The following is a 57,154-nucleotide window of genomic DNA, read 5'->3' as shown; positions in this document are numbered from 1 at the left end:
TTTTTAGGGTAAAACGATTTGTCATTGACAGGCTGCTGGAACATGATCCCGACCGGACGCGCGAATATGGTGTATCGTTCTTTCTCCTGACCGGCCTCGCGCGACAGGAATAATGTGATCACCGGCAACAATAAGAATATCAAAGGACCGGATTTTAATGGAAAATCAGCCTGCGCCCGCCGTATTTGATCCGGCCCGGATGCGTACCCTCATCATTGGCTGCCTTGCCGCGCTGGCAGGCCTCATGGCCGGGCTTGACATCGGGGTCATATCCGGTGCGCTCGACCTGCTTGCCGCCACCTTCCATGCCACCACCCTCCAGCAGGAATGGATTGTCAGCGCCATGATGGGCGGCGCTGCCGTAGGCTCCCTGTGCGGGGGCTGGATGTCGCACCAGATCGGGCGCAAGCATGCGCTGCTGGTGGGGGCGGCGGTGTTCGTGGCAGGCTCGCTGGCCTGCGCGCTGGCGTGGTCGATCCCGTCCATGATTGCAGGGCGGCTCATCATGGGGCTGGCCATCGGGGTGGCGGCGTTCACGGCGCCACTCTACCTGTCCGAGATTGCCAGCGAGCAGGCGCGTGGCGCCATGATCTCGACCTACCAGCTCATGATCACGGCGGGCATTTTCATCGCCTTCCTGAGCAACACCATGTTCAGCTACGCGGGTAACTGGCGCGGCATGTTCGCCATTGCCGCCGTGCCGGGCGTGCTGTTCCTCATTGGCGTGCTGTTCCTGCCCTACAGTCCGCGCTGGCTCATGATGCGTGGCCGCAGCAAGGAAGCGCTGGAAGTGCTCGAAGACCTGCGCAACGACAAGAGCGTGGCCATGCAGGAGATCCAGAACATCAGCCGCCAGCTCCAGCAGAAGCAGCGTGGCTGGAGCCTGCTGCGCAACAACCGCAATTTCCGCCGCTCCATTTTCCTGGGCATGACGCTGCAGGTCATGCAGCAGCTCGCGGGCGTGAACGTGGTGATGTATTACGCCCCCAAGATATTCGCCCTTGCAGGCTATGTCGGCCCCGCGCAGCTCTGGTGCACGGCCATGGTGGGGCTGGTGAACATGCTGGCCACCTTCATCGCCATCGGCCTTGTCGACCGCTGGGGCCGCAAGCCGATCCTGTATACCGGCTTCCTGATCATGGCCGTGGGCATGGGCAGCCTTGGCTTCATGCTCAACCGCCCGCATCTCGACCAGTCGGAGCAGATCATCGCGGTGTTCATGCTGCTGATCTACATCTCGGGCTTCGCCATGTCGGCGGGGCCGCTGATCTGGGTGCTGTGCTCGGAGGTGCAGCCGCTGCAGGGGCGTGACCTTGGCATTTCCATCTCCACGCTCACCAACTGGATCGCCAACATGATCGTGGGCGCAAGCTTCCTGTCGCTGCTGCAGTGGATGGGCAATGGCCCGACCTTCTGGCTGTTTGCGGGGTTCAACCTGTTCTTCGTGCTGATTACATGGCGCTTCATTCCCGAGACACGGGACATGTCGCTTGAAAAGATCGAGCAGCGCCTGATGGCCGGGTTGCCGCTGCGCGAAATCGGCCGGGGCGCGCCGCTGCCAGAGGAAAAATAGAAAGTTTTTGGGTGCCGCCTTTTTTCACAAAAAGGCGGCATTCTTTTTGAAGCTGTTTGAAAAAAGCTTCACCAGAAACGTTTATCCGTTTTCAGTCCGGCTGCCAGCCATCGTGCTGTAGCGCAACACCGGCCAGGTACAGGCTGCCGCATATGATAACGCGCGCAGGCGGGGCGTCAGGGCCAGCCTGGGCCGCAAGATGGCTCAGGGCAGCGTGCAGGGTCGGGCCTGCCGTGGCGCGCCCGCCGGATGCGGCCACGATATCGGCCACGGGCTGGGCCAGGTGCTGGCCTTCTTCCGCCACGGCCTGAATGGACGCGGCACGCGGCAGGAGCGGGGCGAGGAAGCCGATGGCGTCCTTTGTCTGCTTCATGCCAATGACCAGATGGGTGGGCTGGTCCGACCACTCATCCATCACCTGCGCCAGAACGTGGCCCGCGCCGGGGTTGTGGCCGCCATCGAGCCACAGTTCCCACCCGGCAGGCAGCAGGGCCGCCAGATGGCCCGACAGGCGCTGCATGCGCGCGGGCCAGCGGGCCTGCGCAATGCCCGCCCAGCCGCTGGCAGGCACGGGCAGGCCACTGGCCCGCAGGGTGGCGATGGCAAGGCCCGCATTGTCGATCTGGTGGGCACCACGCAGGCCGGGTGGGGGCAGGTGCAGCGTGCCATGGGCATCGCGGTAGCGTAGGGCTGTGCCCCCCTCTACAGCTTCGATGAACCATTCATGGTCGCGCCGCCATAGCGGGGCGGCCTGAGCGTGTGCAGTGCGGGCGATGACCGCCATCACCTCGGCAGGCTGGCGGCCGGTGGCAACCGGCACGCCGTGCTTGATGATGCCAGCCTTTTCGCCCGCGATGGCACCCAGCGTATCGCCCAGAAAGGCCTCGTGATCCATCGAGATGGCGGTAATGGCACAGGCTGCCGGGCGCTGTATCACGTTGGTGGCGTCAAACCGGCCACCCAGCCCCACTTCCACGATTGTCAGATCCGCCGGGTGACGGGCGCAGAGCATGAAGCCTGCTGCCGTCAGCACCTCGAACACCGTAATGGGCGCGCATGCGTTGACCTGCTCGATCTCCTCCAGCACGGCGGCGAGTTCGTGCTCGCTCACGATCTGGCCCGCAATGCGGAAGCGCTCGGTCACATGCACGAGGTGGGGCGAGGTGAGCACATGCACGCGCCAGCCCGCAGCCTCGGCTACGGCGCGCATGAAGGCGCAGGTGCTGCCCTTGCCGTTGGTGCCCGCCACATGCACGACAGGCGGCATGCGGCGCTCGGGGTGGCCAAGGCGGCCAAGCAGCGTTTCAAGCCGGGTGAGCGACAGGTCGATCAGGGCCGGATACAGCCGGTTCAGCCGTTCCAGTATCTGGCCTGTGCGGCCCACGAATTCCGGCCCGAGGGCAGGCGCTTTCATGTGCGGGGTTCCGTAGCTCAGGCGGCGCGGGGGGCGATGTGGCGGTAGTTGAGCTGCGCTGTCAGGCGGCCAAGCACCGCGCGCAGGTCGCCGCGCTTGACCACCATGTCGAGCATGCCATGCTCAAGCAGGTATTCCGCGCGCTGGAAGCCTTCAGGCAGCTTCTCGCGCACCGTATCCTCGATCACGCGCTGGCCCGCGAAGCCGATCAGCGCATTGGGCTCAGCAATCTGCACATCGCCCAGCATGGCGAACGAGGCGGATACGCCACCCGTGGTCGGGTTGGTCAGCACCACGAAATAGGGCAGGCCCGCTTCCTTGAGCATCTGCACCGCAACCGTCGTGCGCGGCATCTGCATCAGGCTGATCATGCCCTCCTGCATGCGCGCCCCGCCCGATGCGGTGAACACGATCAGCGGCGACTGCTGCAGGATGGCCAGGCGGGCGGCGGCTAGGAAAGCCTCGCCAAGCGCTGCCCCCATGGTGCCCGCGATGAACTCGAACGCCATCACCGCCACTACCGCGTTATGGCCACCAATCTGGCCGTGGGCCACGGCCATCGATTCCTCAAGGTGGGACTTGGCGCGTTCATCCTTGAGCCGGTCGGTATAGCGCTTGCGATCACGGAAGGAGAGCGGGTCAACCGGCACCTTGGGCAGTTCGATGCGGGTGTATTCCCCGTTATCGAACGTCCATTCCAGCCGCTCGGGCACGGTGGCGCGCATGTGGTGGCCGCAATGCGGGCACACGTTCAGCGCCTTGCGCAGGTCCTTGGTCAGGATCATCTGCTCGCATGATTCGCAGTTGGTCCACAGGTTGTCCGGCACTTCCCGCTTGAGCAGGCCGCGGATCTTGGGGCGCACATATTCGGTCAGCCAGCTCATGTTGCCTCTCCCTTAAGCTTTCTGGAGGCCTGTTCCATACAGGCAGATGAACGATTGGGCCAGATTGTCATTGCAGGGAGCGTTCCGGAAAATTGCCTGTGAAACGGCCTGCAGACTGTAAAAAGTTTCTGGTGAAGCTTTTTCCAAAAAGCTTCGAGAGAACGCCGCCTTTTTGAAAAAAGGCGGCACCCGAAAACTTCTGTTCTGTATCAATGGATTATTTTGAGGCGGTTTTGCTCACGGCATGCACGGCGTCAGCCAGCCCGCGCAGCTGCTCGAGCACGGCGGGCACGGTTTTCGCTGTTGCCTGTCCATCCGCGTCAAGCGTGCCCTCAAGCGTGTTGAGCAGGGCCGAGGCCACCACGGCGGCGTCCGCCACGCTTACGGCATTGGCCGCGAGTTCTGGCGTGCGGATGCCAAAGCCGATGGCGATGGGCAGGTCGGTCGCCTTGCGCAGGCGCGGCAGGGCAGCGGCCAGTTCATCGGTGCTGGCGGTGCGCGTGCCGGTCACGCCCGTGATGCTGACATAATAGACAAAGCCCGACGCGCCATTGAACACGATGGGCAGCCGCGCATCCGGCGTGGTGGGGGCGACAAGGCGGATGATGTCCAGCCCGGTGGCTGCTGCCGGACCTGCCAGCAGGTCGGCTTCCTCGGGTGGCATGTCAACCACGATCAGCCCGTCCACGCCGGCTGCTTTCGCATCCGCGCAGAAGCGTTCGGCGCCGTAGGCTTCGATGGGGTTGGTGTAGCCCATCAGGATGATGGGCGTCCCGTCATCGCCTTCGCGGAAGGCACGCACCATCTCCAGCACGCGCTTCATGGTCGAGCCGCCCTTCAGCCCGCGCAGCGCGGCCTTCTGGATGGTCGGGCCATCGGCTGACGGGTCGGAGAAGGGCACGCCCACCTCGATCAGGTCGGCGCCAGCGGCGGGCATGCCGCGCAGGATGGCGAGCGACGTGTCATAATCGGGGTCGCAGGCCTCGACATACGGGATCAGGGCGCCACGGCCCTGCGCGCGCAGGGTGGCGAAGCGGCGGGCGATGCGGCTCACAGTTTCACTCCCAGGTGTTCGGCAACGGTAAAGATGTCCTTGTCCCCCCGGCCGGAGATGTTGACCACGATGATCTGGTCCTTCGCCATGGTGGGCGCGAGCCTGGCGGCATAGGCGATGGCATGCGCGCTTTCCAGCGCGGGGATGATGCCCTCGGTGCGGGTGCAGAGCTGGAAGGCGTCGAGCGCCTCCTGGTCGGTGGCACCCACGTATTCCGCGCGGCCAATGTCGCTGAGCCATGAATGCTCGGGGCCGACGCCGGGGTAGTCCAGCCCTGCGCTGATGGAATGCGCCTCGGTGATCTGCCCGTCATCATCCTGCAGCAGGTAGGTGCGGTTGCCATGCAGCACGCCGGGCCTGCCGCGCTCGATGGAGGCGGCGGTGCGCCCGCTATCCAGCCCGCAGCCTGCCGCCTCGACGCCGATCAGCTTCACTTCGGGGTCATCGAGAAAGGGGTGGAAGATGCCCATGGCGTTCGACCCGCCGCCAATGGCGGCAACGATCGCATCGGGCAGGCGGCCTTCGGCTGCCATGATCTGCTCTTTGGTTTCCACGCCGATGACGGACTGGAAGTCACGCACCATCTGCGGGTAGGGGTGGGGCCCTGCCACGGTGCCAACCAGGAAGTAGGTGTCATGCACGTTGGTCACCCAGTCGCGCATGGCCTCGTTCATGGCATCCTTGAGCGTGCCCGCACCTGCCGTGACGGGAACCACTTCAGCGCCCAGCAGCCGCATGCGGAACACGTTGGGCTTCTGGCGCTCGACATCGGTGGCCCCCATGTAGATGGCGCATTTCATGCCGAACAGCGCGCACACGGTGGCGGTGGCAACGCCGTGCTGGCCGGCACCGGTCTCGGCCACGATGCGCGTGCGGCCCATGCGGCGGGCGAGCAGGATCTGGCCCATGACATTGTTGAGCTTGTGCGAGCCGGTGTGGTTCAGCTCCTCGCGCTTCATGTAGATCTTTGCGCCACCGAGCTGCTCGGTCATGCGGCGGGCAAGCCACAGCGGGCTGGGACGGCCGACATAATCCTTGAGGTAGTAATCCAGCTCGCGGTGGAATTCGGGGTCGGCCTGGGCGGCCCTGTAGGCGGCGTCCAGCTCCAGCAGGAGCGGCATCAGGGTCTCGGCTACGAAGCGGCCCCCAAAAATGCCGAAACGGCCGCGCCCGTCCGGCCCGCTGCGCAGGCTGTTGGCGCCTGCCTGTGTGTCTGTTGCGCTCAACTTCGCTACTCCGCAAGAAATAGGTGCGTGGCTCAGGTTCTGTCATGCAGCCGTCCCAAGCTGCCGTGTCATGCGGTTCTGGACCGGATGGCGGCAAAATACCAGCCCCCGCGGGCGAGGGGACATGTGTCATGATTTGACATGTTTGCCCCGGCATGATGGATGAACAGCGACAGGAATTAACGAAAGACAGCCCATGTTTCTAGCGCATCGCCCCGGCGCCCCGGCCCGCACAGTGACCGCAGCGGCCGATGTGGCCGACGCAGCATGGCTGGACCTGCTTGACCCCACCACGGATGAGGAAGCCCTTGCCGCCGAACTGACCGGCCTGCGCATTCCCACCCGTGCCCAGCTTGACGAGATCGAGAGTTCCTCGCGCCTGTTCATGGAGGGGAATGCCGTCTATCTCTCCACGCCGCTGGTGCGCAAGACGCCGGATGACTTTTTCGTCTCGCCCGTGGGGTTCGTGCTCATGCATGAGCGGATCCTGACCATCCGCTATACCGGCTTCAGCGCGTTTGACGTGGTGGCGCGGCAGGTGGCGGGGCAGGACACGCCGCTCAGCGCCAACGAGGCGGGAATCATGCTGCTTGAGGCCATCGTGGACCGGCTGGCCGATATCCTTGAACATCTGGGCCAGTCGCTTGATGGCATGTCCAAGGATGTCTTTCAGTCCGAGGCGCCAAGCCAGGCGCAGGCCGCCAACCTGCTGCGCAACATGCTGCGCCGGGTGGGGCGCTCGGGCGACCTGAGTTCATCCGTGCGCGACAGCCTGCTGGGGCTTGAGCGGATCTCGATCTTTCTGGGCGAGAACAAGCGCCATGACCTGAGCGAGCGGCTGCAGGCGCGGCTGGGCACGGTGGGGCGTGATATCCGCTCGCTCAACGATTTCGTGTCACAGACCGCCAACAAGGTGCAGTTCCTGCTTGATGCGACGCTGGGCTTTATCAGCATCGAGCAGAATAACGGCATGAAGATCCTGACCGTGGTCAGTTTCATTGGCGTGGCCCCCACGCTGGTGGCCGGTATTTATGGCATGAACTTTCACGATATACCGGAACTGAACTGGAAATACGGCTACTGGTATTCGCTCGCGCTGATGGCGGCCACCGTCGTGCTGCCGCTGTTGTGGTTCTGGCGGCGCGGATGGCTGGGAAAATAAAGATATATCTTATAGGGCATTGTTATAAGATCGAACCATTTCAATAATTTAGGTTTCAGGCTGCCGGAAAATAAAATAAAAGAAATTTCATGATTGCCGGACAGGGCTGCACAGGCCCTGGCGCTGTCGGCAGGTGCCGGAGGGGAAAACCGATCATGAAATCACACCACCGGGTTTGGGGCCTTCTGGTGGTCGCCTGCCTTTTTACCGGCGTTTCAGGCAGGGCGCGGGCGCAGGTCAAGGTTTTCTCGGGGTTGGGGCATGACACGGGTTTCACGCGCTGGCTTGGCGGCGTGACCCTGACGGGCCAGATCGAAGGCGGCATCATGGCCAACCCCGCCCGCCCCCAGCCCGGCTACAATTTTGGTGATTTCTTTGCCGACCACGCCAATCAGGTGCAACTGAACCAGGCGGAATTCACGCTTGCCAAAGCCATCGATTCCACCCGCAATACCTATCAGGTCGGTTTCACGCTTGAAGGGATGTACGGCTCGGATGCCCGCTATTACCAGCTGCTTGGCGTGAGTGACCGGGAATGGAACGCGCGTTACCAGCTCATTCCGGCACAGGCGCATATGGATGTGCACCTGCCATGGGCCACCCGCGGCGGGCTGGACATGCAGGCGGGCATATTGCAGGCCCCAATGGGGGTGGAAGGGCTGGACCCCACCTCGCGCCCTTTCTACACGTTGGCCTATACATCTGAATATTCGGTGCCGTTCCAACATATCGGGGCCATGTTCAACTGGCATGTGACGCCGATGGTTGACGTGACGTTCGGGATCGATACCGGCAACCAGACATCTTTCGGCCATGCGGATAACAACAATGCGCCCGCGGGCTATTTTGGCTTCAACCTGAACAATCTGGCCCATGGCAGGCTGAAGATCGTGGAACTGAGCCGGGTCGGGCCGGAAAATGCCTGGCGTGACATCGGGCATTACGAAGCCGATCACACCCAGCGTTTCTGGAACGATGTCAGTGCTTATTACCAGGTCAACAAACGCCTGAGCCTGACGGCGGAGTTCAATTACCTGCATGATGAAGGCACGCGCGGCATGGGCGCGCGCGGGCAGTTTGCAGGCGTGGATGCGGAGAGCTTCATCAGCTTCCTCAGTTATCGCATCAACCGCGACCTGACCTTCAACTACCGTGGCGAGATCTATCGTGACAACAACAACGCCATGGTGGCTACCTTCCGGGGGAACAATTCCTACATGGAGGCCCTGGCGGGCACGGGGGGCGAGGTGGTGCCGGGGCCGCAGGCCTCGAGTCATGGCACTACCTATGGGGAAATGACGCTGGGGCTGAGCTACCGCCCGCAGATTGGCCACCATGTGCGCGTGTTCATGCTGCGGCCCGAAATCCGCTTTGACCGGGCGCTCAATGGCACCACGCCGTTCAATGGCGGGCGCAATAACGGCATGTTCACCTTTGGCGGGGATGCGGTGATCGGGTTTTAAGAGACTGTTTGAAAACAGCTCATTGATAAAAAATGATAAAAGTTTTTGGGTGCTGCCTTTTTTCAAAAAGGCGGTGTTCTTCGAAGCTTTTTGAAAAAAGCTTCACCAAAAACTTTCTTATGATTTCTGGATGTCTGTGGGGCTGACTTTTCAGACAGTCTCTAATATTTGGAAGACGCTTTGTTTTTCAAGTCCTGTAATGCCTTACGAAGAATGTAGGTGCCTCTTATAAAGCATTTCCATGCGTTTTATCGCCTGGAGCCTGTCATCTATTGGAAGGGCCCTGTAGAGGTTGATGATATTTTCCTCGTCCCTTGTAACGGACATCTGGGTTTTTTCGCTGCTCTGCCCATTGAGGAAAACTTCCTCGCTGATACCAAAAATCTTTGCGATGCGGGGCACATGCCTGCTGATCCTGTTGGGGCGCCCCGTTTCCCAAAAACCAACGGCAGTACGCGAGACCCCGAGCATGTTGGCCAGCTCCTGCTGGCTCAGCCCCGCCGCCTTGCGCAGGAGCTGGATCCGCTGCCCGATTTCACGTGATGGGGAAAACCCATGCATGCTGGCAGCACTCAGCCCATCACTGGAGATGGCCTGACTCTGCTGGATCCATTTGCGAAATCCCATGATCGTCGTGGTCTGATAGGTCAGGAAACGGCGCCTTGAGGTCTGTTTGTGAAACGAGACCTGGGTTTCCCCCACTTCGTCAATGCCACGTATTTCGCGGCGGGGCGGCGCGCCGGTCCAGATCTGTCCGGCTTTGAGGGTAAAGGGTGCATTCATATGGCTGGTCGGTCCCTGCGCCCAGGGGCGCAGGGATCCTCTCTCATGCTGTCAGGGACTGCGGCTGGGGCGTGGCGCTGATGACATAGGGGCCACCTGCAAGGATTTCGAGGCAGAGCAGCCCCATGAGCGTGGGGTGCCGGGCGCCGAGGTGCACGGTGGCCTGCCCGTCTGTCCAGCGGCAGGGAACATTTTCGGGTGCGTACCAGCCATCATGCCAGCCCTCGGGCGCCTCATGGGCAAGGTGGGTGGTAATGGGGCGGGCCATGCTGCCTTCGAACAGTTTGATGTCCTTGACCAGAACGCCAAGCTGGCGGCGGTCGTCAATATAGGGGCCGATCGTGTCCGACGGGCGGCTGGTGCGGGACATGATGCGTACGCTCTCCACCCCCGGCGGGATCATGAAGAAGGCAAACCCGTTTGCCTCGCGCATCTTGTGGATGATGACGCCAGCCTGCGTCATCAGGTGCAGGTCGGCCTCGTCCGTCATGGTGGCGGCCTGTGCCTGGGGTTCATGCCCTGAAGCAGCGGCGCGGGCCGCGATCTGGCGGAACAGCGGCTCGACGAAGCCCGGCGATACGTCAAGCGGTGCGGCGGCCTGCGCCCATGTCAGGTTGCGGCTGCCACCGAGCAGAACGACATTGCCCTGTTGGCGGAAGGCACGGCGGTTGCCGGTATCAAGATAGCTTTCGGTCATCATGCCATCAGCGATGATGACCGCGTGTTCCTGCGTTTCAATATGGTAGTAATCATACGACGTGATCGTGCGATCGTAGAAAATGGACGTGTTATTGACGAGCATGCGGGCGGGCACGAACCGCCCCTCGAAATAAAGGCAGTGCTCCGCCGTAATCAGCATGTCCTTGTAGGGCACGCCCGCGCTTATGGCATCCTTGAGGATACGGACCGGGTAGCCTGCTTCATCATCGGGCAGTCCGGGGTGAACCATGGCATGCGCCCGGCCGGCCCATGTAATGGTGCGGGGCTGTGGCGCGCCATTCACCATGGTGATGATGGTGTCGCCCGCGCACAGGTCTTCAATGGCGATGTCAGCATCCGGGGTGCGGATCATGGAGCCGGCGAGGAAGCACACCAGGACCGTGCCTTCCCCATCCGCATCGGCTACGGTGGAGACGTAACCGGCGGCCTGCGGGTTGGTGTCCTGATACTGGCCCTGAAGCGCCAGCGTATCCCCGTTGGAGAAGGTGAGGGTGGAAGAACCAAGCAGGCTATCATAGCTGACGCCGGTTACCGTTGCGGGGGTGCCATCACTCTCCACGATAATGGAATCACCACTGCCGAAGTTATTGATGGATGCGCCCGACAGCAGCGCAAGCCCCGTGTCGGAACCGGCAAGGTTGAGCGTGCCGCCACCGCTGCCAAAGTTGATGGTGGCGCCCGCCAGGGCGGAAATGATGCCAGACCCGTTGAATGTGCCGCCATTTGTCAGGTTGATTGTCACCCCGCTTGCCGCGTTCAGCAGGCCGCCAGCCAGCGCCACCGTGCCGCCATTTGCATCAAGGGTGGTTGTGGTCAGCGTGTTTACGGCGCCCGCGCTGACTGTCACGACCGTATTCTTTTCAGCGGTGACGGTAAAAGAGGCAGCGGCGGTGACGGGCAGGTCAAGCAGGCCCGCGAAGTTGATTGTCGCATCGACGGGCTTGCCGTCTGGAGAGGAGACGGTCATGGCCGCAGGCGAAAGAAGGCCGAGCACGCCCCCTGGGTCCAGTGTATATGAGCCGCTTTCGGTTACGGTGTTGCCTGTTCCATAATAAACGCCGAGAACATCGGACATATTCATGCTCCTGAATTGGGATGGCTGGAATATTTTCTTCTGGAATGTGCAGAATATGCTCCAATGAATAATATTTATTTAAAGATCTGGTTATGATTGCTTTTTGCAAGCATGATATGAATACCTGTCTGAAAAGTTGAGTCTGAGGCAGGATGGAGGGGACCGCTCATGTGAAGTCATGAGGGCGATCTTTCGGGGTGAAGACTTCATAAGTAACTGTAATTAAAAAAGTTTTTGGCAAAGCTTTTTTCAAAAAGCTTTGAAAACGGCCGCTTTTCTGAAAGGTATGCGGTGCACGCCCTGCCCGCTCATGACAGGCTGGATAAAAGATTGACTGCGGAAATGATTTCTTTTGTCCGTTTTAAAAAACGCAGGGCTGATACATCGACAACATCATTCAGGTCAGCATAGCGGAAACCTTCCATGATCTTGTCATTGTCAAATGCTGATGTATCCATGTCGGGATACCCGCGTTTTATTTTACGAATCCACTCGCTCTGGCTTCTGGTATAATAATGATTGATCTGGCATTCATCATAGATAGGCCCATGATTGACTATGCCCGGCTTTTCCCATGTCGGTTCACGATGCAGGACATTGATGCTCCTGCCATCAATTTCAAAAACATGAGGATTGATGCAGTGTTTTGTTTTTTTGGGGTTCAGAATGGTTTTGACATGGCGGGTATTGTAAAAATTTTCATCCGATCTTCTGGTGAAGGATTCCATCATCAATCCTTCGGGCGCATTGATATGGCCTGATGACCCGAACATGGCCCAGTTGAGAACCAGGGCATCATACGCATCATATTTTTCAAGAAAATCGTTTATATTCTCGTCGTTTTTTGGAACGATAAATTCATCGGAATCAATGAAAGCCATCCATCTGAATTCCTCACGATAGGTCGAAATACAGAAATTATAAGCATCTATCTGATAAAAGAAGTCCTCCTTTTCCCATGAATGGTATCTGACATCCATGAACCTGCCGAGTTTTTCAATTTCAGGGCGGGTATTATCAGTTGAATTGTTATCAAGTATAATGATTGTATCGAATCCCAGTGCCTTGTGGTAGCAGACCCATTCCTTGATGTGGGCTTCTTCATTTTTGATAATCATGCACACAGAGGACTTGGAGGGATGCATTTTCAGGGCCTAAAATATTCCAGCAAGGTCAGGCACTAGACGGGATAATCTTTTACAATCTGTAAAAATGGCCCGCAGGCGGCGTGTGTCGCGGAGAATGCCTGGCCGGACCTGCTGTGTGTATGGACCTTCCGGTCTATAGATAATACTGTCCGGCTGTGCAAAAGCTTGACCTTGGGCGGGGAAAAGCATATTGTGGCGACCATTCCTGATGGTGCTCCGGCCCAGATGGAATCCCTTCCTGTCAGTCAAGCAGCATCAACCGTTTCATCCGAACATGGTCAGGCCCCTTTCGTGGCGCGCCTTCGTCCCTCTGATTGCTGGCTTTTCTTTCCCTCCGTGAACTGCCCACTTATAGGCACATCCTGCATGCAACTCGCCGAACTCAAGGCCAAAACTCCAGCAGACCTTCTGGCTTATGCTGAAAGTCTGAACATTGAAAACGCATCATCTCTTCGCAAGCAGGAGCTGATGTTCACGATCCTCAAGACCCTGGCTGATAACGACCAGGCCATCTATGGGGACGGCACGCTTGAAATCCTGTCCGATGGATTTGGCTTCCTCCGCTCGCCCGAGGCCAATTACCTGCCAGGGCCGGATGATATCTACATCTCTCCCAGCCAGGTCCGCCGCTTTGGCCTGCGCACCGGTGATACGGTGGAAGGCCAGATCCGCGCCCCGCGCGATGGCGAGCGGTATTTTGCGCTGCTCAAGGTTAACGCCATCAATTTCGAGCCGCCCGAGGCCGTGCGCCAGCGCATCAACTTCGACAACCTGACCCCGCTCTACCCCGAGCGGCGGCTGAAGATGGAAGTCGAGAACTCGGCCGTGGGTGGCGCTGAAGCCCCGGTGCCCACGGGCAAGGGGAAGGGCAAGACCCCGAACCGCGATTTCACTTCCCGCGTGATCGACCTTGTCTCGCCCATCGGCATGGGCCAGCGCGCTCTGATCGTAGCCCCCCCGCGCACCGGCAAGACCGTGATGCTGCAGAGCATCGCCTCCTCCATTTCCGCCAACCACCCCGAGGTCTTCCTCATCGTGCTGCTGATTGACGAGCGGCCCGAGGAAGTGACCGACATGGCGCGTTCCGTGCGCGGCGAGGTGGTGTCCTCCACCTTTGACGAGCCCGCCACCCGCCACGTGCAGGTGACCGAAATGGTGCTGGAAAAAGCCAAGCGCCTTGTCGAGCACAAGCGTGACGTGGTGATCCTGCTGGATTCCATCACGCGCCTGGCCCGGGCCTACAACACGGTCGTGCCCTCATCGGGCAAGGTGCTGACCGGTGGCGTGGACGCCAATGCGCTGCAGCGCCCCAAGCGCTTCTTCGGTGCGGCCCGTAACATCGAGGAAGGGGGGTCGCTGACCATCATCGCCACCGCCCTGATCGATACCGGCAGCCGCATGGATGAGGTCATTTTTGAAGAGTTCAAGGGCACTGGCAACTCGGAGCTGATCCTTGACCGCAAGCTGGCCGACAAGCGCACCTTCCCCGCGATCGACATCACCAAGAGTGGCACGCGCAAGGAAGAACTGCTGGTTGATCGTGCCGACCTGGCCAAGATGTGGGTGCTGCGCCGTATCCTTGCGCCGATGGGCACGATGGATGCGATGGACTTCCTGCTCGACAAGCTGAAATACAGCAAGACCAACCACGACTTCTTTGATGCGATGAATACCTGATCGCATCACAGCAGGTGCCAGAGCAAAAACCCCGGCAGAAAGGCCGGGGTTTTTTTATTGAAAGTTTTTGATGAGGCTTTTTTTTAAAAGCTTCGGAAGACGCTGCCTTTTTGGAAAAAAGGGGCACCCAAACTTTATATCAGGGCAGCAGGATGGTGCTGCCGGTGGTCTTGCGCGATTCCAGCGCGATATGCGCCTGTGCCGCATCCTTGAGCGCAAAGGACTGGCCGATGCGCGGCGTCAGCACGCCTTTCTCAACAAGGGCAAACAGTTCATGGGCTGCATGCTCAAGGGCCGCGCGCTGGGCGATATAGGTCATGAGCAGGGGGCGGGTCAGGTAAAGGCTGCCATGGCTGGCCAGCGTGCCCACATCCACTCCGGTCACGGCGCCTGTGGCATTGCCGTAGCTGACCATCAGCCCCCGTGGCCGGAGGCAGGACAGGCTGGCCTCGAACGTGGCCTTGCCGAGACTGTCATACACCACGGGCAGCATGCGGCCTTCGGTCAGGGTGCGGACCTGTTCGGTCACAGTGTCGGTGCCGATGATGACATCCGCCGCGCCATTGGCCTTGGCCAGTGCGGCTTTTTCCGGCGTGGAGACTACGCCGATCACGCGCGCGCCCAGATGCCGTGCCCACTGGCACATGAGCAGCCCCACGCCGCCTGCTGCCGCATAGACCAGAATGTCATCGCCCGGCTGCACGCAGTACACCTCGCGCAGCAGCATGTGCACGCTCAGGCCGCGCAGCATCATGGCGGCGGCTGTCTGGGCTGTGATATCGGGCGGAAGCACCACGACCCGGTCTGCCGCGATGGTGCGCAGGGTGGCGTATCCACCCGGTGTTGCGGGGTAGGCCACCCGCATGCCGACCTCCAGCCCCGTTACGCCTTCACCCACTGTCGTGATGGTGCCAGCCCCCTCCATGCCGGGAATGGCGGGCAGGGCGGGGAATTTGTACAGCCCGCTGCGGAAATAGGTATCAATGAAATTGACGCCGATCGCCTCCTGCCGCAGCACGACCTCGCCGGGGCCAGGTGTCGGGACAGGCAGCGTTTCCACGCGGAGGACATCGGGCCCCCCATAGTCATGCACGCGGATGACGGTATTCATGATCGTGGCTCCTGTTCTGCTATGCGGGGTTCAAAGCGGGGTGGCGGACAGGGTTTCAAGGTCAAGCAGGAACTGCCGGTCGCGCGCGCCTTCATCGCCGGGGTAGCTGTCGGGGTCATAATCCGGGCAATCGGCAAAATCGATGCGGTGGCAGGGAATGAAAATGGGGATGGGGTTCTCGGCGCAGGCACTGAGAATGGTCTCGGGCGATACGCCTGCCCGGCGGGCGGCATCGCGCCAGTTGACCTGCTGGCCCACGGGAATGGTCTGCATGAACTGCCATGCCGCCTGCTGCTCTGGCGTGCCATAGGGGGCAAGCGGCAGGTTGCACAGCGCGACCTCGCCATCAAAATAGGCTTCCAGCCAGGAGCGGGCTTTATCGAGCAGGGGTGTTTCTTCCTGGTCGCGGCCCCAGCCCCAGTCAAGCGCCACGATCTGCCCATCCTCGGCGGAGACGGTCAGAGGGGCCAGTGGCGAATGCATCGAAAGTTGTGGCATGAGTCACCTTGATCAGGACAAAGAGGTGAACGATAACGCCGTTCGCAGCACCGGCAAAATGATGATGACCTGATGGAGGCAAGAATGCAGGATAATGATGGCTCTCCCCCGGTCATTTTCGCCCTGGCCAGCGGCCTGTCGCGCGCGGCAATCGCCGTCATGCGCCTGAGCGGGAAGGGGAGTGGCCGGATGCTTGAAAGCCTCTGTGGCCGCCTGCCTGCGCCCCGTCGGGCCTCGCTGCGCGGATTGTGGAACCGGCAGGGCGCCACGCCCGTGCTGCTCGATCGCGCGCTGGTGCTGTGGTTTCCCGGCCCGGACAGCTACACGGGCGAAGATAGCGTGGAACTGCACCTGCACGCTGGCCCTGCCGTGATCAATGCCGTGGCTGATGCGCTCGTAGCCCTTGGCGCGCGCCCAGCCGAGCCGGGCGAGTTCAGCCGCCGGGCCTTTGGCAACGGGCGCATCGACCTCATGCAGGCGGAAGGCATTGCCGACCTGATCGATGCCGAGACCGAGGCCCAGCGCAGGCAGGCGCTGGCGCAGGTTGATGGCGCGCAGAGCCGCCTGTACCACGCATGGGCTGACAGGCTGCGCACGCTGCTGGCCCATCAGGAAGCGCTGATCGACTTCCCCGATGAAGAACTGCCGCCGGAAGTGGAGCAGGGCCTGCTTGATGGCCTGACGGCGCTACACGCAACCATGACGGCCTACCTGCGCGAGGGCGCGGGAGCGGAGCGGCTGCGGCGCGGGCTTGTCTTTGCCATTGTGGGCGAGCCGAATGTGGGCAAGTCCAGCCTGCTCAACGAGCTGGCGGGGCGGGATGCGGCAATCGTATCCGCCCGTGCCGGTACCACGCGCGATGCGATCGAGACCCGTATCGTGCTGGGTGACGTGCCGGTAACGCTTGTCGATACCGCCGGATTGCGCGAAACAGAGGATGAGATTGAAGCCGAGGGTGTGCGGCGCTCGATGTTTCACGTGAAACAGGCGGATTGCGTGGTGCAGGTCTTTACTGGCAGCGCCCTTCCGCCCCGGCTGGAAGAGGGTGGCCTGCTGGTGTGCAACAAGATCGACCAGCATCACGCGCCTGAGGGGGCAATTGGCATCAGTGTTCTCACCCATGCGGGCATGGATGTGCTACGGACAGTGCTGGCCGAGAAAGCCCGCGCCCTGACAGCAGGCCGGGCCAATGCCCCGCTGACCCGCGCGCGCCATCGTGCCGCAATCGAGGAGACGGCGCACCATATCGGGCGCGCGCTTTCGCTGGCGTGGCCGGAAATGCGGGGTGAGGAAATGCGGCTGGCCATGCGCGCGCTTGGCCGCCTGACCGGGGCTGTGGATGTGGAAGCGCTGCTGGATACCGTGTTTGGCCAGTTCTGTATTGGCAAGTAGGAGCAAGGGGTGATGGATCGGGCCTATGATGTGATTGTCGTCGGGGGCGGGCATGCGGGGTGCGAAGCCGCCGCCGCCGCCGCGCGCACGGGTGCCCGCACCCTGCTGCTCACGCACCGGCGCGATACGGTGGGCATCATGTCGTGCAACCCGGCGATTGGCGGCATTGGCAAGGGGCATCTGGTGCGCGAGATCGATGCGCTGGACGGGTTGATGGGCATTGCCGCCGACCGGGCGGGCATCCACTTCAAGCTGCTCAATCGCTCCAAGGGCCCAGCGGTGCATGGCCCGCGCGCGCAGGCGGACCGCACGCTGTACCGGCAGGCCATACAGGACCTGCTGGAACAGACCGCAGGGCTGGAAATTGTGGAAGGCGCTGCGGGTGACGTGCGGCTCGATGCGCAGGGCCGCGTGGGCGGCGTGGTGTGTGAGGATGGCCGGGTCTTTTCTGCCGGTGCCGTCGTGCTGGCCACCGGCACCTTCCTGCGCGGCACCATCCATGTCGGGCATGACAGTGAGCCGGCGGGCAGGGTAGGGGATCGGCCCGCCAACGCGCTGGGCGAACGTCTTGCCGCACTCGGCCTGCGCATGGGTCGCCTCAAGACCGGAACGCCCGCCCGCATCGCGCGTGACAGCATCGACTGGGACAGCCTGCCCGAAGACCGGGGCGATGCCGAACCCGAACCCTTCAGCCGCATGACGGACGCCATCACCAATCCCATGGTCTCGTGCCGCATCACGGCCACCACGCCGCGCACGCATGAGATCATTCGCGAGAACCTGCACCTCTCGGCACTGTATGGTGGCGCAATCTCGGGGCGGGGGCCGCGCTACTGCCCCTCCATCGAGGACAAGGTGGTGCGGTTCGCGCAAAAGGATTCGCACCAGATCTTTCTTGAGCCCGAAGGCCTGCCCGGCAACCCCGATGGCGGGCTGGTCTACCCCAATGGCATTTCCACCAGCCTGCCTGCCCATGTGCAGCTTGAAATGCTGCAAAGCATTCCGGGGCTGGAAAACTGCCGCATCGTGCGGCCGGGCTACGCCGTTGAATATGATTATGTCGACCCGCGTGAACTCGCCCCCACGCTGGAACTCAAAAGCCTGCCCGGCCTGTTTCTGGCGGGGCAGGTCAACGGCACAACGGGTTATGAGGAAGCCGGGGCGCAGGGCCTGATCGCGGGCATCAACGCCGCCCGGCACGCAGCCGGTGAGGCAGGGGTAACGCTGGAGCGTGGCGATGCCTATATTGGGGTCATGATTGATGACCTGACCACGCAGGGCGTGTCCGAGCCATACCGCATGTTTACCTCGCGCGCGGAATACAGGCTGACCCTGCGGGCCGATAACGCTGACCTGCGTCTCACGCCGCGTGGCATGGAATGGGGGTGTGTTGCGGCACCACGCGCCGCGCGGCTCAAAGCGGAGCGGGCGGCCATTGATGCAGCCACCCGCCGGGCCGGGCAGGAAACCTATGCGCCGGAACTCCTGCGTCGGGCCGGGATCAGTGTCTCGGCAGACGGGCGCGCGCGCTCGCTGCTTGATGTGCTGGCCACTGACGCAACGCCCGCCATGATTGCCTCCATCGCCCCGTGGTTTGCCGACCTGCCGCCCCGCGTGGCCCGGCACCTGGCCACCGAGGCCCGCTACAGCGGCTACATTACCCGTCAGGACCGTGAGATCCGCCAGCTTGCCACCGAAGGCCGCATCACCCTGCCGCCTGACCTCGATTATGCGCAGGTTGGCGGGCTGAGCAGCGAGATGCAGGAGCGCCTTGCGCGCGTGCGGCCCGTAACCTTTGGCGCGGCCCAGCGCATTCCCGGCATTACGCCCTCAGCCCTTGTGGCGCTCCTGGCCCATATCCGCCAGCGCCAGGTTGCAGCCTGATGGCGCGCGACGACGCCGCAGCGGTGCTGGCCGATGTTTCACGTGAAACAGGCGAACGGCTGGAGCGGTATGCCGACCTGCTGCTGCGCTGGAATGCGCGCATCAACCTTGTCTCCCCCCATGACCTGCCACATCTGTGGTCACGCCATATCGGCGATAGCCTGCAGCTTGCCAGCCTGATCCTCCCCGGCGGGGTGGATCTTGTCGATATGGGCTCGGGCGGGGGGTTTCCCGGTCTGGTCATTGCGTGTGCGACCGATGCGAATGTGACGCTGGTTGAATCCGACCAGCGCAAGGCCGCCTTCCTGCGTGAGGCGGCTCGGGTGGCGGGGGTGAAGGTGCGGGTCTGCGCGCAGCGGCTGGAGGTGGCCGAGGTGCCGCCAGCGCAGGTGGTGACGGCCCGGGCCCTCGCACCCCTGTCGCGCCTGCTGGAATGGGGCACGCGGTTCCTGCGGCCCGATGGTGTCTGCCTGTTTCTGAAAGGACGCAACGCAGAGGAAGAATTGACGATGGCCCGTGCCGATTGGCACATGGCGACAACCCGGATTCCAAGCCGTACCAATACGGATGGTGTGATTCTAGAATTGAGCGATATCAGGCGTGTCAGAGACCATAACAATGAATGATACGGGAAGCCGGTCCGCGTCTTCCCCCCGCATTATCGCGCTGGCCAACCAGAAGGGCGGCGTAGGCAAGACAACCACCGCCATCAACGTGGCGGCGGCGCTGGCTACCTCGGGGCTGAAAGTGCTGCTGGTCGATCTCGACCCGCAGGGCAATGCCTCGACCGGTCTGGGCGTTGGGTATGATGCCCGCAGCAGCGGCACCTATGCCATGCTTGAAGATGGCGCGCGTGCCGCAGGCGTGGTGCAGGCCAGCGCGGTGCCGGGCCTGTCGCTGATTGCGGCGGATACCGAACTGGCTGGCGCCGAACTGGAACTGGTCATGGCGGAAGGGCGTGAATACCGCCTGCGTGAGGCGCTGGCCCAGATTGGCAGCGATTATGACGTGGTGCTGATCGATTGCCCGCCCAGCCTTGGCCTGCTCACGCTCAACGCGCTGGTGGCGGCGCAGTCGGTGCTCGTGCCGCTGCAATGCGAGTTCTTCGCGCTTGAAGGCATCAGCCAGCTGGTGCGTACCGTCAACAGCGTGAGCAAGGGGCTCAATCCCGCGCTCAAACTCGATGGCATCGTGCTGACCATGTATGACCGGCGCAACAACCTGTCGGAACTGGTGGCTGATGATGCCCGCAGCTTCTTTGGCAACAAGGTGATGGAAACCCTCATTCCCCGCAATATCCGCATCTCCGAGGCACAGAGCCATGGGCAGCCGGTCATGAATTATGACCAGCGCTCGTCGGGCAGCCAGGCCTATCAGGCGCTGGCAACCGAACTGGCCCAGCGCCTTGGCCTGTCGGCTGGCCATAAAGGGAAGGCACGCGCGTGAAAACCAAGAAGGAAGCAGGCCGCCCCCGTCTGGGTCGCGGGCTTGCGGCATTGCTGGGCGAGCAGGTCAATGCGCTGCCTGCCGCGCCGGCTGTTGAAGGACGCAAGGCGCCGGAAGCCATTTCCAGCCTGCCGGTTGATGTCATGGAGCCAAGCCCCTTTCAGCCGCGCCAGCAGATGGAACCGGGCGCGCTGGATGAACTGGCCAGTTCCATCCGCGTGCGCGGCATTTTGCAGCCCATTCTGGTCCGGCCCCATCCGCAGCGCCCGGGCACCTACCAGATCATTGCGGGCGAGCGCCGGTGGCGGGCTGCGCAGATCGCCGGGCTTCATGACGTGCCGGTGCATATCCGCCCGCTTGATGATGGCGATGCCATGGCCGCGGCCCTGGTCGAGAACCTCCAGCGCGCCGACCTCAACGCCATCGAGGAGGCCGAGGGCCTTCAGCGCCTGCTTGATGACTATGCCCTGACCCAGGATGAACTGGCCGGCGCCATCGGCAAGTCGCGCCCGCATGTGGCCAACATGGTCCGCCTGCTGCAACTGCCGCCGCCCGTGCGCGATGCGGTGCGCCATCAAAGCCTTTCCGCCGGTCATGCCCGGGCCCTGCTGGCGCATCCCGATCCGGTGGCGGCACTGAAGGTGGTGCTGGCGCAGGGGCTGAACGTGCGCCAGACCGAGGCCCTGGCCAAACAGCATGAGCGCAAGGCCGCTACCGCGCGCGAGAAGGGGGAGAAGGCTGCCAGGAATCCCGAGATCACCGCCCTTGAGCGCGATCTTGCCACCAGGCTGGGCCTGAAAGTGCAGATCAGCTTTGATGGCAAGGGTGGGAGCCTGAAGATCGATTACCGCTCTCTCGAGCAGTTTGATGGGCTGCTGCGGCTGCTTCAGCGCTAGGGAGTATAAAAAAGTTCAAAAAACCCCTTGCCACCCAACGGGGTGACTGCTAGAAGCCCTCTCACCCGAGAGGGTAACCCTGTGGGCGCATAGCTCAGTTGGTAGAGCAGCTGACTCTTAATCAGCGGGTCCAAGGTTCGAGCCCTTGTGCGCCCACCATAGGGTTTAATAAGATTACATAAGTCCCCATCAAGGCTCTGCCGGTGGGGATTTTTTGTATCATGCACGCAGCACAGAAGGGGGAACAGCATGATGACTCCGTTCCGCCCGTTCGCCGGTCCCGCAGGGCCATGATCTCTTCACGTGCCCCCCTGATCGGTATCACGCTCGATAGTGAGCCACCCTCCACCACGGGCGGCTATTCCCGCTTTGCATGGTACGCGCTGCGCCAGAACTACATGGACATGATTTCCGCCTGTGGCGGCCTGCCCGTGGCTGTGGGGCATGATGCGGCGCAGGCTGTGCAGATGATGGCGCGGCTCGACGGGCTGGTGGTGACCGGCGGCGCCTTTGACGTGCCGCCACAGCTTTATGGCGATGAACCGCCGCATGCCACCGTGCAGACCAAGCCGCGCCGCACGGCAGCGGAACTGGCGCTGCTGGGGGCGGGGCTGGATCTGGGGCGACCCGTGCTGGGCATTTGCGGCGGCATGCAGCTGCTCGCCGTGCTGCTCGGTGGGCGGCTGGTGCAGCATATTCCCGATACCTATCCCGCGGCCCTGGCGCATGAACAGCCCAACCCGCGTGACGAGGCGGGGCATGTGGTGCATGTCACCCCCGGCACGCAGCTTGCGCGCCTGGTGGGGCGCGATACGCTGGCCGTCAATTCATCGCACCACCAGGCGGTGGCGGATGCCGGGCGCGGAGTCGTCTGCGCCACGGCGCCCGATGGCGTGGTCGAGGCCATTGAGCTTCCCGGCCATCCGTTCTGTATGGGGGTGCAGTGGCACCCCGAATTTGGCATATCGGCAGGAGACCGTCTTCTGTTCGAAGGGTTGATCGACGCTGCGAGGCAGACAGGAACATGACACAGGACCATTCCACCGAAGCCCCCCCCGCGCGTGGCGACCGTATTGCCAAATGGCTGGCCCGTTCGGGCGTGTGCAGCAGGCGCGATGCCGAGCGCCTGATTGCCGAGGGCAAGGTGCAGCTCAACGGCGCGCCCGTCACCCATCCGGCCACTTTTGTCGATGAAGGCGATATCGTTCAGGTCGAGCAGAAGGTGGTCGGCGCGCCCGACCGCACGCGGCTGTGGCGCTACCACAAGCCCGATGGGCTGGTCACGACCCACCGTGACCCCGAGGATCGCCCCACCGTGTTCGATTCCCTGCCGCCGGGCATGCCGCGCGTCATCAGCGTGGGCCGCCTTGACCTGAATAGTGAGGGGCTCTTGCTGCTCACCAATGATGGCGCGCTCGCGCGCAGGCTGGAACTGCCCAGCAATGGCTGGATCAGGCGCTACCGCGTGCGCGTGTTTGGCGTGGTTGATGAGCGCGCGCTGGCATCCCTGATCAGGGGCAGCGAGTTTGATGGCGTGCGCTATGGCCCGATCGAGGCGCAGCTTGATTCCGTCAAGGGCGATAATGCCTGGCTGACCGTATCGCTGCGCGAAGGCAAGAACCGCGAGATCCGCAAGGTGATGCAGGGGCTGAACCTGCATGTCAGCCGCCTGATCCGCACTTCCTACGGGCCGTTCCAGCTTGGCACGCTCAAGCGGGGCGAACTCGAGGAGGTGACCGGCAAGGTGATCCGTGAGCAGATCGCGGGCCTTGCGGGCGGCAAGACCCCGCGCGGGGCCTGATGCGCATCATCGCGGGCGAATGCCGGGGTCGCAGCCTGCTGGCGCCGCCGGGGCAGGTCACGCGGCCCACGGCGGACCGGGTGCGCCAGGCCCTGTTTGATACGCTGGCCCATGCGCCATGGGCCGGGGCGGACCGGCTGCGCGGCGCGCACGTGCTCGACGGGTTTGCCGGAACGGGTGCTCTGGGGCTTGAGGCCCTTTCACGCGGGGCGGCATCGGCGCTGTTTGTCGAGCGCGACCGCGCGGCCCAGCGGTGCCTGCGCGAGAATGTGCGCGGCTGTGGCGTGCAGGACCGTGCCACGATTCGCGCCTGCGACATGCTGCGCCTGCCGCCGCGTGGCCCTGCTGCCCCCGCTGATCTGGTCTTTCTTGATCCACCCTATAACCAGGATCTGCCCACAAGGGCGCTGGCCGTGCTTGAACGGGGCGGGTGGCTGCATGCCCGCACCCTCATCGTGGTCGAGACGGCGGCGGCGGAAGAGGCTCCCGTGGCGGCGCAGCGCCTGCTGCTCGAGCGGCGGCACGGGGCGGCCTGCCTGTATGCCTGGCAGCATGGGGTGGATGATAACGGGTGATTCATCGCCGTATTTTATCCTGTCGGCCTTCTTTCTGTCGTGTGGACAGGGTTATAGTTGTTTCGTTTGGCGGGAATGGCAGGCGCGGCATGCAAGGTCATCTCCCTCGTGCTTTTGGTCCCCGCAGGCGGGCCTTATGATCGGGATGTGGATTTTTGGCGATCTTCAGCCGTTTTTTTCCTGAATCACTTTCCTCTGGCCCGGCCCGTTCGCGCCTGCGCGAACGGTTGGCCGAAGCCGGTGGCGTGGGGTTGTGGATTCTGGCGCTGTGTCTCGTCATCGCGTTATGGAGTTACGATCCGCGCGATCCCTCCGCCAATACGTCAAGCGCGCAGCCGCCGGGCAACCTGCTCGGGCGGCCGGGCGCCTATATGGCGGACTTCATGCTCCAGAATTTCGGGATCGTGGGCACGTTGACCATTTTCTGCCTCATGGCATGGGGCTGGCGCCTGATCCGCCATCATGGGCTGGCATCGGCGCTGCTACGTCTCATCGCGCTGTTGTGCGGCCTGCCGGTCATTGCGGCTGATGTCGCGGCCCTGCCGCTGCTGGCGGGGCTGCACGCGCCGCAATGGCCCACGCAGGCGGGCCTGGGCGGTGCGGTTGGCCTGTCGGTCGCGCATATGTCGATTCAGGCCGCCACCGTGTTCATGGGGCGCGGCGGCCCCTTTCTCGTCTGGGTGCTGGGGCTGGTGCTGGGTGGCCTGCTGGTGCTGCTGGCGCTCGCCCTGTCCCTGTCGGAATGGCAGGGCATGGGGCGTGGCTTCCTGTCCGGGCTGCGCCAGCCCATGGTGCTGGTGGCCTGGCTGCGCCGCATGACGGCCCGGCCCGAAGCAGGGCAGGGCAGGGCGCAGGCACCAGCACCGGCCTGTCCACCCGCCTCTCAGGCAGCCCCTGCCGCAGCACCCCCTTCATCACAGGCCGCGCTGATGGAGGAAGAGGACGAACCGCTTTTCAATACCGCCCTGACAGTGTCCACGCCCCATGCTGAAGCAGCCGTTCCCGCGACCGTTCCCGGCACGGGCCTGACGCCGGTGAATGATGCGGCCTCCCCGGGCAGCCTGCGCGCGAACGTGCCCGCCACCACGACAAAGCCGGATGCGGCGCGCCCGGCGCTGCCTGGCAGCCGCAAGGTGGAAGGGGGGCGACCGGCGCAGGTGTCGTTGCAGAGCAACTGGATGCACCCGCCCGGCATGGATGAGGACATTCCCCAGCCGCTGCTGATGGGGGGGGATGACACGCCATCTGACCGCGCGCCATGGCATGACGAGCCGCCTGCGCCTGAAAACAGGGCCATCACCGATCATCCGGGCACGCCGCCCGCTGTTGAGGAACCCGCGCGCCCGAACATCTTTTCGCGCCTTTTCTCCGGCGGCTCGCGCGCTGAAGAGGTGCCCGCCCGCCCGGATGCATATGAGTCGCCTGCGCCAGCAGCGTCCGCCACGCCCGCCTATACGCCACCGCAACAGCCGCAGTGGCAGTTTCCCTCGCTGTCACTCCTGACCCCGCCGCCGCCGGCCTCCACGACCAAGCCGACCGAGGAACTGCTCAAGGCCAATGCCGCCCAGCTCGTGACCGTGCTGTCCGAATACGGGGTGCAGGGCACGATCGTGGCCTATCATGCAGGCCCCGTGGTCACGCTGTATGAACTCCAGCCTGCTGCCGGCATCCGCGCCGCCCGCGTGATTGGCCTGGCGGATGACGTGGCGCGTTCCCTGTCGGTGCTCAGCGTGCGCATCGCCACCGTGCCGGGGCGCAACGTGATTGGCATCGAGGTGCCGAACTCACGGCGCGAGACGGTCTATTTCTCCGAACTGCTCATGGACCCCAGATGGGCGCATTCTCCCGCGCGGCTCAACCTTGCGCTTGGCAAGGATATTGCGGGTGAATCGGTTTACAGCGACCTTGCCGCCATGCCTCACCTGCTGATCGCGGGCACCACGGGGTCGGGCAAGTCGGTGGGGGTGAACTCCATGATCCTGTCGCTGCTCTACCGCCTCTCGCCCGAGCAGTGCCGCCTGATCCTGATCGATCCCAAGATCCTCGAGCTGTCCATCTACGAAGGCATTCCCCACCTCATGACCCCGGTGGTGACGGAACCGGCCAAGGCGGTCGCGGCCATGAAATGGGCGGTGCGCGAGATGGACCGCCGCTACCGTGCCATGGCGCACCTGCAGGTGCGTAACATCGCCAGCTACAACGAGCGCGTGACCGAAGCCCGCGAACGCGGCGAGATCGTGACCCGGCGCGTGCAGACCGGCTACGACCCCGAAACCGGCAAGCCGACCTTCGAGGAGCAGCAGCTTGCCCTTGATTCGCTGCCATACCTTGTCATCGTGGTTGATGAGATGGCCGATCTCATGATCGTGGCGGGCAAGGAGATCGAGTCCCTGCTGCAACGCCTTGCACAGAAGGCGCGCGCGGCGGGCATCCATCTCATCCTTGCCACCCAGCGCCCCTCGGTCGATGTGATTACCGGCACCATCAAGGCCAATTTCCCCACGCGTATTTCCTTTCAGGTCATCAGCAAGTTCGACAGCCGCACCATTCTGGGCGAGCAGGGGGCCGAGCAGCTTCTGGGCCGGGGCGACATGCTGTTCATGCAGGCGGGCGGGCGGATCACGCGCGTGCATGGCCCCTTCGTGGCGGATGCGGAGGTGGAAGCTGTCGTGGCCTTCCTGCGCACGCAGGGCGAGCCGATCTATGATGATGATGTCATCTCGCCGCAGGAAGAAGACAGCGCCGACAAACCGTTTGCCGCCCCCTCTGGCAGCGCTGATGAAGATGGCCTGTTTGCCCAGGCGGTCGAGGTGGTGGCACGCGAAGGCAAGGCCTCGACGTCCTTCATCCAGCGCCATCTCTCCATCGGCTATAACCGCGCGGCCAAGATCATCGAGCAGATGGAAAAGGAAGGGCTGGTCAGCGAGGCCAATCATGTGGGCCGCCGTGAAGTGCTGATGCGCCGCTCGACAGAAGACGAATGAGGCCATCTTCGCCCCGGCCCGCATCCGTGCAGCCCACTGGCTCCCTGCCGTTCACGGTTCTGTACCGTGACAGCCGCTTCGTGGTGCTTGACAAGCCGCCGGGGTTGCCGGTCCATCCCGGCCGCAGGGGCGGGGCGAGTGTCGAGGACTGGTTTCCCCTCCTGTCCCGCCACCGCAACGGGCCGTGGCTGGCGCACAGGCTGGATCAGGATACGGCGGGCTGCCTGGTCGTGGCGCTGCGCAAGCAGGCCCTGGTGGCGGCGCAGGCCTGTTTTGCTTCAGGTCGGGCCCGCAAGACCTACTGGGCCATCGTGCATGGCACGCCTGCGGGCCTGTCTGGCGTGGTTGCAGATCCCCTGGGCCGCGTGGAAGAGGCCGGGCAGTGGCGCATGCAGGCCAATGTGAAGGACGCGCAGCCTGCCCGCACGCGGTGGCGGGTGCTGGGGCAGGGCAGGGATGCGGCCGGTGCACCCATAAGCTGGCTGGAACTGGTGCTGGAAACCGGGCGCACCCATCAGGCCCGCGTGCATTGCGCCCTGATCGGCTGCCCCATACGGGGGGATGAGCGCTATGGCGCGCCCACGGCCGGGGCGCTACACCTCATGAGTCGCGGCATCAATCTGCCGCTTGACCCGCCCGTGCGGGCCATGGCGCCCCCACCGGACCATATGCGCCGCATCATGGCCGAGGCAGGCTGGGTCGTGCCGCCCGCCAACGTGGAAAAGGAAACAGCACGGTGTTCGCCCATACTCTGACGCAGGAGCTGCTGCGTGTTCTGGAACGGCCAGACCTGCGGGTGATTGCGGGCGCGCGGCGCATCGTGCTGGACCCGGTGCTGCACGCACCCTTCCGCATCCTGCCCGATGGGGGGATCGTGCTTGGTCTGCCGCTTCAGGGTGACCTTGAGCAGACGGCCTTTTTCCTGCGCCATGCGCTTGAACTCGCCGCCCTGCTGGAACGCGCGCCCCGGCAGCCTTTTCATGCCGCCTTCTGCGCCGCCCGTACGGCAGCGCTGTTCTGGTACCTCGATACGGGCCGCGCCGATACGGATGCGCCAGCCGCATGGGTGCCCCTGATGGCCGGGGCCTGTGTGCCGGACAGCGCCACCCTGCGCGCGACATGGCCCGCCCTGGCCCCCCTGCAGCCCGCACTTGCCGCCACGCCCGTGGAGGCCGATTTCACGGCATTGCAGGGCGCGCTGACCCGGTTGTGGAAGCTGCTGGGGCCGATCGAGACCCTGATGGCAACGGGCGGCGATGCCCGGCTGGCGCTGGACCCGGCAACGGGGCTGAACCATTACGGCTGTTCGCACCGGCCCCGGCCCTGGGCCATCACCTTTGCCTCGTCCACGGCCTCGTCCCTGTCCGAGCGTGGCTTTGCCGGCGCCGAAACGGCCCGTCTCGCCCTGGTAGCGGGGGCCTTGCAGGGCCGGGCGGAGGAGGCGGCCCGGGCGCAGGATGCCGATATACAGGCCCGTATCGCCACCGCGTTTGGGCTGACCGGGCAAGAAGGCGTGGTGCTGGCCCCGTCGGGCACGGATTGCGAGCTGTATGCGCTGGCCCTTGCGGCGCTGGCGCCCGGTGGCCGCCCCGTCAGCAATATCCTCCTTGCCCCGGAGGAGACGGGCAGCGGTGTGCCACTGGCCGCGCAGGGCCGCCATTTTGCCAATGACACCGCCCTCGGCCACGGCGTGACACGGGGCGCGCGCATTGCGGGTTTCCCTGATGACACGGAGGTGGTCAACGTGCCCATGCGCGATGGGGCGGGCCATGTGCGCGCCCTGGCGGATGTGGATGCACAGACGCGCCGCCTGACGCATGAACTGCGCGCGGCAGGCCGCCATGTGCTGCTGCATCGGCTTGACCTGTCCAAGACGGGCCTGCTCGCACCGGGGCTTGCGGCGCTGGAAGAGGCGACCGCCCCGCTTGGCGCAGGCCCGGATGACCGGCCCGACGTGGTGGTGGATGCCTGTCAGGCACGGCTCGACCCGGCACGGGTGCGCGCCTATCTGGACATGGGCTGGATGGTGATGGTGACCGGCTCCAAATTCTTTACCGGGCCGCCCTTTTGCGGGGCGCTGCTGCTGCCTGCCTGCGTGCGCCGCAGGCTTGATGGACCGCGCAGCCTGCCCGCCGGGCTTGCGGACTACAGCTATCAAGCCGCCTGGCCCGCAGGCCCGGCGCGTGATGGCCTGGCGCCGGGGCACAATATCGGCCTGATCCTGCGCTGGCAGGCGGCCCTGGCTGAAATAACGGCGTTTGGCGCCATACCGCGTGCCGTGGTGCGCGACCGGCTGCGCACTTTCCTTGCGGCCGTGACGGCGCAGATCGCGGCCAGCCCCGTGCTGGAACTGCTGCCGCCTGTTGCGCCCGCCCGGCCCGGGCCCGATCAGGCATGGGACTGCCTGCCCACCATCATGAGCTTTTTTGTCCGTGCGCCCGACAGCCCCGAAGGCGGCTTTCGCCCGCTGGCGGTGGCCGAGGCGCGGCAGTTATATGCGTGGCTCAATACCGATCTTTCCGGCTGTATTCCCCCTGATGATGCTGATGCGGCCCTTGCCGCGGTGTTGTGCCATGTAGGCCAGCCGGTGCCGCTGGCCCATCCCGACCTGCCCGATGCACTGGCGGGGGCGCTGCGCATTTCGGCTGGCGCGCGGCTGGTTTCGGGCGAGCCCTCGCATGAGGGCATGGACCCGACCGAACGCCTGCACCGCGAGGCGCGCAATGTCGGGCGCATCCTTGACAAGATTGGCCTGATCCTGCGGCACTGGCCCCGCCTTGCCGCCATGGCGCCCGTGCAGACCTACCTGCCGCATGGCTGGCGCGCGCGTGCGATTCTGCCTGCCTGACCTTTTCCTGTTTTTTCCATGATGGATTTCCGGTGTGACGATACAGACCAACCACGGCAATTTTCTTGATACCCCGCAGCTGGAAAAGGGGGTGACCCGCTTCTGGCTGATCCGCCACGCCCTGGTGGAACAGAATGCCCGCATGCGGCTGTATGGGGCGATGGATGTGCCGCTCTGCTCCGACAGCCTCGTGGCGCAGCGCGAGATGTATGAAACGCTGGCCCGCCGCCTGCCAAAACCCGCCTTGTGGTTTACCTCGCCGCTGTCACGCACCCAGCATACCGCGCGCGCCATCCAGAAGGCCGGGTATGGCCCGCATGAATGGTGCGTGGAGCCTGACCTGACCGAACAGTCGATGGGCGAGTGGCATGGCATTACGCATGATACGCTGCCTGACAAGCTGAGCCTGCCCGCTCATCCGTTCTGGTCAGTGGGTGCAACCGAGCTGCCGCCGCAGGGTGAAAGCATGGTGCAGGTATGCTCGCGCGTGGGGGCCTGCCTTGACCGCCTCGCTGCCGAGCATGAGGGGCAGGACATGGTGGTGGTCAGCCACGGGGGCGCCATTCGCGCGGCCCTGGCCCATGCCCTGCGGGTTCACCCCGAAACGGCGCTGCATTTCTCCATCCAGAACCTGGCGCTGAGCGTGGTCGAGCGCCTGCCTGAGGGGTGGCGCATCGTGACCGTAAACGACCTGCCCTTGCCCTGAACAACAGGGGTCATGAATCAATAGGTCATGCCCCTGCCGTGTGGGGTCAAGCACATACAGGCGTTAAGGGCACGATCATTTACTGCCAGGTTGACGTGTGCGCGGCCAGTGTGCAGGGTCGGGAGCATGCTGGCAGCATGATCCCCGGCCCGCCCATCATCAGCCCCCCGTGCCACCCACGGTCAGGCCCGTCATCTTAAGGGTTGGCTGGCCCACGCCCACCGGCACCCCCTGGCCTGCCTTGCCGCAGGTGCCAATGCCGGGGTCAAGGGCGGGTTCGCCGCCAATCATGGTCACCTTGGTCATGGCGTCCGCGCCATTGCCGATCAGGGTGGCGCCGCGCACGGGGGATGTGATCCTGCCATCCTCGATCATGTAGGCCTCGGATGCGGCAAACACGAACTTGCCCGAGGTGATGTCCACCTGCCCGCCGCCAAAATTGACGGCATACAGGCCGCGCTTCGTGCTGCGGATCATGTCCTCGGTCGTGGCATCGCCACCGAGCATGATGGTGTTGGTCATGCGCGGCATGGGTGCATGGGCGTAAGACTGGCGGCGGCCATTGCCGGTGGGGGCAACCCCCATCAGGCGGGCATTGAGGCGGTCCTGCAGGTAGCCGGTCAGGATGCCATCCTCGATCATAACCGTGCGGCCGGTCGGCGTGCCTTCATCATCAATGGTCAGGCTGCCCCGACGTTCGGGAATGGTGCCATCATCCACCACGGTCACGCCAGGGGCCGCCACGCGCTGGCCCATCAGCCCGGCGAAGGCCGACGTGCCCTTGCGGTTGAAATCGCCCTCAAGCCCGTGGCCCACGGCCTCGTGCAGCAGGATGCCGGGCCAGCCCGCGCCCAGCACCACCTCCATCTCGCCCGCGGGTGCGGGGCGGGCATCAAGGTTGACCAGCGCCATGCGCAGCGCCTCGTCCACCGCGTTCTTCCACACTTCGGGGGCAAGCAGGCGGCTGTAGGCATAACGGCCGCCCAGCCCGTGGCCGCCGCTTTCGCGCCGCCCGTCCTGCTCGACCACCACCGACACGTTCAGCCGCACCAGCGGGCGGATATCGGCCATGCGCTGCCCGTCGGGCCGCAGGATCTGGATGGCCTGCCACTCCGCCGAGATCGAGGCCATCACCTGCACCACGCGCGGGTCACGCGCGCGGGCATAGGCATCAAGCTCCGACAGCATGGCCGCGCGCGTGGCGAATTCGCCCTCCGCCAGCGGGTTGATGTCGGGGTAGAGGCGGTGATTGGTTGAACGGGGGCCTGCAGCCAGCATGCCCGAACGGCCCGCGCGCACCTGGCTTACGGTCTCGGCGGCGCGGCGGATCGCGCTTTCGCTGATCTCGTCGGAATGGGCGAAGCCGGTTTCCGTCTCCAGCACGGCACGCAGGCCGAAGCCTGATGACGTATCGAAGGTTGCGGAGCGGATCACGCCCTCATCAAGCGAAATGCCCTCGCTTTCACGATATTCCAAGAAAAGCTCGCCATCATCCATCCCCTCGAGCGCCTGCTGCACAAGGCGCTCGGCATCGGGGCGGCCAAGGCGGGCACCGGCGCGTTCAAAGAACAGGGCATCGGTTGTGGCCAGCGGGGTGAGACCCTGAAGGGATGAGGGCATGAAAGGACGACTCCGGTTTGGCGGAACAGGAAAAACACGAACGCTCAGGCCGCGCAGGCCGGGAGGGCACATAGCATAGCCGGATTTGTACCCTATGGAAAAGCAGGGACATGTTCATGACAGCCACCATGCCTGAAAATGAACTTCCCTTCATCTGCATGGTTTCCCTTTGTGGTAGGCAGGCAAGGCAGGGCATGGTGCACGGATCATATTTATCTTTTTATTATCTGGAGAATTGGCGTCTCGTGAAAGTTTTACTCCTGTGCGGTTCAAACCTGTCCCGGTCCGCGCCCCGTCAGGCCGGGCTCGTGCTGGCCAGCCTTCTTTACGCGGGTGCGCCCGCCCTGGCCCAGACAGCGCCTGAGTCCACACAGGCCACGCCTGGCGCCCAGACCCCCGCTGCCATCCCGTCCGCGCCCACCGGCACGGAACGGACAGCAGCGGCACCGTCAGCCCCTGCCGCCGCTGCAAGCCCGGACGCAGCAGCGGAGCAGACCTATTCGGTGCCAACGCCCGAACCGCTTTCGGGGAGCGGAAGCATGCCACCTGCACCAGCCGCCACCACGCCATCCGTAAGCCCCACGCCGCCGCAGGCCACGCCGGGTACTGCCACGCCCCCCGTGCCCACACCCGCCGCACCGCAGGCGGGCGCTCCCCCGGCCAGCCCGCCCACGGCCACGCCGGGCACGGGCCCGGGCACGGGCAGCGCCGACCATGCCGATGCCACCCCGCCGGGCACCCAGCCCGGGCAGACCATGCACAAGGATGGCCCGGCATCGAGTGGCAGCAGCCCGGTCCCGCCCGCCGATGCCCTGCTGTCCGATGCCGCAGCGCCTGCGGCCCTGGCACAGGACCTGCGCCCGCCCTCGATCGCGCTTGACGGCCTGTTCCAGGCCATTGGCGAGGCGCATATCTACACCGATGCCAAGACCGCGGCCGACGCCATACCCGATGAAGCGCCCGCCGACCTCATGGCGCAGTACAACCTGGCCCGCCAGCGCCCCGATTTCTCGCTCAAGGATTTCGTGGCCCAGCACTTTACCCTGCCCGAGCGCAAGACCGTCTCCTACCAGCGCACGCCTGATGAAAACGTGCGCGACTACATCGTGGGCATGTGGGAAGTGCTCAGCCGCCCGCCTGATACGCAGGTGGCCTATTCCTCGCAGCTGCCCCTGCCTTTCACCTATGTGGTGCCCGGTGGCCGTTTCAGTGAACTGTATTACTGGGACAGCTACTTCACCATGATCGGCCTGTATGAAAACCAGAAGATCGACCTCATGCGCGACATGGTGCGCGACATGGCCTCGATGATCGACCGATACGGCCATATTCCCAACGGCAGCCGCACCTATTACCTCAGCCGCTCGCAGGCGCCGTTCTTCTCGCTGATGGTCGACCTGCTGGCCATGCATGACGGGCAGGTGGCCTACACCACCTTCCTGCCCGAACTGCAGGCGGAATATGACTACTGGATGGACGGGCAGGATTCGGTCGCCCCCGGCGGCGCCTACCGCCACGTGGTGCGCCTGCCCGATGGCACGATCATGAACCGCCACTGGGATGACCGCGACACCCCGCGTGATGAAAGCTACCCGCAGGACATCGCCACGGCTGCCGAGTCCGGTCGCCCCAAGAACGAGGTGTACCGCGACCTGCGCGCAGGCTCCGAGACGGGATGGGACTTCAGCTCGCGCTGGCTGGCGGACGGGCATACGCTCTCCACCATCCACACCACGGAACTGCTGACCGTGGAGCTCAACTTCCTCATCCCGCACCTGCAGCAGACGCTGGCCCACGCCTATGACCTGAAGGGCAACAAGGAGGAAGCGGCCCGTTACGCGCACCTGGCCGAAGAGCGCATCAGTGCCGCACAGCGCATCCTGTGGGATGAGCGGCGCGCGGCCTATATCGATTATGACTGGAAAAAGGGCGAGTCGACCTCCATCCTGTCAGGTGCCACCGTCGTGCCGCTGTTTTTGCAGATGGCAACGCCCGAGCAGGCCAAGGCCGTATCGGAAACCGTGCGCAAGAACCTGCTCAAGGTTGGCGGCCTGATCGCCACCGAGCGTACCAATAGCGGCCAGCAGTGGGATGCCCCCAATGGCTGGGCCCCGTTGCAGTGGATGGCGGTCAAGGGCTTCAACCAGTATGGCTATGACCAGCTTGCCAGCGACATCGCGGCCCGCTGGATGGGCCGCGTGATCGGCACCTACGAGAAATCGGGCGTGCTTCTGGAAAAATATGACGTGGTCAATCCCTATATCAGCCCCAAGGGCGGCAAAGGTGGCGGCGAATACCCGATGCAGATCGGCTTTGGCTGGACCAACGGCACGCTGCTTGGCCTGATGAACCGTTACCCGCAGAACACCCGCGTGGTGCTTGACCGCAACCCGGCGGCGGATCAGCCCTCGCCCCAGCCCCTGCCGCCCATGAACGCCTATGGCGTGCAGAGTGACGCCGATGCGCTGAACCGCTACACCCAGCCCACCGTTACCCTGACCCCGCGCCCAGTGGCTCCCACCCCCACGCTGCCACAGGTTTCGAGCGTGGGCGCCAGCGCGCCGACCGCAGCCACTGAAGTGCCGCCCGCCCCAGCGCCCGCGCAGGCGACGGCACCAGCCACGCCGCCTGCCGAAGCACCCGCGCCAAGCGCCACCCCGGCGGAAATTGCGACACCTACGGCGCCGGCTGCACAGCCTGCCGCAAGCGCGCCCGCAACGCCTGCCGCGCCGGACGCGACCAGCGCTTCCACTCCTGCGGCCAGCCCGCCCGCGCCGTCCACGGCGCCTGAACCCACTACGCCGCCCGCAGCCCAGCCAGCACCGGCTAATGCGCCTGCCAGCGATGCGACAGCCCCAGCCAGCCAGCAGGCAGCCCCCGCAAGCCCGGCCACGCCGCCACAACCGGCCCAGCCGTAAAAAACACAGGGGGAGACCTGCAGGTCTCCCCCTTTTTTAATGGAAGCCACAAAGACGTTTCTGGTGAAGCTTTTTTTCCGAAAAGCTTCGAAAAGAACGCCGCCTTTTTGAAAAAAGACGGCACCCCCAAAACTTCTGTCATTCAGGCAGATACGAAAACAGGCCGACCGCCCAAGGGCAATCGGCCTGCAAATCTGGTCGGAGTGAGAGGATTCGAACCTCCGGCCCCTGCGTCCCGAACACAGTGCTCTACCAGGCTGAGCTACACTCCGTTGCACGCGGCTATACTAGCCTGCTCCCTTTTGCGCAAGGGGATAGATGAAAAGTTTTACAGCGTTGCCACCGCATCGCGCGCGCCGGAGGGTGCCGGAAGGGTTGCCAGGACGGCCATGAGGGTGGCCACATCCGGCACCACCGCAAACAGGTCACGTGCGCTGGGGGAGGCGAATCCATCCTCGATACAGGCATCGATCATGGCCAGCAGCGGGTCGGCCCAGCCTGCGATGTTGACGATATAGATCGGCTTGTCATGCTGGCGCAGCTGCCGCCATGTCATGATCTCGATCGTCTCGTCAAACGTGCCCAGGCCGCCGGGCATGACCACAAAGGCATCCGAGCAGGCAAACATGCGCGCCTTGCGGTCATGCATGCTGTCGGTCACGGTCAGGTCGGTCACACCTTCATGCATGATCTCGCGTGAATGCAGGAAGCGCGGGATCACGCCCGTCACGGTGCCCCCTGCCGCCAGCGTGGCGTCGGCCACCGTGCCCATGAGGCCGACATGCCCGCCCCCATAGACCAGCCGCAGCCCCGCCTGCCCCAGCGCCGTGCCCAGTGCGCGCGACTGGGCTGCATATTCCGGCCTTGAGCCGAAACGTGATCCACAAAAAACCGCTACAGATGAAATCTGCATCTATCCAGCTCAGCTCCCGCAAGGTTGGTCATGCGCCACGCACCCTTCAGCGCGGCAGGAATTTCAATGCCATGGTGACACCCACGCCTGCCAGCGTAAACAGGGCCGAGACCAGAAACAGCGCCCCGTAGCCCATTGTCTGGATCACCAGCCCCAGCAGCGGGCCGGACAGCCCCACGGCAATATCGAGAAACACGGAAAAAGCGCCCAGCGCCGCCCCCCGGTTCTCCGCCCCCACGCGGCCCACGGCCAGCACCCCCATGGCGGGAAACACCAGCGAGAACCCGGCCCCGGTCAGTGCCGCCCCAAGGGCTGCGCCTTCCACGCTCGAGCACTGCCACAGCACGCCCAGGCCCAGCGTTTCCACCAGCAGGGAGATGAGGGTGACCTGCAACCCGCCCCGGCGGTCGATCTGGCGGGCGAACAAAAAGCGCATCATCACGAAGGTCAGGCCGAAACCGGCCAGCGCCACGGCGGCGCCATTCCAGTTATTATGGGCATAGAACAGCGCCAGGCAGGCGGAAATGGTGCCAAATCCCACCGACCCGCAGGCCAGCACCATGCCATGGGGCAGCACGCGCATGAACACCTGCCCGAAGGGCATGGGCGGCGCCTTGGCAGGCACGGGCGGCACCGGCGCATACTGGCGCGCCAGCACGAAACCGAACAGCGTCAGCCCAGCCGAGAGCGCGCCCACCAGCGTCAGCCCCCCATAGGGCATGGGCAGGCCGGACAGGATCTGCCCGATCGGCGCACCAAGGGCGATGCCGCCATAAGAGGTCACGCCATTCCACGAGATCACCTGCGCGGTGCGTCCTGCGCCCACGCGGCCGATATTCCACATGATGGCGCCCGTCGCCGTCCAGCTTTCGCCAATGCCCAGCAGCACGCGGCTCAGGATCAGCAGCCCCACCGACAGGACCGCAAAATGCAGCAGCACGCCCGAGGCCAGCAGCATCAGCCCCGAGAGCGTGCACATGGCCAGCCCCACGATGACCGTGGGCTTGGCGCCGCGCCGGTCGGCCTGCCGCCCCGCGCCCGCGCGCGAGGCGAAGGTTGCGAGATACTGCACCGAGACCGCCATCCCCGCCAGCACGGTGTTGTAGCCCAGCACCTGGTGCACAAAAACCGGAATAACCGCCATCGGCAGGCCGATATCGATGTAACATAGCAGATTGAACAGCACGACGGGCAGTATCCGCCGTGTCGGTGACGCCGATGATGCCTGCGGCCCGGTCATGATATGCCTGCACTCCCCATAGAAAACGAACGCGCCGCACCAGCGCGCATGACAACCCTGATTTTTCGCGCCGCAAAAGAGCTTGGGCACAACGCCGGATACGGCTTATGGAAAAAACTGAAAAAACCAACCCGCAACCATTCGTTCCCGCACCACAGCCCCGTGCAGGATGCATGGACATGCCTCAACAGGCCACGAAGGAGACAGGTTTCATGACGCAACGCCCCACCCCCGATGCAGGCGGCTACACCACGCTTTCCACCCGCACGGCCTACGAAAACCCCTGGACCCGCGTGCGCGAGGACATCATCCTGCGCCCCAATGGCCGCGAGGGGCTGTATGGCGTGGTGGAGCGCGGTGATTTTGTCGTGATCCTGCCCTTGTGGGAAAGCCCCGAGGGCCCCCGCGTCACCCTGATCCGCCAATACCGCTATCCCATACAAAAGCGGATGTGGGAACTGCCCATGGGCATGTGGGAAAACCGCCCCGACGCAACACCCGATGAGGTGGCGCGTGGCGAACTCCGCGAGGAAACCGGCCTCATGGCCGCCGAGATGCGCGATGCGGGGCTGCTGTACCAGGGCGCTGGCTACACCACCCAGAAGGGCCGCGCCTTCCTGGCCACCGGGCTGACGCAGGGCAGCCACCAGCGCGAGGAAACGGAGGAGGACATTACCTGCCACACCGTTCCCCTGTCCGAGATGGAGGCGATGATCCTGGACGGGCGGATCACCTGCATGGTCACGATTGCGGCATTTGGCCTGATCCGGGCGCGTGGCTGGATCTGAACACCTGGGTGGCGTGAACCCTGAAAAAGTTTTTGGGTGCCGCCTTTTTTCCAAGAAGGCGGCGTTCTTCGGAGTTTTTTGAAAAAAGCTTCACCAAGAACTTTTTCCTTTTATCAATATTCTAGTCTGAAACGCCCTGATCACGCCGCAGCGGCGTCAGGTAGCGCTCAAGGTTGACGCGCAGCGGCATGAGGTAGGTGTTGCCGCCCGCGCGGGCCACGACCTCCATCATCTGCCGGGCAAAGGTGATATTGGCCTCGAATGTTGGCTCAAACCCGTGGGGGAAGATGACGTGGTTCGTCGTCTCCCAATATGAGCGCGATTTTGGCCCTACCACGGGCGAGATGCCCCAGAACACATTTTCCCCATGCAGCCAGTTCATGCACAGATCCAGCATGGGCAGGTCGAATATGGGCTGGGTGAAGAAGCCGATGGCACCGGCTTCCTTCTTGCGCGCGATGGCTTCCATTTCCAGATACGGTGCGCGGCGATACGGGTCGAACGCGGCATAGACATCCAGATGCGGCGCCTCGCGGCGATAACGCGCGATCACGCTCTCGCTGCTGTTGGGGTAGGTGCGGTGGCGCAGGTCCGATGGCGGGTCGCCCTTGACCACCAGCACCTCGCGCAGGCCCGGATCATCCGCGCCCGGCAGGGGCGCGTCAGGCGCAATGTCAATGGCGCGGATATGCGGCACCACGCGCGCGAAAACCGGGCGCACCAGCCGCGCCGCCTCCCAGCTGCGCAGCGGAAAGCGCAGCAGGTCGGGGATATTGATCATCCCCGCATCGGGGAACAGCCGGGCGACTTCATTGGCGTCACGCAGCAGGGTTTCCGCATCCCGCGGGATCAGTTCAACGGAGGTCAGGGTCATGAGCGTGCCTGCCCCGTCACGATCTGGCGGGCCGCATCAAGGGTGTTGCGCAGCAGGCAGGCAATGGTCATTGGCCCCACGCCGCCGGGCACGGGCGTAATCAGGCCAGCGCGCTCAACGGCCTCGTCAAACTTCACGTCGCCCACCAGCCGCGTCTTGCCCGAAGGCAGCGTAACGCGCGAAATGCCGACATCAATCACCGTGGCACCGGGCTTGATCCAGTCGCCGCGCACCAGTTCGCGCACGCCGGTCGCCACCACCACGATATCGGCCTGACGGGCCAGGGCCGCCGTATCGCGCGTGTCGACATGCGCCACGGTAACGGTGCAGCCCTCCTGCAGCAGCAGTTCGGCCATGGGGCGGCCAACGAGGTTCGAGGCACCAATTACCAGCGCATCCTTGCCACGCATGTCGCCCACGTAATGGCGCAGCAGTAGCAGGCAGCCCAGCGGCGTGCACGGCACGATGCCTGGCAGCCCCAGCGCCAGCCGGCCAGCATTGACCACGCCCAGCCCGTCCACGTCCTTTTCGGGCGCGATGGCGTTGGTCACGGCCACGGGGTCGAGCCCCGCAGGCAGGGGCAGCTGCACGAGGATGCCATGGATCTCGGGATCGACATTGAGCCGTGCGATCAGGCTGAGCAGTTCGTTCTGCGCGGTGGTGGCGGGCAGCATGTGCATGAACGAACGCATGCCCGCGCGGTGGGTCTGGAGCGCCTTGTTACGCACATAGACCTCGCTTGCGGGGTCATTGCCCACCAGCACCACGGCGAGGCCGGGGGTGACGTGGTGCTTTTCATAAAAGGCGCTGACATCGGCTGCGATATCCTGAGTGAGGCGGGCGGCGAAACCCTTGCCATCAATCAGGCGCGCGCGAGACGACCCCTGGGCATCGGATAGTGCTGGACCGGTCATCATCCCCTCCGGAAACGAACATGCAATGCGTGCAGATACGGCAAGAAACCCTGCCACGACAATCAGGGTGGGCCGTTTTTTTAAGGAAACGGGGGGAAAGCCGCCCCTTTTTCCGTGCCACAACCGCCTGCCTGCCCGGGAGCAGGCAGGAACAGTCCGGCTGCGTCCGGCGTTAACGTGGTGGCATCCGTTCATATGGCCTGACACGTCCTTTCCTTTGGATAAAACCATGTCGAAGCCCGTCCTTGTTAGCGGTGCGGGGCCTGTCGGCCTGATCATGGCCGCCGAACTGGCCCGCTACGGCACGCCTGTCAGGGTTATTGACAGGCTGCCAGCCCGCACCACCCAGTCCCGCGCCCTGGCCATCTGGCCCCGGACACTGGAACTGCTTGATGCAGCGGGCTGTGCCGATGCGTTTATGGCCACCGGGCTGCGTGCGGATGCCGTGAGCATTCATGCCGGCAACACGACACTGGCCCGGATCCCGTTCGGCACGATCGCCTCATCCTTCAATTACCTGCTGATGATTGCGCAATCGGAAACCGAGCGGTTACTGGAAGACCATCTCGGGACTTTTGGCCATACTGTCGAACGCGGGACCGAACTGACCGACTTTACTGGCAGGGACGACGGTGTGTCCTGCACGCTCAGGCATGCGGGCGGCAGGATCGAGACCGTGGAAGCAGCGTGGCTCATCGGGTGCGATGGGGCGCATTCCCTTGTGCGCAGCACGCTGGGCCTGGCATTCGCGGGGGACACGCTGCCCATGGGTTTTGTCATTGCTGACGTGCACGTGGCGGGCCTTGCGATCCCGCCCGACGAACCGGCAATTTTCTGGCACCCCGACGGCGCTGTCATGTTCTTTCCAATATCGCGGGGCCATTACCGTATCATCGCCGATCTGGGGCCGGTTGCATTGCATAGGCCTGACCTTGGGGAAATACAGGCACTTGTTGACCGGCGCGGACCGGGCGGGGTCATCCTGTCCGATCCGGTGTGGCTGTCGGATTTCGGGGTTAATGAACGCAGGGTCAGGGACTACCGCAGGGGCCGCGTGTTCCTGGCTGGCGATGCGGCCCATATCCATAGCCCTGCCGGTGGTCAGGGCATGAACATGGGCATGCAGGATGCCTTCAATCTTGCGTGGAAGCTGGCACTGGTCGAGCGGCAGGACGCCAGCCCGCGCCTGCTGGACAGCTACAGTAGCGAACGCAGCGGTGTTGCACGGCAGATCCTGTCGGATTCCAGCCGCATGACCAGAATTGTCCTGCTCAGAAGCCATCTGGCGCAGAGGGTGCGCAACTTCATTGTAAAGCAGGGCTTTCGCATTCCGGTGGTCCGTCGTGCCATTGCCAATCGGCTTTCCGGAATCCTGATCGGCTACCCGGACAGCCCCCTCAACATGGGTTCAGCCCGGGGGCTGCGTGGCCCTGGGCCAGGGCAGCGACTGGTTTCATGGCCATGTTCCGGACAGGACAACATGCCGCCCCGCTTTGTGCTTGCGGCCAGGAACAGCGCTGCAGCGCGGGCCATGATCGCACGCCATCCAGCCCTGCTGATGCCCGAACCATGCCTGCCACCGGATGAAAACGGTATCTGGCTGATACGACCCGATGGCTATGTCGCTGCCGCTGCGAAATGTGGGAACTGGGCGGACATCGACATGGCCCTGAAGAATATGGCAGGCAGTCAAAACGTCAGGACTTATGATGGAATTGAAAGACATTGATGGTGCCCGGTTATGAAACCGGGTGGGCGGTAGTCGCCTCATTTTGGTCATACGAGCCGCTAAATTGTTTTCCGTAAAGCGGACATGATTGGTACAAAGTTCCCGTGCGGGGTTAGGCTGTGTAACGATCCATTCCGCATATAGGCGTGCTATAGAAAACCCGCATTGCGCATATTGACCTCGCATCGGAAGGGACGCGGCAGCATGTCTGCTGGCAGATAGATCTGATCCTTGTCCACTAAACAGCCTTTTTCCTTTTCTTATTCGTCGCGTTGGTTGTCATATCGCACACGGCGAGTAGAGCGTAGGCATACTGGAATCCGGCTTCCCGAACCCAGCGCTTGGTCACGACAAAAACCCACGCAAGCATGGCAAACAGATTGACCGCAAATGTCGCTAGGATAGCGGGGCCAAGATCAGATGCTACTTTTGCTAACGCCACAAAGTCCCAATTTCTTATAGAATCCACGAGATTAGGAGCTTTGTTAAAAATTGTGAGCATCGTGATGACCAACGTCAGGAGGCAAAGGGTGAGTGCGAAAGGCTTGAGGCCCAGCAAATTACGACGAAATCCGTATTGCGCATTCTCGCGCTCCACCATCGCAAACTCTTTACCTCGAGTTCTTTCTTTCAACCACCGTACTGCTGAATCATACACCGCATTGGCGCCTGCGGGATTCGCTTGCTCTTCCTGAACCGTGGGGAAGGATAGACTTTCGGGCACTACGCCCGCCAGATATGTGTGATAACGCAGCCGGGTATGCTGATCGAGTTCGCTGTCATGGCGCAAAAGTAGTGTTGTCGGCCATCCGCCCCACCTCTTCAGTAGTTTTGGCTCAATCCGCTTACCCTTGGTGCGAGCATACGAGCCAAGAGCGTATAGAAGGCCGCATGATGTCGCTAATGTAAGAAGTGTCGCACCGCCACTGGAAAGCAGAAGCCACGGGAACCATGCCAGTATGGTAAGAAGGGGAGGAAAAATCATTAGAAGAGCAGGAAACAGTCTGGCCTGCCGACCATAGCTATCGAACAGCTGTGCAATACCGTTCGGGATCGGTATTGCCACCGTCAAGCCTCCTCATAGGAATCGGGATATGCGGTCGGCACCAATGGCGTGTAATCTGGCCGTGACGGAGCGGCACCACCCGACGTACGGATGTTTTGGCCCTCGGTCATGTGAAGATTTGCACCACGATGGATAAGCGCGCGTTGTACGACCTTACGGGGATGGTCTTCATCTGCCTTCGCTGAGCTGATATAGGCCTGAAAATGCCCGGTCTCCTGCGGCTCCTGGAGAATCGGGCCTACAATAGCGTTTAGCAGATCCGTATTAACATTGTGTCGCCCACCATGGTGTGGAACTTGGAATCTGTCGATCCCCGGAAGGGTCAAACCGACATATGGTGCATAGTCGATGACCTCCTGTAGACCTTTTCGTCCCGTATCAGCAGTTAACAGGATTTTCTTGCCATTCAGCACAGCGTACTGGACTACACTCATTTCATTTTCGTTGCTCGTATCTCCTGGCGGAAAGGCTTCCGCTCCCCATGATGCTCGGAGCAACGCGACTGCTGTCTTCGCCTTCTCCATGATGGTACCCAAAATACTGTCGACTCTGGATTCGATACCCAAGCTTTCCGGCGTTTTGTTCGACGTTAAAATGAGGTCGAGGTACCGCTCGCGCGAGGGGGCCATGACGTGGAATGCACCGATCTGCGCCCCTTGGAACGGTTCATGGATTGGAATGCCCTTGTCAATCGCTATATCTTCAAGAGCTGCAAGGTTAGCGTACGCACGCCGCAGGGCGCCTCGTAGGTGTGGTACACTCTCATAATTACTAAAATGCTCAATGAGTTCTTCCGCATACTCCCACGGGCGGAGCATCCATAGTTCACCGACCTCAAAATGTTCGAGAATTGCGATTAGACCACGTGCGTGATCCCCATCGTTGTGCGTCGCGATCACACGATTGATGAATGTCGGATTATCGTAATACTTGTTGATGAGGTCTCGAAGACACTCCCCACTGGTAGTATACCCCCCATCAACAACGTGGATGGTCGTCTGTCCTGCCAATTCATAGCGAATTGCTATTGCATCGCCACTCTTTTTTGTTTCGACACCTAATAAATCTATTTCAAAGAAATCAGCCATTAGATATTCTTCTCTCCGAGAAAAAATTACTGCGATATCACTATATAAGTTGCAACTAGATATAGATGGAAAGCGTCATAAGCTTTTGCAAGACGATGTAGAGGCTTTTTCCACGAGCGATTAGCCAACGCCGGGAACTCATTTCCTCATCATGTAAAACTGGTGACTTCAGGTCAAAATCTGGACACCTTTATCATAAAAACGTTCACTATTGAAATTTTGTGCCTAATAGCAGACCTTCCGTTCCCCCCCCAAAAAACAGTCACAGCTCCATCCCCGCCCCCACACAAAAAAGGCCGGGACAGAACTGCCCCGGCCCTCATGCCAATCCGTTCAGTTCACCCGATCTTACTGATCGTCGTCATCATCCGTCGCCGCATCGTTATCATCGGCATTGGGGCTGACCGCCACGAACACGCTCTGCCCGTTGCGCACCACCCGCAGCAGCACCGAGTGATTGGCCTGGAAGGCCTGCCTTATGGCCGAGACGGTGGCGCGCGGGTTTTCAACCGGCACTTCGCCCACCGCCTGAATGACGTCACCGGCATGGATACCGGCCTGCTCGGCGGGCGAGCCGGGTTGCACGTCGCTCACCACCACGCCGCGCACGCTTTCCTCCAGTCCGAGCTGCTGGCGCAGGTCAGGCGTCAGGGGTGCAAGGGTTACGCCGAGTTTCGGGCCTTTGTCAGTATCATGCGTGCTGTCGCCCACCGTGCCATCGGCCGTGCTGCCCTTGCCCAGGCTTGAAATCAGCACGGTTGCCGTCTGCGGCTTGTTGTTGCGCAGGTAGGCAATCGACGCCTTGGTGCCCGGCGTAATGGAGGCCACATTGACCGCCAGCGTGTGGGGCGTATCGATGTTCTGGCCATTGAGCTGGGTCACCACGTCACCGGCCTTGAGGCCCGCTTTCTCGGCCGGGCTGCCCACGCTCACACTGGCTACCAGCGCCCCGGTGGCCGGCGCCCCCGTGGCCGAGGGCTTCATGCCCAGCGCGCTGGCCATCGACGGCGTGATTTCCTGCGCAGTCACCCCCAGGTAGCCGCGCGTGACATGGCCGGTCTTTTCAAGCTGCTCGACAATGTTCTTTACGGTATCTGACGGAATGGCGAAGCCAATGCCGATCGACCCGCCCGAGGGCGAGAGGATGGCGGTATTCACCCCCACCACCTTGCCATCCTGCGTGAACAGCGGGCCGCCAGAGTTGCCACGGTTGATGGGTGCATCCACCTGGATGAAGGAATCATACGGCCCATCGCCAATATCACGCCCGCGCGCGGAGACGATGCCCGCCGTCACCGTGCCGCCAAGGCCGTACGGGTTGCCCACGGCCACCACCCATTCGCCCGGCTCGACCTTGTCGGAATCACCAAGTTCGATAAAGCGCAGCTTGCCCGAGGGCGAGACCTTGAGCAGGGCGATATCGGTCTTTGAATCGCGGCCCACGATCTTGGCGGGCAGCGCCGTGCCATCATCAAGCGTGACCGTGACCTTGGTGGCGCCCTTGACCACATGGTTGTTGGTCACGACGTAGCCATCGGGCGAGATGACGAAGCCCGAGCCACGCGCCTCAACCGTGCGGTGCGCCTGCTGCGGCATCATCTGGAAAGGGAACGGGAACGGAAAGCCGCCCGGCATGCCGCCACCGCCGCCCATTTCCTCGCCCGTGTCAGCATCCTTGATGCGGGCCGTGATCGAGACCACCGCCGGTTTGACCTGCTTGACCAGATTGACGAAGTTGGGCAGCTGCTGGATCTGGGTATCGGGGTGGATGACCCCGGTTTCATCGGCCCGCGCCACAGGTGCGCAGGCCAGTCCCGCCCCGGTAACCGCGCTGGCCACCAGAGAGGCCAGCAACCGCGTGCGAAACCGGCGGGAGGAAAGGGTGTTCGACCGTACTACGTCTGACATGGCATCCCTGAGCATGGAGGTCCTGCTGAAATCTCGAAACAACGGGGCGGGACTGGCCGCCTGGGCATGACAGTCCCATTCCCTGCATTGTGCCGCAAGAGAGCCGACCCGTGTTATACCGTTGCATGACAAATAGGTTAGGCGCGCCTTTGGGCAAAAAAATCCCGTAGCAGCGCCCCGGCCTCGCGCTCGCGCACGCCGCCCACCGTTTCGGGCCGGTGCAGGCAGCGGGCTTGCGCAAACACCCGCGGGCCATGCTCCACGCCCCCGCCCTTGGGATCATAGGCGCCGAACACAATCCGGCCGATACGGAAATGCACCGCCGCCGCCGCACACATGGGGCATGGCTCAAGCGTGACATAAAGCGTGCAGTCCGCCAGGCGCTGGCCGCCACGCAGGCGGGTCGCTGCGCGCATGACCTGCATTTCGGCATGGGCGGAGGGATCATGCCATTCCTCCACCCGGTTGCCCGCGCGCGCGAGCACCTGCCCCTGTGGTCCGGCAAGGGCGGCCCCCACCGGCACCTCGCCACGCAGTGCTGCGGCCCGTGCCTCTGCCATCGCAATATCCATGAAATAAGCCGGGAGCGGACGTGTCATGCCCGCATGATACCCGGCCCCCCCGGCACGGGCCAGTCCCGCGCGGCGGCACAACTTTTCCGCGATGGGCGCAACCGCGTCCGGCCCTGGTGGTTAACCGTTTACGGGCCGGGCGTTACAGCCGCCCTGCCTCATGCAGACAGGTCGCGCGCGACCGGCCACACGGCGGATCGGCGCATGGTTATCCCACACGCGGAGGAAAGGGTCATGCACATGCTTTCGCTCATTCTGGCAACCGCCGCGATCGTGGCGGGCCTGGCCGCATCAAATGACCTGCACCCCGCTGCACGCCCGGCCGGGACCTGCCTGCTCACCTGTGCCCTGCCGTGACCCTCTGCAGTTACGCAGGCCGTGATGCCAAAGCCACCACGTACGCGGCCAGGAGCTGCATGATCCCTGTGGCAGCGTCTGTGCCCCCTTATTGAGCCGCCCCGGCCGCTTTCACTGATGAGACAGGCCATTCTGGAAGCCTCTGATTTGGGGCACGATATTATTGCCTGATCCGTGGCGCATGATGGCTGCGACCCGCTGGCGGTATCAGAATGGCAGGAAATGGCGGCATATCCGCGTTGGGCAGAGGTTATGTTGATGGTCTGCCCAGCGTTTCATCCGTTGGGTAAAGAATTGCACCCGCGAGTGTCTACAGTTGGTTCAGGAACGACAGGCACCTGCGCTGGGCATGGCCTCTTTCGGCCGATGGCACGAACATGAGGGCCGACGGCCAGGCGGCCTTATCCTTATGGGCGAGGTCATGTTGAAGCGCCTGGCCGCCCCGTGCCAGGCCGGTCCTTCTCATCCACGCGCTGCAGCAATTACGGCCTTCATGTGCCTGATTACCGCAGGCAGCCCGTCAAAAATGGCCTGCCCGATCAGGAAATGCCCGATATTGAGTTCCATGACCTGCGGCAGGGCCGCGATGGGGGGCACGTTATCGTAAGTCAGGCCATGGCCCGCATGTACTTCCAGCCCGCAATGGGCGGCATGGGCCGCGCCCGTGGCCAGGCGGCCCAGTTCCGTTGCGCGTGCGGCGGCATCAGGCGCATCGGCATAGGCGCCGGTATGCAGTTCCACCACGGCGGCCCCCAGTTCTGCCGCAGCCTCGATCTGTGCGGCATCGGGATCAATGAACAGCGAGACACGGATGCCCGCCCCGTTCAGCCGCGCAATACGCGGGGCCAGCGTTCGGGCCTGCCCCAGCACGTCCAGCCCGCCCTCGGTCGTGACTTCCTGCCGCCGTTCGGGCACCAGGCAGCACGCATGGGGGCGCAGGCGGGCGGCGATGGTGGTCATCTCCTCGGTCGCCGCCATTTCCATGTTCAGCGGAATGGCCAGCTCCGCGCGCAGGCGCTCGAGGTCGGCATCGCGGATGTGGCGGCGGTCCTCGCGCAGGTGCGCGGTAATGCCATCAGCGCCCGATTTCTGGGCCAGCAGTGCGGCCCTGACCGGGTCGGGATGCGTGCCGCCGCGCGCGTTGCGCACGGTGGCGACGTGATCGATGTTCACGCCCAGCCTGATGGCGGCGGGAGAAGATGCGCTCATGACCTGTTCCTGTGTTCGGCCATCTGCATGGCCATGCGTAATGCCGCGACAAGGCTCGAGGGGTCTGCCGTGCCGTGGCCTGCAATATCGAAAGCGGTGCCGTGATCGGGCGATGTGCGGATGATGGGCAGTCCCAGCGTGGTGTTGACCCCCTGCGTCATGTCGATGGTCTTGAGCGGGATCAGCGCCTGATCGTGATACATGCACATCGCCACGTCATAGCGCGCGCGGGCGGGGGGCGTGAACATCGTATCCGGTGGCCACGGGCCGCTTACATCCATGCCGTGCGCGCGCAACGCCTCGATGGCGGGGATGATGATGGTCTGTTCTTCCGTGCCCATGGTGCCGCCTTCGCCCGCATGCGGGTTCAGCCCGGCGATGGCGATGCGTGGGTGGGCGATGCCAAAATCACGCATCAGGGCCGCATGGGTGGTGCGGGTGGCGGCGATGATGCCTTCGGTGGTGAGTTCATCAAGCGCGCGGCGCAGGCTGACATGGATGGTAACGGGCACCACGCGCAGTTCCGGGCAGGCGAGCATCATCACCTCGCGCCCCGGCACGTTGCACAGGGTGGCCAGGTATTCCGTATGACCGGGATAGGCGAAGCCCGCCTTCTTGAGCACGATCTTGCTGATGGGGTTGGTGACCACGCCTGCTGCATGCCCGTGGCGGGCCAGTTCCACCGCGCGCGCGATGGAGGTGGTGATGGCACCCGCATTGCGGCTGTCTGGCTGTCCGGCCACGACGGGGGCCGCCAGCGTGACCGGCAGCACCGGCACGGCATCGGCAAACACGCCCGCGGCCTCGCCAATGCTGCCAATCTCGCGCACTTTCACGCCATGGCGGCCAATCAGTCCTGCATCGCCAATCACGGCAAAGGCCGTGGGGCCAGCCCGCATGGCCCGCCAGGCGCCTGCGGTAATTTCCGGCCCGATCCCGGCGGGGTCGCCCATGGTCAGGGCGAGGGGGGGCGTGGCCTCAGGCATCGGTCGTGGCCAGGGCGTGCAGGATGCGGATCCATGAGCGCATGCCCTTGTGGAAGGAGGTCAGGTCATATTTCTCGTTGGGCGAATGGGCGCGGTCATCGTCAAGGGCAAAACCCACCAGCAGGGCAGGCATGCCCAGCACGCGCTGCATGTCGGCGGCCACCGGGATCGAGCCGCCACAGCCGATGGTCACCGCAGGCGTGTTCCATTCCGCGCCCAGTGCGTCGAGGGCGGCTTTGAGGCCAAAGGCATCCTCAGGCAGGGCGCTGGCCACCGATCCGCCGCAGGGCGTAAACGTAACCGTGCAGTCATCAGGCACCATGTTGCGCACATGGCTGCAGAAGGCCTGGCGGATATGCACCGGGTCCTGCCCGGCGACGAGCCGGAACGAGACCTTGGCTACGGCCTCGCCGGGCAGCACGGTCTTGAAGCCCGCGCCGGCATAACCGCTGGCAATGCCATTGATCTCGAAGCTCGGGCGGCACCATGTCTGCTCGATGGCGGTGTAGCCTTTTTCACCCGCCGGGCATGAAAGCCCGACTTCACCCAGAACGGTCGCGTCATCGGGCGCAATCTCGCGCCAGCGCGCACGCAGTTCGGGCGTGGGATCCTGCACGCCCGCATAGAAGCCGGGCAGCGTGACCCGGCCCGTGGCCTCATCACGGATGGAGGACAGCACCTGGCACAGCACCTCGGCGGGGTTGCGCGCGGCATTGCCGTATATGCCGGAATGCAGGTCGCGCGTGGCGCAGCGCAGATGCACCTCCTCGCCCAGCATGCCGCGCAGCGTGGTGGTGATGGCGGGCACGCCGGGCAGCATGGCGGTATCGCAGATCAGGCCGACATCGGCGCGCAGTTCCTTGCGGTGCGTTTCCATGAAAGGCAGCAGGCTGGGGCCGCCGCATTCTTCCTCGCCCTCGATCAGCAGCGAGATGCGCACCGGCATCTGCCCGCCCGTTGCCCGGATGGCGCGGATGGCCTCGATAAAGGTCATGACCTGGCCTTTGTCATCCGAAGCCCCCCGGGCGACGATGCGCTTCGTGCCATTTTCCCCCGTGACCAGCCTGGGTTCGAACGGCCCGCTCTCCCACAGGTCCAGCGGGTCGACGGGCTGCACGTCGTAATGGCCATAGAACAGCACATGCGGGCCTGCGGGCGGCGTACGGTCATGGGCTGTAAGAATGGGGTGGCCCGGGGTCTCGTGCAGGGTCACGTCAAAGCCGAGGCCATCGAGTTCATCACGCAGCCATTGCGCTGCGCGCCTGCAGTCATCGGCATGTTCGGGCTGGGTGGAAATGCTGGGAATGCGCAGGAAGGCAAAAAGCCGCTCAAGGGCCGCATCGAGCGTGCGGTCCGCCTGTTCCAGAACGGGAGAAAGGGGGGAGGCGGTCGCGGTCATGAAATCTCCGTTTGCTGCAATCGGCTTGTGGCCGGGCATGGGCCTGACCGCGCTTTATACCATACCCCACGGCGGGTGAGCGAAGGCGGGGGCAGGGAAAAAGCTTCAGAAGAACGCTGCCTTTTTGAAAAAAAGGCGATACCCAGAAACTTTTACTGTTTTTAATCAATTAATTAGTGGCATTGCCCATGCAGGAAGCCCAGCGCGGGCAGGGGGCGCCACGCACGGGGCAGGTCCGCGCGGCGATAGGGGCGGATGCTGTATTGCGGCACCGCCACCGCATTGCGCTCGAGAAAGGCGCGATAGGCCATGACCTGCTGGTTGCGCCACGCGCAATCGGCCTCGGCCGCGGCACGGGTGGCATAGATGCTGGCGATGCAGGTCTCGCGCCCGGTGCGTGCTTCCACCGCCCAGGATTCATCACGCCGTGCCGTGTTGCGAAAAACGACAACCTTGCCCATTGCCACGCTCCCTGCACCCTGTGTCCTACAGGCAACCATGCCCGTGCCGCGCGATCAAGGCAGCGCCGCATGAATTGATTTTCTTGCAGGCTCTGGTTGTTGGGGGTAGGGAAACAGGATCATGATACGTCTTTTCATCACCCTGCCCGTGACCGTGGCACTGATCGTTTTCGCGGCCTGCAACCAGGCGCCGGTGGAACTGTCATGGCTGCAGTGGAAGTGGACGTCATCCCCCGGCGTGCTGGCGCTGCTGGTGGCTGCCCTGTTCTATGCCACCGGCTCGGCCAGTGTCTGGATCGTGGTGCTGCGCCAGATCCGCCGCGCCCGCCGCGCCGAGCTCGAACTGCGCACCCTGCGCGCCAGCCAGCCTGATGCCGATGCAACTGCCCGCCCGCCGGGCCTGACATCGGCCCCGGCCAATTCCCCCATGCTCAAGGCCTATGCCGCGGCCCAGCCGGTCGAGACGCAGCCCGAACCCGAGGTGGACCCGGCCCCTCAGGCGGCCGCGCAGCTGCCCAGGCCGCCCGAGCATTCCTGATCCCGACCAACCCGCCATTTTATCTGCCTGAGGAGCGCCGCCAATGAGCCATGGACGGTCCACCCGCCTGATCGTTGCCCTTGACACCAAGGACACGGCGCAGGCCGTAAGCTGGCGCGAGCAGGTGGCGGGGCCTGCCAGCATGGTCAAGCTGGGGCTTGAGTTCACTTATGCCTGCGGGCTCGATGCGGTGCGCAAGGCGGCAGGCGAAAGCCCGCTCTTTCTTGACCTCAAGCTGCACGACATTCCCAACACCGTGGCCTCCGCCATTGGCAGCCTTGCAGCCCTGCGGCCCGCCATGCTGACCATCCATGCCAGTGGTGGCCGCGCCATGATCGCCGCTGCCCGCAGGGCGGTTGACGAGACCTTCCCCGAAGGGGCCCGCCCGCTGCTGCTGGCCGTGACCGTGCTGACCAGCATGGATGAGGCCGCCCTGCACGAAACCGGGGTGCAGGGCAGCGTGGAGGCGCAGGTGCTGCGTCTCGGCGCGCTGGCCATGGAATCCGGGGCGGATGGGCTGGTCTGTTCCTCGCACGAGATCGCGCCGCTGCGGGCAGCGCTTGGTGATAAACCGGTGCTGGTGGTGCCCGGCATCCGCCCGGCAGGCAGCGCTTTGGGCGACCAGAAGCGGGTCATGACCCCGGCACAGGCCAGTACCGCTGGCGCAGACTGGATCGTGGTGGGCCGCCCCGTTACCCGGGCCGACAACCCCGCTGCTGCTGCCGCCGCGATTGCCGCCGAACTGGAAACAGCGCATTCCTGAAAAAAAAGTTTCTGGTGAAGCTTTTTTCCAAAAAGCTTTGAAAGAATAACGCCTTTTTTGAAAAAAGGCGGCACCTGAAAACTTTTTGAACCTTAAAATTGGCGGCAGGACCACAATGACAGTCAGGGTCAAGATATGCGGCATCCGTGACGAGGCGGGTCTGGAGGCTGCCAGTGCCGCCGGGGCCGACTGGGTGGGGTTCGTGTTCTTCAGCCGCTCGCCGCGCCATGTCACGGCCCCGCAGGCCGCTCCGCTGGTGCGCCGCCTGCCGCCTGGTGGCCCACGCGCCATCGGCCTGTTCGTGCGCCCGACCGATGATGAGATCCGTCACGTGCTGGATGCGGTCGCACTCGATGGGGTGCAGATCTATGACACTGCAGCCCGTGCTACAGCCATCCGCGCGCGGTTTGGCGTGCCTGTGTGGCTGGCTGCCGGTATTGCCGCCCGCGCCGACCTGCCGCAGAGCTGCGCGGTGGATGGGCTGGTGATTGAATCCCGCCCGCCCGCCGGTGCACAGCGCCCCGGCGGCAATGCCCAGGCCTTTGACTGGAGCCTGACCGAGGGCTGGCAGGCGCCAGTGCCGTGGATGCTGGCTGGTGGTCTGCGGCCCGATAACGTGCGCGAGGCCGTGATGCGTAGCGGGGCGCGGGCAGTGGATGTCTCATCCGGGGTGGAAACCGCCCCCGGCATCAAGTCGCCCGCGTTGATTCATGAATTCGTGCGGGCGGCCCGCACCCTTTGAATGTGTTTTGGTGCGGCCTTTTTAGAGACTGTTTGAAAAGTTAGCCCAGAAAATATCCAGGAATCATGAGGAAGTTTTTGGTGAAGCTTTTTTCAGAAAGCTTAAAAGAACACCGCCTTTTTGAAAAAAGGCGGCACCCAAAAACTTTTATTATTTTTTATCAATGAGTTGTTTTCAACAGCCTCTTAAATGGCGGCGTCTTTACGAAGCTTTTTGAAAAAAGCTTCACCAGAAACCTTTACCTGTTCTCGAAGTATTCAGTCGTATTCGACCGGGTCCAGATGGGTTTCATCTGGCAGAAGCCTGCTGGCGTCAATGCGGTACAGCGTGCGCTCGGGCGCAAGCCAGCCGGGAATGGTGGCGATGTGCTCGTAGGCCTCGAGTACCAGCAGCACGTTATCGAGGTCATAGGTCGTCGTGCCGTCCAGATCTGTGGCCATGGGGCAGTAAAGCAACAGGCCATCCGTCATGTAGTCGGATGTTTCGATTTCCAGCCACAGGTCAGGCTGGGTTGCGGCAGGGTTGGCGCGAACGCGGCCCATGCGGTCCCAGATACCCCACAGGCCGTCAATTTCCTTCAGGTCCATCATGATATTGTACTGGTGGCGCGTGAGGACGCGTGTGCCAAGTGTATCAGCGCGGAGGGGAGAGAGCATGCGATCCTTTCCAGCCCTGCCTTGGCCAACCATAGCGCCATTCCACTGAACTCTGGCGCGGTGGAATTGCCCTAACTCATTGTTTATCGAGCACCTTCACCAGTTCGAATGTGTCCATTCAAACTGGATCTGCTCTAGCGGTAATAACCGTAATAGGCCGGAGGCGGCGGGGGTGGTGGCGGCGGATAGGCATAGACCGGGTAGGGCGGCGGCGGATAGCCGTAAACCGGATAACCATACCCGTAGCCATAAGGCCGGTAGCGATAGGGCGACATGGCTACCCCAAGGGCCGTGCCAGCGGCCATGCCCACGCCAAAGCCGCCCCAGCCCCAGCCACGGTGCCAGCCGCCCCCCCAACCAGGGCCACCCCGCCAGCCACCACCCCATGCATGGGCGGCAGGGGCGGGCAGGACGCCAGCCAGTCCCATGGATACAGCCAGCAACAGAGCCAACTTACGCATCTGACGGGTTCCTTTTGTGTACCATTGCAAAGCCGATATTGGCACGGATCGGCCAGATATCCAGCCCCGCTACCTCACCGTTCCGTGATGTTGCGTGTCAGGAAACCCCTGGAACAGGGCGTTTTCATGACAGCATGATTCATGTTGGGAACAGGGCGACGCATCCGGGCTGCTTCCAGCAGAATAAAATTGCCCGGGTGCCGCCTTTTTTCAAAAAGGTGGCGTTTTACGAAGCGCTTTGAAAAAAGGCGGCGCCCAAAACTTTCATTTTTTCAGCGATCCTGTCGGGCGCGGAGCCATCCGCCAAGTGAAGCCAGCGCCTCTTTCAGCGGGCCGTCGGGCATGTCGTCAATTTCCACCGGGGGTGGGGGCGTGCGCGGCGGGGCAGGGGGAGCGGCCTGCCGGGGCGCGGGCAGCAGGTCCTGCACCATTTTCAGCCGCTTGACCACGCCGGTGCCGCAGGTGGTGTTGATGCGGGCAATGACGGTGGGGGCGAGGTGTTGCAGTTCCATCGCCACCGGCCCCTGGCAGCCTACCGTCAGCGTGCCGGCCGAGAGCCTGCGCGGCACGGTCAGTGCTGCCAGATGGGGGCCGACAATATCCGCCCAGTCCGTCATGACCTGCACGGCGGCAGCCGACTGCTTGCGAAAGACCGGCTGGCTGATCTGGGGCAGAAGGGCGGCCATGCTGCGCGCGCGAAAGGCCCGGCGCGGCGGCTCGGGGGCAGCGGCGGCTTCGTTCTTTTTCTTGCTGCGTGGCGGCGGGTTCGTCATAAACGGGTCCGTGTTACCTTGTGCTACCGATCTGTTACGCTGGTATGACCGGCACCGTCGCATTCTGCCATGGCGCGCGCTGCCCGGCCAGAGCGTTGATCCCTATCGGGTCTGGCTGAGCGAGATCATGCTGCAGCAGACCACGGTTACGGCGGTCATGCCCTATTTCGAGCGCTTCCTTGCTGCCTTTCCCAATGTGACGGCACTGGCCCGCGCGCCGCAGGACCGGGTCATGGCGCTATGGGCGGGGCTTGGCTACTATGCCCGCGCGCGCAACCTGCATGCCTGCGCCAAGGCCGTGGCAGCACTGGGGGGCACCTTTCCCGATACGGTGGAAGGGCTGCTGGAACTGCCGGGAATCGGGGCCTATACGGCAGCGGCCATCGCCGCCATTGCCTTTGGCCGCCCCGTGGTGCCGGTGGATGGCAACGTGGAGCGCGTGACCAGCCGCCTGTTTGCCCTGACCGACCCGCTGCCCGGCGCCCGCAAGGCCATTGCCGCCCGCGCCGTGACCCTGAACGCGGATGCGCAGGCAAAAGCCCGCCCCTCCGACTTCGCGCAGGCCCTGTTTGACCTTGGGGCAGGCATCTGCACGCCGCGCAACCCCGCCTGCGTGCTGTGCCCGTGGCGCGACGCCTGCGCGGGCCACGCGCAGGGCATTGCCGCCACCCTGCCGCGCCGCGCGCCCAAGGCCGTGCGGCCCGTGCGGCACGGCGTGCATTTCTGCCTGGTGGATGAAGCCGGTGGCCTGCTGCTGGTCCGCCGCCCCGAAAAGGGGCTGCTGGGCGGCATGATGGGCCTGCCGGGACCGCACTGGCGCGATGACCCGTGGCCTCAGGCGGAAGCGCTGGCGCAGGCTCCTGCCGCCCCCCGGCTGCAACCCCGCTGGCGCATGGTGGGGCAGGTGAAGCATGTATTCACCCATTTTACGCTGCTGGTGGATGTGTACGCAGCCACGATCGCGGCCTTTCCCAACAGCATGGCGGCAGGGGGGTGCGTGCATTACCCCGGTGACGATGCCGTGGCGCTGCCCTCGCTCATGGGCAAATGCGTAAAGGTTGCACGCAAGGCCGGTATTTTTTGATTGACGCCGGTATGATCCGCGCGGTTGAGTAATGGGTGTCCGATCAGGAAAGGGACCGTGATGTTCGCTTTTGTCCAGATGCTTTCCCCCGTTGTGGCCCTGCTGGGCCTTGTTGCCGCCGCCCGTTACTGTTCAGCCCCCGCGCGCGCCATGCAGCCGGTCCGGGTGCGCACCCGCCGCTAGGGCGCCCCTTGTGCAGGGTGAGGGTCCGCTGTTCCTTTGCATCCACCTCCGGCTTCCTGTAGCAGCCGGAACATGACATTCATTACCGTAAAGCGCGCGGCGGGGCATGAAGATGCGCCGCCGCGCACCGGGGTACTGCTGAGCAATCTTGGCACCCCTGATGGCACCGGCTATGGCGCGGTGCGCCGCTATCTGGCTGAATTCCTGTCAGATCGGCGCATTATTGAAGCCAGTCCCCTGGTCTGGAAGCCGATCCTGTATGGCCCGGTGCTGACCTTCCGCCCGCGCAAGTCGGGCGAGGCCTATCACCGCATCTGGCACCATGACCGTAATGAAAGCCCGCTGCGCACCTATACGCGCGACCAGGCGGAAATGCTGGCAAAAAGGCTGGCGGCTGACGATGTGCCGGTGGCCTGGGGCATGCGCTATGGCCAGCCCTCCATAAAGCAGGCGCTGCATGAGCTGGTGGCACAGGGGTGCGACCGCATCCTGCTTGCCCCGCTCTACCCGCAATACAGCGCCACCACCACGGCCACGGCCAATGACCAGGCGTTTCGCGCCCTGATGCGGCTGCGCAACCAGCCTGCCATCCGCACCCTGCCGGCCTTCCCCGACCATCCGGCCTATATCGCGGCCCTCGGGCGTTCGATCATGGCCCGGCTCGAAACGCTGGATTTCAAGCCGCAGATGATTGTCGCCTCCTTCCATGGCCTGCCCAGGGTGTATGTGGAAAAGGGCGACAGCTATGCCGATGAATGCGCGCGCACCATCACCGCGCTGCGTCATGCCATGGGGTATGACGAGCGCATGATGCCGCTCACCTTCCAGTCCCGCTTTGGGCCGGCAAAATGGCTGGAGCCCTATACCGCGCCGTTTATCGAGTCGCTGCCCGCGCAGGGCATCGAGCGCATTGCGGTGATTACGCCGGGCTTCATTTCCGACTGTATCGAAACGCTTGATGAAATCGGCAACGAGGCGGCGGAAGACTTCATCAAGGCTGGCGGCAAGGAACTGGCCCTGATTCCGTGCCTGAACAACTCGCCCGATGCCATAAACCTGCTCGAGACCCTGGTGCGCGAGGAACTGGCAGGCTGGCTGCCCCGTAAAGCGGAAGCCTCTGCTGGTTGAGGTCTCTCCTGCCCGCTAACGGAGAAAAGTTTTTGGTGAAGCTTTTTGCAAAAAGCTTCAGGAAGTGCCGCCTCCGGCAAAAAGGCGGCACCCGAAAGCATTGATGATGCGCCCCCTGTCAGGGCCGGTCGCAGCTTTCGGTCAGGTCGTTATAGACCTGCCCTTTGGGGCATGAAGCCGGAGGGCGCTGCGGTGCGGGCTGGCCATTGCCCTGCGGGCCGGGCTGCGGCTGCGCGGGGGCCAGCAGGGTGGACAGGTCCTTGTCATAGACGGAATCGTCTTCAGGCGCGTTGTTGCCCGTGGCGTTATAGACTTCGGGTGCGGCCCGATAGCTGGCACTTGCCGCGGCAGCCCCCATTGCAGCCCCCGCGCCATAATAGCCAGGCCAGCCCCAGCCACCCCAGCCGCCGCCCCAGCCCCAGCCGCCCATGGGGTAACCCCAGCCGACATAGCCGGGGTAGTAG

52 protein-coding genes, 2 tRNA genes and 1 pseudogene (1 of these 55 cut by a window edge) are annotated in these 57,154 nt (G+C 63.5%); 28 read left to right on the top strand and 27 right to left on the bottom strand.

Features of this window, described 5'->3' with window-relative positions; translation table 11 throughout:
* Both DV027_RS04925 and DV027_RS04920 read left to right on the top strand, forming a co-directional pair.
* A protein-coding gene (locus DV027_RS04925; protein ID WP_242621731.1) for a hypothetical protein crosses the window boundary here: on the top strand, positions 1–113 show its 3' portion. Its footprint begins 409 nt before the window's first position; 113 of the gene's 522 nt are visible here — the last part of the coding sequence; its start codon lies off the left edge, out of view; its stop codon occupies positions 111–113.
* A 44-nt stretch (positions 114–157) separates the two neighbouring features.
* On the top strand, positions 158–1,573 hold the full coding sequence (locus DV027_RS04920) for a sugar porter family MFS transporter (protein ID WP_130730806.1): 1,416 nt from the start codon (positions 158–160) through the stop codon (positions 1,571–1,573).
* 91 nt (positions 1,574–1,664) lie between these two features.
* Here DV027_RS04920 and DV027_RS04915 read toward each other — a convergent pair whose 3' ends face one another.
* The 4 genes from DV027_RS04915 to trpB all read right to left on the bottom strand — a co-directional run bounded on the left by DV027_RS04915 (position 1,665) and on the right by trpB (position 6,151).
* On the bottom strand, positions 1,665–2,987 hold the full coding sequence (locus DV027_RS04915) for a bifunctional folylpolyglutamate synthase/dihydrofolate synthase (RefSeq protein WP_130730805.1): 1,323 nt from the start codon (positions 2,985–2,987) through the stop codon (positions 1,665–1,667).
* 17 nt (positions 2,988–3,004) lie between these two features.
* On the bottom strand, positions 3,005–3,871 hold the full coding sequence (gene accD, locus DV027_RS04910; protein ID WP_130730804.1) for an acetyl-CoA carboxylase, carboxyltransferase subunit beta: 867 nt from the start codon (positions 3,869–3,871) through the stop codon (positions 3,005–3,007).
* 217 nt (positions 3,872–4,088) lie between these two features.
* Entirely contained in the window at positions 4,089–4,925 is an 837-nt protein-coding gene (gene trpA / locus DV027_RS04905) for a tryptophan synthase subunit alpha (protein ID WP_130730803.1), read from the bottom strand.
* Positions 4,922–6,151: a tryptophan synthase subunit beta gene (gene trpB, locus DV027_RS04900; RefSeq protein WP_130730802.1), complete on the bottom strand. Its 1,230-nt coding sequence runs from the start codon at positions 6,149–6,151 to the stop codon at positions 4,922–4,924. Before trpB ends, trpA begins: the two co-directional genes overlap by 4 nt.
* A 196-nt stretch (positions 6,152–6,347) precedes the next feature.
* Here trpB and DV027_RS04895 point away from each other — a divergent pair, with 196 nt between their 5' ends.
* Together DV027_RS04895 and DV027_RS04890 are read left to right on the top strand one after the other, a co-directional pair.
* Positions 6,348–7,313: a magnesium transporter CorA family protein gene (locus tag DV027_RS04895; RefSeq protein WP_130730801.1), complete on the top strand. Its 966-nt coding sequence runs from the start codon at positions 6,348–6,350 to the stop codon at positions 7,311–7,313.
* 155 nt (positions 7,314–7,468) lie between these two features.
* Entirely contained in the window at positions 7,469–8,776 is a 1,308-nt protein-coding gene (locus DV027_RS04890; RefSeq protein WP_130730800.1) for an outer membrane beta-barrel protein, read from the top strand.
* 204 nt (positions 8,777–8,980) lie between these two features.
* Here the strand turns inward: DV027_RS04890 and DV027_RS04885 are convergent, their stop codons facing one another.
* The 3 genes from DV027_RS04885 to DV027_RS04875 form a co-directional block, all read right to left on the bottom strand.
* Entirely contained in the window at positions 8,981–9,559 is a 579-nt protein-coding gene (locus DV027_RS04885) for a helix-turn-helix domain-containing protein (RefSeq protein WP_130730799.1), read from the bottom strand.
* Positions 9,560–9,602: 43 nt separating this feature from the next.
* Positions 9,603–11,354 carry a Hint domain-containing protein gene (locus tag DV027_RS04880; RefSeq protein ID WP_130730798.1) on the bottom strand — a complete coding sequence of 584 codons (1,752 nt, stop codon included), beginning with the start codon at positions 11,352–11,354 and terminating at the stop codon, positions 9,603–9,605.
* Positions 11,355–11,662: 308 nt separating this feature from the next.
* Positions 11,663–12,472 (bottom strand): glycosyltransferase family 2 protein, encoded by an 810-nt coding sequence (locus DV027_RS04875; protein ID WP_242621730.1) that lies wholly within the window; start codon positions 12,470–12,472, stop codon positions 11,663–11,665.
* Between the two features lie 396 nt (positions 12,473–12,868).
* Between DV027_RS04875 and rho the strand changes: the two genes are divergently transcribed.
* Positions 12,869–14,179, top strand: coding sequence for a transcription termination factor Rho (gene rho, locus DV027_RS04870; RefSeq protein WP_061275141.1), 1,311 nt, complete (start codon positions 12,869–12,871; stop codon positions 14,177–14,179).
* Between the two features lie 139 nt (positions 14,180–14,318).
* Here the strand turns inward: rho and DV027_RS04865 are convergent, their stop codons facing one another.
* Positions 14,319–15,290 carry a quinone oxidoreductase family protein gene (locus tag DV027_RS04865; RefSeq protein ID WP_130730796.1) on the bottom strand — a complete coding sequence of 324 codons (972 nt, stop codon included), beginning with the start codon at positions 15,288–15,290 and terminating at the stop codon, positions 14,319–14,321.
* A 30-nt stretch (positions 15,291–15,320) separates the two neighbouring features.
* Complete coding sequence (locus DV027_RS04860) at positions 15,321–15,773, bottom strand: methylated-DNA--[protein]-cysteine S-methyltransferase (protein ID WP_130730890.1); 453 nt, start codon at positions 15,771–15,773, stop codon at positions 15,321–15,323.
* Between the two features lie 99 nt (positions 15,774–15,872).
* Here DV027_RS04860 and mnmE point away from each other — a divergent pair, with 99 nt between their 5' ends.
* From mnmE to DV027_RS04795, 13 genes are all read left to right on the top strand, one after another.
* A complete protein-coding gene (gene mnmE, locus DV027_RS04855) occupies positions 15,873–17,180 on the top strand; it encodes a tRNA uridine-5-carboxymethylaminomethyl(34) synthesis GTPase MnmE (RefSeq protein WP_130730795.1) in 1,308 nt (435 codons plus the stop codon).
* 12 nt (positions 17,181–17,192) lie between these two features.
* Positions 17,193–19,064: a tRNA uridine-5-carboxymethylaminomethyl(34) synthesis enzyme MnmG gene (gene mnmG, locus DV027_RS04850; RefSeq protein ID WP_130730794.1), complete on the top strand. Its 1,872-nt coding sequence runs from the start codon at positions 17,193–17,195 to the stop codon at positions 19,062–19,064.
* Positions 19,064–19,690, top strand: coding sequence for a 16S rRNA (guanine(527)-N(7))-methyltransferase RsmG (rsmG, locus tag DV027_RS04845; RefSeq protein ID WP_130730793.1), 627 nt, complete (start codon positions 19,064–19,066; stop codon positions 19,688–19,690). Before mnmG ends, rsmG begins: the two co-directional genes overlap by 1 nt.
* Positions 19,683–20,510 carry a ParA family protein gene (locus DV027_RS04840; RefSeq protein ID WP_130730792.1) on the top strand — a complete coding sequence of 276 codons (828 nt, stop codon included), beginning with the start codon at positions 19,683–19,685 and terminating at the stop codon, positions 20,508–20,510. Before rsmG ends, DV027_RS04840 begins: the two co-directional genes overlap by 8 nt.
* Positions 20,507–21,406 (top strand): ParB/RepB/Spo0J family partition protein, encoded by a 900-nt coding sequence (locus tag DV027_RS04835; protein ID WP_130730791.1) that lies wholly within the window; start codon positions 20,507–20,509, stop codon positions 21,404–21,406. Before DV027_RS04840 ends, DV027_RS04835 begins: the two co-directional genes overlap by 4 nt.
* A gap of 83 nt (positions 21,407–21,489) precedes the next feature.
* A tRNA-Lys gene (locus DV027_RS04830) sits at positions 21,490–21,565 on the top strand.
* Positions 21,566–21,699: 134 nt separating this feature from the next.
* Positions 21,700–22,434, top strand: coding sequence for a gamma-glutamyl-gamma-aminobutyrate hydrolase family protein (locus tag DV027_RS04825; RefSeq protein WP_130730889.1), 735 nt, complete (start codon positions 21,700–21,702; stop codon positions 22,432–22,434).
* Positions 22,431–23,207: a pseudouridine synthase gene (locus DV027_RS04820; RefSeq protein WP_130730790.1), complete on the top strand. Its 777-nt coding sequence runs from the start codon at positions 22,431–22,433 to the stop codon at positions 23,205–23,207. Before DV027_RS04825 ends, DV027_RS04820 begins: the two co-directional genes overlap by 4 nt.
* Positions 23,207–23,782 carry a 16S rRNA (guanine(966)-N(2))-methyltransferase RsmD gene (rsmD, locus tag DV027_RS04815; protein WP_130730789.1) on the top strand — a complete coding sequence of 192 codons (576 nt, stop codon included), beginning with the start codon at positions 23,207–23,209 and terminating at the stop codon, positions 23,780–23,782. Before DV027_RS04820 ends, rsmD begins: the two co-directional genes overlap by 1 nt.
* 155 nt (positions 23,783–23,937) lie before the next feature.
* The gene (locus DV027_RS04810; RefSeq protein WP_130730788.1) at positions 23,938–26,766 is read left to right on the top strand and encodes a DNA translocase FtsK; all 2,829 of its coding nucleotides are present in this window, start codon (positions 23,938–23,940) and stop codon (positions 26,764–26,766) included.
* Positions 26,763–27,521, top strand: a complete 759-nt coding sequence (locus DV027_RS04805) for an RluA family pseudouridine synthase (RefSeq protein ID WP_130730787.1) — start codon at positions 26,763–26,765, stop codon at positions 27,519–27,521. Before DV027_RS04810 ends, DV027_RS04805 begins: the two co-directional genes overlap by 4 nt.
* A complete protein-coding gene (locus DV027_RS04800; RefSeq protein ID WP_130730786.1) occupies positions 27,503–29,614 on the top strand; it encodes a hypothetical protein in 2,112 nt (703 codons plus the stop codon). Before DV027_RS04805 ends, DV027_RS04800 begins: the two co-directional genes overlap by 19 nt.
* Positions 29,615–29,648: 34 nt before the next feature.
* Positions 29,649–30,320: a histidine phosphatase family protein gene (locus tag DV027_RS04795; RefSeq protein WP_130730785.1), complete on the top strand. Its 672-nt coding sequence runs from the start codon at positions 29,649–29,651 to the stop codon at positions 30,318–30,320.
* A gap of 159 nt (positions 30,321–30,479) precedes the next feature.
* Here DV027_RS04795 and tldD read toward each other — a convergent pair whose 3' ends face one another.
* Positions 30,480–31,940, bottom strand: a complete 1,461-nt coding sequence (gene tldD, locus DV027_RS04790; RefSeq protein WP_130730784.1) for a metalloprotease TldD — start codon at positions 31,938–31,940, stop codon at positions 30,480–30,482.
* Between the two features lie 755 nt (positions 31,941–32,695).
* Here tldD and treF point away from each other — a divergent pair.
* The gene (gene treF, locus DV027_RS04785; protein WP_130730888.1) at positions 32,696–34,858 is read left to right on the top strand and encodes an alpha,alpha-trehalase TreF; all 2,163 of its coding nucleotides are present in this window, start codon (positions 32,696–32,698) and stop codon (positions 34,856–34,858) included.
* A gap of 195 nt (positions 34,859–35,053) precedes the next feature.
* Here treF and DV027_RS04780 read toward each other — a convergent pair.
* From DV027_RS04780 to DV027_RS04770, 3 genes are all read right to left on the bottom strand, one after another.
* Positions 35,054–35,130 (bottom strand) — tRNA-Pro (locus tag DV027_RS04780).
* A 56-nt stretch (positions 35,131–35,186) separates the two neighbouring features.
* The gene (locus DV027_RS04775) at positions 35,187–35,771 is read right to left on the bottom strand and encodes an LOG family protein (RefSeq protein ID WP_130730783.1); all 585 of its coding nucleotides are present in this window, start codon (positions 35,769–35,771) and stop codon (positions 35,187–35,189) included.
* 46 nt (positions 35,772–35,817) lie between these two features.
* Complete coding sequence (locus DV027_RS04770; protein ID WP_130730782.1) at positions 35,818–37,011, bottom strand: MFS transporter; 1,194 nt, start codon at positions 37,009–37,011, stop codon at positions 35,818–35,820.
* 212 nt (positions 37,012–37,223) lie between these two features.
* Here DV027_RS04770 and DV027_RS04765 point away from each other — a divergent pair, with 212 nt between their 5' ends.
* Positions 37,224–37,799, top strand: coding sequence for an NUDIX domain-containing protein (locus DV027_RS04765; protein WP_130730781.1), 576 nt, complete (start codon positions 37,224–37,226; stop codon positions 37,797–37,799).
* 121 nt (positions 37,800–37,920) lie between these two features.
* Here DV027_RS04765 and DV027_RS04760 read toward each other — a convergent pair whose 3' ends face one another.
* Positions 37,921–38,673, bottom strand: a complete 753-nt coding sequence (locus DV027_RS04760; RefSeq protein ID WP_130730780.1) for a methylenetetrahydrofolate reductase — start codon at positions 38,671–38,673, stop codon at positions 37,921–37,923.
* Complete coding sequence (gene folD / locus DV027_RS04755; protein ID WP_165399112.1) at positions 38,670–39,587, bottom strand: bifunctional methylenetetrahydrofolate dehydrogenase/methenyltetrahydrofolate cyclohydrolase FolD; 918 nt, start codon at positions 39,585–39,587, stop codon at positions 38,670–38,672. The genes DV027_RS04760 and folD overlap by 4 nt, the downstream gene beginning before the upstream one ends.
* Positions 39,588–39,816: 229 nt before the next feature.
* Here folD and DV027_RS04750 point away from each other — a divergent pair, with 229 nt between their 5' ends.
* Positions 39,817–41,316 (top strand): FAD-dependent monooxygenase, encoded by a 1,500-nt coding sequence (locus DV027_RS04750; protein WP_130730779.1) that lies wholly within the window; start codon positions 39,817–39,819, stop codon positions 41,314–41,316.
* Positions 41,317–41,554: 238 nt separating this feature from the next.
* Here DV027_RS04750 and DV027_RS04745 read toward each other — a convergent pair whose 3' ends face one another.
* The 4 genes from DV027_RS04745 to DV027_RS04730 all read right to left on the bottom strand — a co-directional run bounded on the left by DV027_RS04745 (position 41,555) and on the right by DV027_RS04730 (position 45,977).
* Entirely contained in the window at positions 41,555–42,382 is an 828-nt protein-coding gene (locus DV027_RS04745) for a hypothetical protein (protein ID WP_130730778.1), read from the bottom strand.
* 2 nt (positions 42,383–42,384) lie between these two features.
* Positions 42,385–43,470: a ComEC/Rec2 family competence protein gene (locus tag DV027_RS04740; RefSeq protein ID WP_130730777.1), complete on the bottom strand. Its 1,086-nt coding sequence runs from the start codon at positions 43,468–43,470 to the stop codon at positions 42,385–42,387.
* A gap of 348 nt (positions 43,471–43,818) precedes the next feature.
* Positions 43,819–45,393, bottom strand: coding sequence for a Do family serine endopeptidase (locus DV027_RS04735; RefSeq protein ID WP_130730776.1), 1,575 nt, complete (start codon positions 45,391–45,393; stop codon positions 43,819–43,821).
* A 122-nt stretch (positions 45,394–45,515) separates the two neighbouring features.
* On the bottom strand, positions 45,516–45,977 hold the full coding sequence (locus DV027_RS04730) for a nucleoside deaminase (protein WP_242621729.1): 462 nt from the start codon (positions 45,975–45,977) through the stop codon (positions 45,516–45,518).
* Between the two features lie 177 nt (positions 45,978–46,154).
* On the opposite strand from DV027_RS04730, the gene DV027_RS17395 reads away from it, so the two are divergent.
* A complete protein-coding gene (locus DV027_RS17395; RefSeq protein WP_165399107.1) occupies positions 46,155–46,307 on the top strand; it encodes a hypothetical protein in 153 nt (50 codons plus the stop codon).
* A gap of 462 nt (positions 46,308–46,769) precedes the next feature.
* Here DV027_RS17395 and DV027_RS04725 read toward each other — a convergent pair whose 3' ends face one another.
* The 4 genes from DV027_RS04725 to DV027_RS04710 form a co-directional block, all read right to left on the bottom strand.
* Positions 46,770–47,516 carry a pyridoxine 5'-phosphate synthase gene (locus DV027_RS04725; protein ID WP_130730775.1) on the bottom strand — a complete coding sequence of 249 codons (747 nt, stop codon included), beginning with the start codon at positions 47,514–47,516 and terminating at the stop codon, positions 46,770–46,772.
* Positions 47,513–48,502 carry a 4-hydroxythreonine-4-phosphate dehydrogenase PdxA gene (pdxA, locus tag DV027_RS04720; protein WP_130730774.1) on the bottom strand — a complete coding sequence of 330 codons (990 nt, stop codon included), beginning with the start codon at positions 48,500–48,502 and terminating at the stop codon, positions 47,513–47,515. The genes DV027_RS04725 and pdxA overlap by 4 nt, the downstream gene beginning before the upstream one ends.
* Positions 48,495–49,901 carry a dipeptidase gene (locus DV027_RS04715; RefSeq protein WP_130730773.1) on the bottom strand — a complete coding sequence of 469 codons (1,407 nt, stop codon included), beginning with the start codon at positions 49,899–49,901 and terminating at the stop codon, positions 48,495–48,497. The genes pdxA and DV027_RS04715 overlap by 8 nt, the downstream gene beginning before the upstream one ends.
* Before the next feature lie 173 nt (positions 49,902–50,074).
* Complete coding sequence (locus DV027_RS04710; protein WP_130730772.1) at positions 50,075–50,362, bottom strand: hypothetical protein; 288 nt, start codon at positions 50,360–50,362, stop codon at positions 50,075–50,077.
* A gap of 121 nt (positions 50,363–50,483) precedes the next feature.
* Between DV027_RS04710 and DV027_RS04705 the strand changes: the two genes are divergently transcribed.
* The 3 genes from DV027_RS04705 (at position 50,484) to DV027_RS04695 (ending at position 52,405) form a co-directional block, all read left to right on the top strand.
* A complete protein-coding gene (locus DV027_RS04705) occupies positions 50,484–50,900 on the top strand; it encodes a LapA family protein (protein WP_242621728.1) in 417 nt (138 codons plus the stop codon).
* 43 nt (positions 50,901–50,943) lie between these two features.
* The gene (gene pyrF / locus DV027_RS04700) at positions 50,944–51,663 is read left to right on the top strand and encodes an orotidine-5'-phosphate decarboxylase (RefSeq protein WP_130730771.1); all 720 of its coding nucleotides are present in this window, start codon (positions 50,944–50,946) and stop codon (positions 51,661–51,663) included.
* 115 nt (positions 51,664–51,778) lie between these two features.
* Positions 51,779–52,405, top strand: coding sequence for a phosphoribosylanthranilate isomerase (locus DV027_RS04695; protein WP_130730770.1), 627 nt, complete (start codon positions 51,779–51,781; stop codon positions 52,403–52,405).
* A gap of 257 nt (positions 52,406–52,662) precedes the next feature.
* Here the strand turns inward: DV027_RS04695 and DV027_RS04690 are convergent, their stop codons facing one another.
* The 3 genes from DV027_RS04690 to DV027_RS04680 form a co-directional block, all read right to left on the bottom strand.
* On the bottom strand, positions 52,663–53,061 hold the full coding sequence (locus DV027_RS04690) for a hypothetical protein (protein ID WP_130730769.1): 399 nt from the start codon (positions 53,059–53,061) through the stop codon (positions 52,663–52,665).
* Between the two features lie 134 nt (positions 53,062–53,195).
* Positions 53,196–53,522, bottom strand: a complete 327-nt coding sequence (locus DV027_RS04685; RefSeq protein ID WP_130730768.1) for a hypothetical protein — start codon at positions 53,520–53,522, stop codon at positions 53,196–53,198.
* Between the two features lie 272 nt (positions 53,523–53,794).
* Positions 53,795–54,295 carry a DciA family protein gene (locus tag DV027_RS04680; protein ID WP_130730767.1) on the bottom strand — a complete coding sequence of 167 codons (501 nt, stop codon included), beginning with the start codon at positions 54,293–54,295 and terminating at the stop codon, positions 53,795–53,797.
* 10 nt (positions 54,296–54,305) lie between these two features.
* Here DV027_RS04680 and mutY point away from each other — a divergent pair, with 10 nt between their 5' ends.
* The 3 genes from mutY to hemH all read left to right on the top strand — a co-directional run bounded on the left by mutY (position 54,306) and on the right by hemH (position 56,690).
* Positions 54,306–55,379: an A/G-specific adenine glycosylase gene (gene mutY / locus DV027_RS04675; protein WP_130730766.1), complete on the top strand. Its 1,074-nt coding sequence runs from the start codon at positions 54,306–54,308 to the stop codon at positions 55,377–55,379.
* A gap of 57 nt (positions 55,380–55,436) precedes the next feature.
* A complete protein-coding gene (locus DV027_RS18035; RefSeq protein ID WP_275100974.1) occupies positions 55,437–55,562 on the top strand; it encodes a hypothetical protein in 126 nt (41 codons plus the stop codon).
* A 72-nt stretch (positions 55,563–55,634) separates the two neighbouring features.
* Complete coding sequence (gene hemH / locus DV027_RS04670) at positions 55,635–56,690, top strand: ferrochelatase (protein WP_130730765.1); 1,056 nt, start codon at positions 55,635–55,637, stop codon at positions 56,688–56,690.
* Between the two features lie 118 nt (positions 56,691–56,808).
* Here the strand turns inward: hemH and DV027_RS04665 are convergent.
* Positions 56,809–57,154, bottom strand: a pseudogene (locus DV027_RS04665) (hypothetical protein); the annotation flags it as partial.

The organism is Komagataeibacter xylinus (assembly GCF_004302915.1).
Taxonomy (GTDB): domain Bacteria; phylum Pseudomonadota; class Alphaproteobacteria; order Acetobacterales; family Acetobacteraceae; genus Komagataeibacter; species Komagataeibacter xylinus_C.
The sequence above is the reverse complement of the archived record's forward strand: the minus strand, read 5'-3'. Positions and strand labels throughout refer to the sequence as shown.

Bases quoted from the DNA above. Each gene is read 5' to 3' on its own strand.
- DV027_RS04920 (WP_130730806.1), top strand. From the start codon at position 158: ATGGAAAATCAGCCTGCGCCCGCCGTATTTGATCCGGCCCGGATGCGT.
- DV027_RS04915 (WP_130730805.1), bottom strand. From the start codon at position 2,987: ATGAAAGCGCCTGCCCTCGGGCCGGAATTCGTGGGCCGCACAGGCCAG.
- accD (WP_130730804.1), bottom strand. From the start codon at position 3,871: ATGAGCTGGCTGACCGAATATGTGCGCCCCAAGATCCGCGGCCTGCTC.
- DV027_RS04895 (WP_130730801.1), top strand. From the start codon at position 6,348: ATGTTTCTAGCGCATCGCCCCGGCGCCCCGGCCCGCACAGTGACCGCA.
- DV027_RS04890 (WP_130730800.1), top strand. From the start codon at position 7,469: ATGAAATCACACCACCGGGTTTGGGGCCTTCTGGTGGTCGCCTGCCTT.
- DV027_RS04885 (WP_130730799.1), bottom strand. From the start codon at position 9,559: ATGAATGCACCCTTTACCCTCAAAGCCGGACAGATCTGGACCGGCGCG.
- DV027_RS04880 (WP_130730798.1), bottom strand. From the start codon at position 11,354: ATGTCCGATGTTCTCGGCGTTTATTATGGAACAGGCAACACCGTAACC.
- DV027_RS04875 (WP_242621730.1), bottom strand. From the start codon at position 12,472: ATGATTATCAAAAATGAAGAAGCCCACATCAAGGAATGGGTCTGCTAC.
- rho (WP_061275141.1), top strand. From the start codon at position 12,869: ATGCAACTCGCCGAACTCAAGGCCAAAACTCCAGCAGACCTTCTGGCT.
- DV027_RS04865 (WP_130730796.1), bottom strand. From the start codon at position 15,290: ATGAATACCGTCATCCGCGTGCATGACTATGGGGGGCCCGATGTCCTC.
- DV027_RS04860 (WP_130730890.1), bottom strand. From the start codon at position 15,773: ATGCATTCGCCACTGGCCCCTCTGACCGTCTCCGCCGAGGATGGGCAG.
- mnmE (WP_130730795.1), top strand. From the start codon at position 15,873: ATGCAGGATAATGATGGCTCTCCCCCGGTCATTTTCGCCCTGGCCAGC.
- mnmG (WP_130730794.1), top strand. From the start codon at position 17,193: ATGGATCGGGCCTATGATGTGATTGTCGTCGGGGGCGGGCATGCGGGG.
- rsmG (WP_130730793.1), top strand. From the start codon at position 19,064: ATGGCGCGCGACGACGCCGCAGCGGTGCTGGCCGATGTTTCACGTGAA.
- DV027_RS04840 (WP_130730792.1), top strand. From the start codon at position 19,683: ATGAATGATACGGGAAGCCGGTCCGCGTCTTCCCCCCGCATTATCGCG.
- DV027_RS04820 (WP_130730790.1), top strand. From the start codon at position 22,431: ATGACACAGGACCATTCCACCGAAGCCCCCCCCGCGCGTGGCGACCGT.
- rsmD (WP_130730789.1), top strand. From the start codon at position 23,207: ATGCGCATCATCGCGGGCGAATGCCGGGGTCGCAGCCTGCTGGCGCCG.
- DV027_RS04805 (WP_130730787.1), top strand. From the start codon at position 26,763: ATGAGGCCATCTTCGCCCCGGCCCGCATCCGTGCAGCCCACTGGCTCC.
- tldD (WP_130730784.1), bottom strand. From the start codon at position 31,940: ATGCCCTCATCCCTTCAGGGTCTCACCCCGCTGGCCACAACCGATGCC.
- treF (WP_130730888.1), top strand. From the start codon at position 32,696: ATGCACAAGGATGGCCCGGCATCGAGTGGCAGCAGCCCGGTCCCGCCC.
- DV027_RS04775 (WP_130730783.1), bottom strand. From the start codon at position 35,771: ATGCAGATTTCATCTGTAGCGGTTTTTTGTGGATCACGTTTCGGCTCA.
- DV027_RS04770 (WP_130730782.1), bottom strand. From the start codon at position 37,011: ATGACCGGGCCGCAGGCATCATCGGCGTCACCGACACGGCGGATACTG.
- DV027_RS04765 (WP_130730781.1), top strand. From the start codon at position 37,224: ATGACGCAACGCCCCACCCCCGATGCAGGCGGCTACACCACGCTTTCC.
- DV027_RS04760 (WP_130730780.1), bottom strand. From the start codon at position 38,673: ATGACCCTGACCTCCGTTGAACTGATCCCGCGGGATGCGGAAACCCTG.
- folD (WP_165399112.1), bottom strand. From the start codon at position 39,587: ATGACCGGTCCAGCACTATCCGATGCCCAGGGGTCGTCTCGCGCGCGC.
- DV027_RS04750 (WP_130730779.1), top strand. From the start codon at position 39,817: ATGTCGAAGCCCGTCCTTGTTAGCGGTGCGGGGCCTGTCGGCCTGATC.
- DV027_RS04740 (WP_130730777.1), bottom strand. From the start codon at position 43,470: ATGGCTGATTTCTTTGAAATAGATTTATTAGGTGTCGAAACAAAAAAG.
- DV027_RS04735 (WP_130730776.1), bottom strand. From the start codon at position 45,393: ATGCTCAGGGATGCCATGTCAGACGTAGTACGGTCGAACACCCTTTCC.
- DV027_RS04730 (WP_242621729.1), bottom strand. From the start codon at position 45,977: ATGACACGTCCGCTCCCGGCTTATTTCATGGATATTGCGATGGCAGAG.
- DV027_RS17395 (WP_165399107.1), top strand. From the start codon at position 46,155: ATGGTTATCCCACACGCGGAGGAAAGGGTCATGCACATGCTTTCGCTC.
- DV027_RS04725 (WP_130730775.1), bottom strand. From the start codon at position 47,516: ATGAGCGCATCTTCTCCCGCCGCCATCAGGCTGGGCGTGAACATCGAT.
- pdxA (WP_130730774.1), bottom strand. From the start codon at position 48,502: ATGCCTGAGGCCACGCCCCCCCTCGCCCTGACCATGGGCGACCCCGCC.
- DV027_RS04715 (WP_130730773.1), bottom strand. From the start codon at position 49,901: ATGACCGCGACCGCCTCCCCCCTTTCTCCCGTTCTGGAACAGGCGGAC.
- DV027_RS04710 (WP_130730772.1), bottom strand. From the start codon at position 50,362: ATGGGCAAGGTTGTCGTTTTTCGCAACACGGCACGGCGTGATGAATCC.
- DV027_RS04705 (WP_242621728.1), top strand. From the start codon at position 50,484: ATGATACGTCTTTTCATCACCCTGCCCGTGACCGTGGCACTGATCGTT.
- pyrF (WP_130730771.1), top strand. From the start codon at position 50,944: ATGAGCCATGGACGGTCCACCCGCCTGATCGTTGCCCTTGACACCAAG.
- DV027_RS04695 (WP_130730770.1), top strand. From the start codon at position 51,779: ATGACAGTCAGGGTCAAGATATGCGGCATCCGTGACGAGGCGGGTCTG.
- DV027_RS04690 (WP_130730769.1), bottom strand. From the start codon at position 53,061: ATGCTCTCTCCCCTCCGCGCTGATACACTTGGCACACGCGTCCTCACG.
- DV027_RS04685 (WP_130730768.1), bottom strand. From the start codon at position 53,522: ATGCGTAAGTTGGCTCTGTTGCTGGCTGTATCCATGGGACTGGCTGGC.
- DV027_RS04680 (WP_130730767.1), bottom strand. From the start codon at position 54,295: ATGACGAACCCGCCGCCACGCAGCAAGAAAAAGAACGAAGCCGCCGCT.
- hemH (WP_130730765.1), top strand. From the start codon at position 55,635: ATGACATTCATTACCGTAAAGCGCGCGGCGGGGCATGAAGATGCGCCG.